Genomic DNA, 57,671 nt, shown 5'->3' with positions numbered 1-57,671 from the left:
CTAACTGACGAGGCAAACCTGTACTCGCACCTTGATAAGAAGCATCGTAGGCAATCGTGATAAAGCCATATTCAGCTAACTTACGCGCATATAACCCAGCCGTTTGCTCTTTAACACCACCGCCTGGATGGCTCACCACCACTGCAGGGTAAGTTTTACTTTCATCAAAACCTTCAGGGAAGTTGATTACTGCTGCAAGGGTAATCCCTTGACCATTATGATTTTGGATACTGATTTCTTTTGACATTTTCATATTCCTCTATTGAGATTTTTTGTGTTTCAAATTTAAAGATGTGCTTTAAAAAATGGGATTACTTTTGCCAGTGCTCTAGCAACAGGCTCAGGTTGATCGTACAATTCGTAATGCGAGGTATTTTCTAATATCAATAATTCTTTATGCTTCGATGCGGCACGACGTACAATTTCATGACCATCACGATAAGCACCGAATGCACCGGGCTTGTCACCTATCACCACTAAGATCGGTTGTGTTAATAGAACTTCAGCCAAGTGAAATGCATCCCAACCCAAAGCCACACTCATGCGGGAGAATAAGGCACTGGTTGCGCCATTCGGTTGCTGACCACGCGCAGTTTTGTAGTATTCCGTCGCTTCGAGTGGATCAATATCGGTAATTCCTGCTTTTTTACCTTCCTCTACGGATGGTGGCAGTAAATCATTCACTAACAATGCTGCACCACGTGCTTCGGCAGTACGTTGTTGTGCGATGGCCTCAAGCCCTTCAATCAAAGCTTCTCCTGTGCCACCATAACCTTCACGGGTCATACGGCCAAAGTTGACGCCAGTAATTGAGGTCACGGCTTTAATCCGTTTCTCGGTCATCGCCGTATTGAGTACATAAGCACCACCGCCACAGACACCTAAAGCACCAATACGATTTTCATCGACAAAATCTTGAGTAACTAAATAATCGACGGCATAACGAATATCTTCAACACGGTGGTATGGGTTTTCGATAAAACGTGGTTCACCACCACTTTCACCTTGGAATGATGCATCAATGACCAGTACCACAAAGCCTGCATCCGCTAAGGCTTGACCATAAATATTGCCTGAAGTTTGTTCTTTACAACTTCCAATTGGATGAACGCTGACGATGGCAGGATACTTTTTGCTTTTATCAAAATCATTTGGGAACAGGATATTGGCTGCCGACTCCCATGCTAGGTTTTTATATTTCACAGTTTGCATACTGAGTACCTCACTCGTAAATTATGCATAATGACAATCCGTTTCAGCTTGGATTTCTATCTTTCTATGTACTCAGTATAGGAGGATCGAATGTGATTGAATTGCCTATTCCAACAGGAATTTTGCCTATTTTGTTTATTCATATTTATTAAAAATTTAATAATATTTTTCAATTATATATAAAATAAAAAGCCTATCTCCCCATAAGGAATCAGGCTAAATCTTTATAAAAGATAAAACATTTAAATGAGTTGTAATTCTTGAATATCACGTTGTGGTGCTGTACCAAATAAACGTGAGTATTCACGGCTAAATTGTGATGCGCTTTCATAACCAACCAAGCCCGCGGCATGCCCGACATCAAAGTGTTGATTCAACATTAAATGTCGAGCCTCCTGTAAACGAAGTTGCTTTTGGTACTGCAACGGGCTCATACCCGTAATTTCACGGAAATGCTGCCTAAAGGTTGAGGGGCTCATATAAACCTGCTCAGCCAAGTCATCCATACGAATCGCCTGAACGAAATTGTGCTTTAACCAAGCGACAGCCTTCGCAATTTTTTGACTGACTGAACCTGTTTTAATCAATTGACGCAGATATACCCCATTCGGCCCAGTCAATAAACGAATCATGATCTCTTGTTGCAAGATTGGCGCAAGCTGTGGCAATAACACGGGTTCATCCAGTAAATTTACCAATCGACTAATTGCTTCAAGCAGTGTGTAGTCAATCGTTTGAATACCAAATGAGGGCTGAACTTTTTCTTTCAAATGAATCTGCCCCATCTCGGCAACCATGGCAGTAATCATCGGCACATCAAGTAACAACATCAAACCTAAAAAAGGCTGGTGGTGACTAGTTTGGCGTGTATGGCTAATCACAGGAATATCGATTGTGGTCAACATGGATTGACCTGCGGTATAGGTCAAAATCTGATCCCCAATCATAATCTGCTTTTCACCCTGTAATACAATCCCCAGCCCTAAGTTATAGATACAATATGTCGCACTGGCTGCTGAACGGCGATGTAGAGATAAAGAAGGGATTGCAGTATCATGATCACCATCAGTTTGAATCAGATGATCAACCGTCTGTACCAATGATGCAGTCATTTTTTGGGTATCTTCATATTCAATCATTACAATCCCTCTTCATTTATTACACCAAATGAATTAAACACTTTCAGCTTGTTTAACAGGGAACCAACCTGTTGTTGCCTTAATAACATCTTGCAGCTTGTGAGGAATACTGAGCTCGGAAGCCTGTTCGAGGTCTAGCTGTAAATTGATTTCAACCCCACGACCACTCTGGGCTAATTCAACCCAATTTGGATTCATAATCAATGCTTTCCCAATGGCAACAGATGACAAACCTAAATCTAAAGCCTGCTGGGCTTGTTCGGGTGTATTGATCTGTCCTGCCGCAATCACAGGTACACGATGTGCGACATAATCAGCAACAACTTTTGCAATGACTCCAAGTTCTGGATCATTCACTGGGGTGGCATTCAAGACATTGCTCAATGACACATGCAGATAGTCAACCTGCTCCTTAATCAAACGATCAATCAATTGCAAACTATCCGCAATACGCAGACCAGCCGCATCATATTCTTCCACCGAAATACGGTAACCCAATAAAAATGGATGTTTTGCATGTGCTTGGATTACGCGTTTAACTTCTTTCACGACAGCTAATGGAAATTGCATGCGTTTTTCGAGTGAACCACCCCATTGATCATTGCGCTGATTAAATAAGGGAGAGAAGAAGTTTTGAATTAAAAAGCCATGCGCACCATGTAATTCAATACCATCAAACCCAGCTTCAATTGCACGACGTGTGGTTTCTCCAAAGGCACGAATCGTTTCCAAGATTTCCTCATGGGAGAGTGCACGACTTTGTAACTGTCCATCATTAAATGGCCCTGCAGGTGCCTTTAACTCACTTGCACTAACCAAGTCACTATTTGGGATTAAACTCGGCACAGCTTTATTGCCCGCATGAAAAATTTGCAAAATAGCAAGTGCCCCACCACTTTTTGCAGCCTTCGCAAGTTTTGCCAAACTATCTGTAAAACGGTCATCATAAGCTGCAAATTCATTGCTAAAACCAATACCGTTTTCTTGTACATGCGTACATCCCGTAATGACTAGCCCAACACCTTGTACACGATGGCGTATATACTCCAACTCTTGTTCTGAAACGGTATAGTCGTCATTACTTGACCAAGTGGTCATGGGAGCCATAATCACTCGATTGCGTAAGTTAATGCCTTGAGCCAATTGGAATGATTGAAATAACGCAACATTTTTTTTAGACATAGAAACATCCCACAAAATAAACTTCTCTTCTCATAAAAAGTATATGGGATGCACTTTTTCTCAGTTGCCTAAACTAAGCACTTATTTGCCTATTTTGCCGTTTCTATTACTCCGAATTTATAAACCTTGTCGCATACGTTGGATGTCGCGTTGCGGAGACTCACCAAATAAACGGCTATATTCACGGCTAAACTGAGATGCACTTTCATAACCCACCAAACCAGCTGCTCGCCCTGCATCAACATTTTGGTTAAACATCAAATGCCGTGCTTCTTGTAAACGTAACTGCTTTTGGTATTGCAACGGACTCATCCCCGTTACGGCACGGAAATGTTGCCTAAATGTCGATGGACTCATAAACGCTTGATTGGCTAGATCGTCCATACGCATTGGCTGCACATAATTATGCTTTAACCAATTCACCACTTGGTGGATCTTTTGATTGGCCGAACCCGACTTCACCAACTGACGTAAATATGTACCATGCGGACCATTTAGTACACGGACAATAATTTCTTTCTGAATCAAAGGTGCTAAATGAGGCAACATCAGCGGTTCATCTAATACCTTAATCAATCTTAAAAAAGCATCAATCAAAGGTGTATCAACAGCTTCCACCGTAAAAGAATGATGTATATCTTCTACAGCCGTGCTGTTTTGTGTAGGCATTTCTGCCACAACCTGATTCACCATTTGTAAATCAAGCAATAATAAAACCGCTAAAAATGGTTTTTGTGGCGAAGCTTGCACGATATGCGAGGTGACAGGCAAATCGATGGTGGTCAACATACTTTGCCCTTCAAAGCATTGATAGACTTGATCACCAATTACAACTTGTTTTTGTCCCTGCAAAATAATGCCAATTCCCAAGTTATAAATACAATGCGTACTGTCAGTCGGATGCATTCGACTGTGAAACGAAAGTTGAGGAATCACAGAAATGTGATCACCAGATTGCTCAGCAAAATGCGAAACTGCCTGAGTCAACTGATCCATATTTACATTTCTTTCAACAGAGGTCGCCATAGCAAATTCATTTATCCAGATGAAGTTAAAAAATAGAAGCAATTCATTGATAATAAAACATTAATCTATAGGAGCAAATACACTTTTCGCTTCAATAAAATGCGCTGACCCAAGATTTATCATGCAGCTCAAAATGAGTAAATAAGGGTTTAGTAATGATGAGCCGTAAATAGCCAGCTTATCCGATCTTTAAAACTTGATCCCAATTAGTCAAATAACTTGGTGATTTATGATTTTGCGTCATACACCATGCCCTCCCATGAGGGGTGATTAAACGCCCCAACGTCATGGTGTCCCGTCCGAACTTTTCATTTATGCCATCAAAAGCCACTGAAAGATTTCTTCGAGCAATCAGTTCATCAGTATCGTGAAATAAATCAACAGCATGACTATGCTGCGGAATGATGTCTAACAAGATCACTTCCGCTTTTTTATAACGATGTCCAGCCTGAAAAATGCGATCAAGCCCCTGCTGTACCGCTTTGATAATCTCTAAACGATCATCACTGTAGTCAGGCAAATACACGACTGTATAAGGTCGGTAATACTGGTTCTTATTAAAGCGGTTGGTACGAATACTTACCCCAACCGCCTTACATAATAATTTCTGATGGCGTAAGCGCTCTATGGCACGTAAACTAAATTCAGTCAGTGCGCCACTTAAATCACTTTTTTCCTGAATCGGCTGTCCAAATGAACGACTACTCAACACCTGTTGACGGTCTGTCACAACATCCTCAAGTTCTAAGCAAGCCATACCTTGTAATTCTTTGACGGTATTTTCCATCAGCACTGAAAAATACTTTCCCATCATTTTCGCATCTGCTTGCAGCAAATCCATCACTGAGTAGACATTCATTTTTTCCAAACGTTGTCGAATCTTACGACCCACACCCCACACTTCCCCTACGGGCATATGCTGCAACAAATCTTCAATCACGCAGGGATCTTCCGCAACAATATTACAGACACTATTAAAACAGGCATGCGTTTTGGCGAGATTATTGGCGAGTTTTGCCTGAGTCTTGGAATAACCAATGCCGATACAGCACGGCAAGCCTAACCAGTTTTTGACGGTATCTAAAATCTGATGCGCATACGCAGTCAAATCATAACTTTGGTGGTAGGCAGTTAACTCTAGAAAGCATTCATCAATCGAATACACTTCCTGCTCGCATGGATCGACAAAGCTGCCCAATATATTCATGAAACGACGCGACATTTCCGCATATAAGGCATAATTACTTGAAAAAACTTCGACTTGATGCCGTTGAATAATCTCTTCAATCTGAAAAAAAGGCACCGCCATGCGAATACCGAGCTGTTTCGCCTCATAGGAACGAGAAACCACACAACCATCGTTATTGGATAGGACCACCACAGGACGATTTTCCAACTTTGGATTAAACACGCGCTCACAACTGACATAACAGTTATTTACATCAATCAAAGCAAAAATACGTTGTGGCAGGCTCATGGGCTTATCTCATCGGTTTCAGGTTATAAGTCACAACGCCCCAGATCAGTAACTCTTGTCCCTCGCTAATATAAATATTCTGGTAGTCAGGATTCTCTGCCTTTAGCCACACTTTAGGCGGACTGAAATGATGATCAATCATTAACCGCTTCACGGTAAAATCATTGTCAATCAAGGCAATCACTATATCCCCGGATTTGGCAGGAAGACTGCGATCCACCACCAAAGGATCATCAATATCAATGCCCGCATCTAACATCGAAAGTGAATTTGCTTTCACAATGAAAGTAGAATTTTCGTTACGAATTAAAAACTCATTTAAATCTAAAGCTTGTTCAACATGGTCTTGGGCAGGCGACGGAAAACCAGCGGCAACACGTTCCGTTGCTAGTGGAATGTGATAAAGTCGATCATTCTTAGCTTGGACATTTTGTATTTTCATTGAGGTCGTCAAATCAGTTTGAGTACCCGTTTTGACATTATTCAGTAACCAATTTTTGATGAAATCAACTTGAGATTCGGGAACACGAATGACTTTGGTCGGCTCACTGAATTGTGCCTTCCGCCCAGCATTGGTTCTTGCCCCCCCATGTTCAAATTCAGTTTTTTTGGACATAATTTCCCCCTACCCAAGCTTAAAATACTTTCAATTAATTTAACTTGAAAAAGTTACAAATTCAAGTTGACGTACAATTAATTTTGCATAACAATAAATCCATAGATCAGATTTTAGCTTGTTTAACTTAGACAAGGATGTAAGACAAACTAAAATTATTGTTTTAAATTAATGACTTATTTTATTTTATTCAGTTCAAAAATGTTAAGCCATTGATCTAATTCATTAATCTATTTGATCTCTCAGCAGTTAGGTTTTATTCAAATATTTTTGATGTGGAGACATGAAAAATGAACAATCGACGTGATGCTATTCTTGGTTATGCTGACGAACAACATGCTTTCTTTATTCGCCTGATCGAGAACAATACTGTGTTAGGTGATAGCTACGGACTATTTTGTGACAATCAAAATAGCGAAGCTGCAGAAAGTATTATGACCACACTTTTTTTAAAGAAATCTTTTTGGCTCAATGGTTCTGAATTTAATGATATTGTGAAAGGACTTAATCCAATTAATTAATCTAACTGAGACAAAAGAACATATAATTTTGATCGATAAAAGAGCTTAGGTGACATCTAAATTGTAAGCTCTTTATTTTTCTCACAGGCCTCCTCTGGTTTTACATCATGTACGATTTCTCTCAAATAAAAACCCACTTATTGGATTGAACATAAGTGGGTTTTTACATAGTTTAAAAACAGGGCTAAATTCAGATAAATCTTTTGTCATTCACTGGCGCAACCAATTTATAGATTTTTCCATCGATATCGCTTTCAAACAATAAGTCGATATTTGGAAAAATGATATTTCCTTCTACTTCAATATGTTCAACCCGTTTAAAAAAAGGAATATCATGGTCTTCTAAATCATTCAGCTGTGCAACGACAACAGATTCGTTTTCTTCTTGGTCCTTGACGATGACTGTAATCTTATCCATAACAGTTCTCCCAATAATATTGTTCATAGCACTATGGGAATTTTTTTTAACCTTGTCGACTAAATGGTTGTAACAAGAGTTATAAGTATTAGACTTTTATTAATTCATTAGTTAAGTACTTGAAATTATCCTTAAATAAATAAATTCCATTAATATTTATTTAACTAAACAGTTACAGTGAAGTAGAAAACGTTTCAAAATGCTTCACTGCATTGCCTCTGGATAAGGCAATTTTACTTACTGGTTAACCCATTAGATATTTCGTTCTTATTTTTATCATTCGATTTTTCAACACTTTTCTCTGCTTCATTTTTTAACTCAAGATATTCTCTTGCATCTTCTCGTTTATGAATACCCCCTAATTTTAATGCTTGTGTATCCACCTCAGCATCAATATCGGCCTTTTTTGTAGATTGCTTAATAAGAGAATTTTTGTTTTTTTCAGGTGATACATTGCCAAAATGTACTTGTACCGCTGGATTGACATCCCCCCCAAAAGTTTCAACAGAAAAAATAGCTGTTGATGTCATCAAAGTCAGCACCCACCATCGTATGTTTCTCATTCTCAAGTCCTAATTGATTTTTAATTTTAAGGCCAATTTTATCATATCCTCTTTGCGTTCATGCTTTAAACAGCTTTGCAAAGCTTCAAATTGCTTATATTTATACAATAATTCATCTAGCTACCCTATATGAAAACGACATATGAATATCAACAAATGAATCATATCTCTTCAGCGCAACATTTAGGTGGAAGCAACAACCAAGCTATCGATAAAATAAAGCCCTAAATTCAAAATGATAGCAAATTGAATGAAATAGCGTTCTTTTATAATTTTTGCAAAATAATTTACTTGATCTAAATCTTTTTTATCGGCGTAAACGATCCCAACTTTTAGATTGATATCAAAATCATTGACGGGGACAACCTCCAGATTAGAGTTCTTCTCAGAATACTTATCAAAAAAAGGTTTAGGAAATATCCCCAATCCATCACCATTTACAACACTATTTAATTGAGCCTCTATCCCGAAAACCTCCTTATTTGCATAAAAAACTGAGCCTTTTTCATTGAGTTTTTTATTTAGGCTTTCTCTAAAACAGCAACCTTCTGGATGTACTACCCAACCCTTTTTACTACACCGTTCTAAAGTTCTGTATTCTTTAACACCATTCTTTAGCGCAACAACAACCAAAGGTAAAGTTCCAATATTTTTGAAAAACAAATGTTCCGAGAGATGAAGATTGGAAGGAATCATGACAATAGCAAGTGCCAGCTCTCTACCATCCACCTGATGAATAAGGCTTCGCCCCCATCCACTTTGCATTTCAATTTCAGTCGAATAATGATCAAACTTATATCGATCATCGATATATTCATATAAGTCATCTACCAAGGTATTCGGAAGTCCTATTTTTATTTTTTCTAGTAATGATCCCTTTTTTTGTTGATGAAAATTTTCCAACTGCTCCAACTGTTCAAGAATATGACGTCCTTTGAAATATACTTGTTCACCAAAATGCGTTAATTGCAAAGGTCTACTTTTACGGTTGAACAGTTTACCCTTCAATTTTTGTTCAATATTATTGATCCGCTTCGTTACAGTTGACTGGTCAATACCTAGCTTTTCTGAGGTTACTGTTAAAGATGAATTCTCAACAGCGTATATAAAAATTTTTAAATCTCTAATATCTAACACTTTCACACTCATTTATATTTTATTTAAATACATTTCAAATAGATTTACGCTTTGCTTATCTAGAAAAAGGCTGCCTCTGATGTCATGCACCAGAGCTGTATTGAGTGATCTCCTAAGAATAAAATTTCGGTTTTGTTGGCTTATGATTGTTACCAGTTGCCTCTACGGTGGTTACTCACCCAACGATACATGCCTTGAATATTCAGTATTTTCATTGTGCTAAAAGCAATCCATGTTTGAACTTCAGGGCTAAATTTTACGTTACGGTAAAGCTGATCCCTGGACTGACCTGCGCGAACCAAGTCAAGCACTTGCTGATGTAAGTCTACGAGATAGTTCCGTAACGCAATCTGATCCTCACGAGTCGCAGGCGTATAGTGTCCAACATCAATAATATCGACATCCTGATTAATGACCCAATTTAAAGTATCAATCCAACCAGTGTAATAAAAGTCGAGGAAATCGTTATAGGGCATGCTTTTACTTTCACACACATCCGTACATTGCAGTGCCTTATATTTAGGGAACAGTACCATGACCATGCTATCCGAATGGCTTGGTGCGACGTAGTGTAATAAAACCTCTTCACCTCCCAAGGTAATTTTCATATCCTGATCAAAAACACGGTCTGGCAATGCGGTTGCTAATTTTTCCCCGACAATCGGTTCAATACTGCGTTGGTTGGCAACAATCGTTGCGCCATCTGCTTTAAAAACTTGCCCACCACTAATATGATCCGCGTGAGCATGGGTATAAACCACATACTTTACAGGGACACCGAAACGTTTTTTGATTTCATCTTTCAACCATACAGATGTACATGTCATTGCAGGATCAATCACCAAAGCACCTTCTTTAGTGATCAATACTAAACCACTGTGTACCGCTAAGCCTGCCCCTGTGGTATGCCGATAAAGATTTCCTTTCACTTGGGTTAAATCTCTCGGATTATCAGGACAAGCCGCTGCAGTAAAATCTGTTAAAACTGGACGATTCTGATAGATTGATTGATCGACAGAATAGCCATTATCTTTCGCAAAAATGGTACTGATCGGTAACGACAGCAATAATGCTACAAAAATTTTATTGCTTAGAACCAACCTAATCCTTTGATTTTTCATTGTACTCATATCAGAAACCTACATTGCGACATTTAAGATAAATCTAGCAAGTTAAGCCCCCTGACAAAACTCACAGAATTCACAATATACTGTCCTAAAATTAGCAACAATAAAGGGTAAAGACTGCGTGCAAAAACTTGATGATCTCTTATTATTTACTGAGGTTGTAGAACATGCTGGTTTTTCTGCCGCAGCAAGAAATCTAGGCATACAGCGTTCTAAGCTCAGTCGGCATATTGCTGAACTTGAAAATAGGATTGGAGTACGTTTATTTCATAGAAATACAAGGAATGTAGTACTAACCCCTGCAGGCGAAGAAGTCTACATCCATGCAAAAGCATTGAAACAGGCAGCGCATAATGCATTTGCTGTGGCAACAGACCTTGCTGGAGACCCCAAAGGTGTATTGCGTATCGGCTGTTCTTCAACATTGGCACAAGAAGCTCTGATGCCAATCCTCGCGTTATTTATGAGTGAATATCCTAAAATACGAATCATCATCAATACCTCAGATCACAATATTGACTTGATCAGTGCTCAAGTTGATCTCGTTTTTCGGATTTCATCCAAGCCTCTCGATGACTCCAGTTTAATTATACGTCCAATCTGTGATTTACCGATGGTATTGGTGGCCAGCCAAAATTACATGGAGGACAAACTACCAATCAAACATCCAGATGAGCTTAAGGCTTTAAACTTCATAGCGCTTAGTACTCAAAAAAATACTGTTTGCAAAGAATTTGTTTATCTTCACAATGAAATACATGCAATACAGCTTGAGCCATATATGAGCTGTGGCAATATGTCGGTGCTAAAATCAGCAGTTAAACAGGATATGGGAGCAGCAATCCTTCCAAAGTATTTATGTATTCATGAATTAAAATCAGGTCAATTTGTAGAAGTATTTGAACCAAATACCCGATGGGAACTTCATCACTCCCTGATTAATGCACTCATCCCCACACGACAAAATATTTTATTGGCAACAAAATTGTTTTTAGATTTTTCGATACCACTATTACGAGAAAAGCTAAATAAAAATTAGAATATTAATCACACATCTATGCATTTTTAATGTTTATAAAAAGAACAAAAACATACACCGAACATGTTGTAAATGAATTTAGCAGGTGCACCTATAGGATATACATCATGATCATGTAAATAAAAAATCTCCCCATCATCTAGTATTTTTAGAATCTGATTCTTTCTTTTTAATATAACGCCCTCTCTTATTATTTTAAAAACCTGTTCCTCATAAATTTCAAATAGATAAAAGAACACCATATCACCCTCCTTAAAATCTTTTGGTTCAAATTTCTTATATTTCTTACACTTTTTGCAAATCCAATCTTTCACTTGAAATACCTTGATTATAAGTTTTCAATAATATTTCACTCTTATTATATGGATTTATTTTCATAGTAATTAACAGTAAACTATTAAAAAATTATCATTTAGTGAAAATTTAAATAATTAACTGATTTTAATTCTTATTTTTATTTAAAATTTCAATATTTTCTCAATAACGACTTTTACGGATAAAAAAAATCTTTAGATCCTATGCCTTGGCGATATCCTTGTTTGAGCTTCAATTCAAATTGTTATACTATAACATAACAATAGATATCTTTTTAACATGCACAAACTCATGCAAATATCCTCCCAACGCTTACAAGCAATCGATGCTTTAAGAGGTTTAGTTATCCTGATTATGATGGTAGATCATGTTCGTGAAACTTTTTATCTCCATCATCAAGTACCCGATCCTATGCTGATTGCTGATACCGACAAATCACTATTCTTGAGTCGAGTACTGGCTCATTTGTGCGCTCCCGTGTTCATCCTGCTAACTGGGTTATCTGCTTACCTCTATCAAGCCAAAAATAATCTTGTGATGACACGCGAATTTTTACTCAAGCGTGGATTATTTTTGATTTTCCTTGAGTTGGTTGTGATCAACTTTGCTTGGACTGGAAGCTTCCCACCCGATGTAATTTATTTACAAGTTATTTGGGCCATTGGTTTGAGTATGCTGGCTTTGGCAGCGCTGGTTGGCTTACCACGAAAAATTTTATGGACGATCAGTCTTGTTATTATTTTTGGGCATAACCTGCTCGATCAGGTCTCGTTTGAAAATATCCCTATCCTACAAAATCTATGGATGATTTTGCATGAACGAGGCTGGATTGAATTTGGAGAATTTATTCGATTTAGAACCTCTTATCCAGTTTTACCCTGGATTGGCGTGATCACACTGGGTTATTGTATTGGTACAGTCGCATTTAGACAAAATAGAAATGCAGGACAAAGAAATCTGATATTACTCAACTTTGGCTTATGCAGTATTGGCTTATTTTTGGTCTTAAGATGGATCAATATGTATGGCGATCAAGCATGGATTGTGATGCCGACCATCACTGAAACAATCATGAGTTTTGTCAATCTAACCAAATATCCCCCCTCCCTTCTCTTCATTTTGTGGAATGTTGGTATAGGGTTGCTGCTATTCGTATTATTACAAAAGTTTGAAACTAAATCATGGATCAAGCCATTAATCATCTTTGGTTCAGTACCCATGTTCTTCTATATTGTTCACTTGTATGTACTAAAAGCTTTATATCTGATTGCCGTTCATATTTTTGGAACAAATCAAGGAGAATACTTTGGCGTAAATCATGTTGCTACGCTTTGGTTCATTGCAATCATACTCAGTATGCTACTTTATCCATTAATGCTTAAGTTTTCAGACTTTAAGCATAGAAATAAACATATCGCTTTGCTTAAATATTTTTAGAGCGAAAGTAAAAAGTTAAATCCGTACAGTTGTTGAAAATAAAACAAACTTCTGTACGGATGAAACAGGATTTAAAGTTCAACTGAGATTCAGCATTCGAACTAGAATGATTGAGAAATGCTTAGCTTATAATCACGACCTGTGCCTGTCATATATTCCCCTAAATACATCTTGTAGTCGCGATTAAACAGATTATCAATTGAGAAATTTAACTTTGGTCCTTTCTCCCCCACAGGCTGCCAGTCAGCGTAAACACTGTGCAGTGAATAACCTTTGGTTTTTGGCAAAGAGAAAGAAGATGCTGCAATCGACTTCTCATTGTCAGATAAACTCCGATCCTGTGCCGCCACAAAGATTCCTCTCCAGCCCATCGTTAAGTGATGCTCAGGCACATTTACACCCAAAGTCGCTGTGGCCTTTTTAGGAGGTATATCGGTCATCCATGTTTTTTGCTCAAACCAAGGATTCACAGGAGAATTATCACGCTGCCCACGAATATATGAATAGGTTAAACCTGTAAACCAAGTCGGTTGATTATAGAACACCTCAGCCTCATAGGCCTTGATCGTGTAATCGTTTACATTGCGATAAAAACCGTGATTATAGTTTCCATTACAGTCATTGATACTGCCATTTCCACCGTTGGCATTGTTCTCTGCTTGTACCTTACAAAAAGTTGAAAGGTTACGGAAGATTTCGTCACTTCCTCGATTACGATGATAAGTCAGACGAACTTGTAAATGATCTTCTGATGCAAACACATCATCAAAATTCATTTCATTGCCTAAACGAATCGCGAGCATCTTTTCAGGTCGTAAATAACGGCTGGTCGAAGGCACGGATGTCACCGCTGATTGTACATAATATTGTTCATCTACCCGCGGAGCACGCCATGTCTTACTGATATTGGCAAACCAAGTCAGATAATCAGCCTGCTTCCATGCCAAAGCTAAACGTGGAGACCAACCTGTATAGGTCTTGCTGGAATAATCATGCCCAGCACTAGGGTCATTATAACGTGGTGCTCGGTTTGGATTGCCTGTATTGGTTATATGATCGTAGCGAAGTGATGGCGTAATGGTGAAATTATTAATCTGATATTGATCTTCCACAAAGGCACTCAACATTTGCTGTTCACCTGATGGCATATAATAGGGTTCATAATAACCAAAGTTATAATCAGGCTTTTTGGCATTGTTCTTATCGTAGATCAGGGAATTCTGCTCCATCTTTTGATATTGCGCCCCCACTTTTAATTTATGCGTACCGTATTCAGTTGCAATATCGCTGATATTGCTGAGTTTAAGCGCCGTATTGGTATACGTTACCCAACTTTCATTGCCCAAGGTTGCCGCTGATCCATTAACGCTCGGTAGTCTTTGATCATGTTGATCCGTCTTTGAATAAGATGCGGTAGCTTTTAGATTAAGGTATGGATTTGAGTCTGGGTTAAACTCATATCCCATCGAATAGCTGATATCGTTTTGATCACGGTAGACTAGACGACGCTTCCAAGCCTCCTCATAACCATATTTTTTAATATCCGCTTCAGTTGGTACAGCATCTTGATCACGCATAGCCGCAAATGGTTCCCAACCTTTATGTCCACCCTGCATCGCATTTAATGTGATTTTTTGACTGTCTGTCGGATGGAAATTCAGCTTGGCCAAATAGGTATTTTGCTCTTGTGCAGAATATAAAAACTTGGTGCCATCTGGGCGTTTAACATCACCACTGTCTCGATTGGTATAGTAGAACATTGCATCGACCAACCCATCTTCACTTTTGCCATATACCGCACCTGTATAGGTGTTTTGTGAATTATTGGAGAACCTTGAATACTTTAAAAAAGCACCAATATTTTTATCATCTCGAAGCAAATCAGTTGCATCTTTGGTTTCCAACGTGACTTTTCCACCAAAACCACCATTACCAACTTCAACGTTATGTGGCCCTTTATCTACTGTGATTTTCTTTAAAATTTCGGGCTCAATAAAGACTGAACCCTGACGGTATTTATCAAAGCTTTTTACCGAGTCATCCAATGTAATTGGAACATCTTCAACCCCACCCATCCCTAAGATATTAATGGTTTGCCCACCTGGTCTTGGCGAACCAGCGGAACCAACACTTGGCATGTTATCTAGCAATTGAGCAACATTGTTTGCCTGATAACGATCGATGGCTTTTTGGTTTAATACACTCTGACCAAACTGAATGGTATCTTCTTTCTCTGCCTGCACCACAATTGGTGTCATTTGATAAATTTGGTTCTGATCATTGGCTGTGGATGAGCTTTTAGGCAATGCTACAGTTTTGTTCGAATTCACTAAAACTGTTGTTGTATTACTATCTGCATAGACCTGTACTGTTAAGACATTCATAGATAAAGCAATAGCTAGTGCAAGTGGCTTTATCACCGTTTTTTGAGAGAGAACTTGAAACATACATCTTCACCAAAAGATAAAAATTCATCGTCCTCCTAAATAGGCGATAAAATAATTAAGGATTTAAATAAAAATAATAGAATCAAAAAATTAGTGTTCGGCAACAGTCAACTTCTTCAATATTGAAGTAAGCAATGAAAGAATTAAGGCATCGACTCAGTGCGACATAGTAATCGGGATCACGATTTTGAATCAACGTATGTCTATCATGCGTTGGGAGAGGATTTATCATTAAATTATGCAAACACCATAAATAATAGTAATTATCATTTACATTTGAGAATATGTAAATAACTTCTCCATTTTTTTAGAATGAACAATCAATTTTGAAGGATCGTCAAAAAAGACATCACCTTGATGATTGATACAACACCGAACAAGAACAATCGAATAAAAGAACGGATGAAATCTGATCAAAGTTGTAGCGTGAATACAGGTCTTCACAATCACTACGATTTAACCACTCTCAAGTAATGAATAAAAAGTAAATGATGAAATTATCAACGATGATTTAAGATTTTTTTCTTTCGATATTGCAATGGGCTCATCCCCGTCCATGTTTTAAATGCTCGAATAAATGAAGTCTGCTCTTGATAAGCCAATAACATTGAAATATCCAAAATACTCAGATTTAAATCAGCAAGATAATCAAAAGCTAAATCTCTGCGAACTTGATTTAACCGCTCCTTAAAAGTGTACCCTTGCTGTTTCAATTTCATTTGAAAAATACGAGATGGAAGACCAATTTGGTTCGCCACGTATTCCACGCTAATATTACCTTTACTCACTGCCTGAATTATTGATTTTTGTACTAACTCATCAAAAACATCAAGATGGGGACGCTTTGACAGCAATAAATTTGCTTGTTTGGTTAAGATATCATTGAGAATTGGATCTGCATTTGGAACGGTTAGATCAAGGCTATTCATAGAAATATATATTTCAACATGATCACTTTCAAACTCCACAGAACAACCAAAAAAATTCTCATAATTATAAAAAAATTTATTTTTTGTGTACTAAAATTTATTTTATGAACATGAATAATATTAGGATGGACCAATTGATTTAAAAACACATAAAAAACACCCATCAACAATTCATCCACAAGATGATTGTTTTTTATATATGGATCTTCACTCCAGCTTATAATAATAAAATCATCAGAAATAGACATTTTTGCCGGTTTAGTTTCACAAAACAACCTTTGATACTTTATAAAAGAATTAAGAACTTCCAATATATTTTCACTAGAGAGTGCAATATACCCTAAAATACCAAGATGTTTGGGCTGCGCATATTTTGAAATATCTAACCCAAGTGTTGGCTTTGGATATTTTTGATTAATTTCTTCCAATAACTCAATCCAATCCCAAAGTGGAATTAATTCATTGGTTTTATAGTCACTCAAATATTTTGCATTTTTAAGATTATTTTTTACGCAAAAATAAATCAATAGGTTTTGCATCGCACTAGACACTAATTTTACTTGATTAGACTTACTCAAAACCATTTCACCCACTCTATCTCATATCAAGAACCACACCTCCAAGAAGGAATCAAAAACCACTCATGCAAGTACATTATTTACTCAAATTAAAAGAACCCCTATAGCCCCCTCACTCACCACCCCACCAATACTGCAAAAAAACTTTTTTTTGTGATATTAGTCACATATAGTTCTAAAAATCTACTGGAAAACTGAATAAAAAAATTATCATTTCACTAAAAAAAATTATCATTTCAAGGAAAGTTTGACGATTGTGAAGCTGTCGTTAACATAGGAGGCGACAAAAATTTATTTTTATTCTCTATCCAAATTTTTACGCGAGTGATAGCACACCTTAGTTTAATAATTATTTTATTTTTTTGTTTTACCAGCAAAACAAATTTATCTAGCTCAATTAAAAATGATCATTATCAGAAATCTGTTGGGCTTTTTTTATAATTTGATGACTGCAATGAATCGACTATTCTTTTCAACTTGAAAATAGATTTATACTTTTATTATTTTTCTATAAATCATATTTTAATTACCGATTAGAGAAAACTATCTCAACAAAGAAAAGTAAAAAAAATAGCAAAACAATAACTACGAGACTAAATATCAGAGAAAAACTCACAACAAAGTAAAAGTCATTTATTTTTTCGGCGAAAAAAATAAAAATATAAACAAATAAGAAACTATAGCTAATATTTGTATTCCATAGACACATTGCAAGGATAAAAACCATCTCATTTCTTAAAAATAATGCGCCACCATTATCCTCATCATTTTCATTCACTTTATCAAAATCTAATACTAATGGTTTCTTATATATCACGCCTACCCCTTAGTTCTATTATAAGAATAGACCTTACCCCCTTTGAATCCAAATTTATTAGCATTTAGCACATTAAAATTATCACTATTTACAAGAATTTATTACAACCACAAGCAATTTAAGAAATATTTATCAATAAATTCATATATATAAGAAAAACACTAAAACAAACTTATGTTTTCTCTCTACAATATGCAACAAATACAAAAAACTAAAGAATACAAACATTTAAAACCCAAAATCTTAAAATTGGGCGAGATTATTTTTAAATCATAATCAGCATGATTATTTTATTTTTCATTGATATCTAACAGGTAGACAAAGACTAACTCGACCAATAATAAAGTTTAACTTAAAAATAAATAAAGTAAAATTAACTATTTTTTAATAACTCTTTATCCAATAGAAATAAGCAAAGAGATAAATCATTAGCGCTTTGCTTATTTCTATTCTTCAATTTTAGCGATAGAGACTTGTTTCAAACATCACTCAATTATGCCAATAATTGATTCTACCTGATAAGTACCACCCTGTTCTGCCACGATTTGCATAATACCACTACGATGTGCCAGTACCTGCACTTCCATTTTCATGGCTTCCATAATCGCAACCACTTGACCTTCGGTGACCTGCTCACCATTTTCAACTCTCCAAGCGCTCATCACACCATTAATTGGGGCTAGTAAATGCTCTGCACTCACTTCAAGCTCGACAGTTTGTGCTTGAATTTCAGTTGCTGGGCCTTGTGCAAACATGCCCGCAGGTAAACCTAAACGGTGTAACTTGCCATCAATTTCAATATAGCTCAGCAATATTGGTTGTTGATGCTTTGGAATGCCACGTTTGGTTGGCTTTAACTCTTGTTTAAAGTCATTTTCGATCCACCGCGTGTGTGCATTAAATTCATCGGTAAAGTCAGGTTCATTGAGTACTGCACGATGAAAGTCTAAAACTGAAGCTACGCCTTCAATTTTAAATTGCTTCAATGCACGTTTAGCACGGGCAATGGCAACTTCACGGGTTGGACCCGTTACAATCAGTTTTGCCATGAGAGAGTCAAAATGACTGGAGATCAATGACCCGGTTCGAACACCTGTATCAACACGTACTCCATGACCAAACGGTGCTTCAAATAAGCTCAGCACACCAAATGCTGGAATAAAACCACGCGCTGGATCTTCGGCATTGATACGAAACTCAATGGCATGACCTTGTGCTTTTGGTGTTTCTTTAATAGAAAGTACTTCACCTTGTGCCACGCGAATTTGCTCAACCACCAAATCGACTTTTGAGGTTTCTTCAGTCACTGGATGCTCAACTTGCAAACGGGTGTTTACTTCTAAGAATGAAAGCTTTCCGTCACGACTTAGTAAATATTCAACCGTTCCTGCACCAACATAATTGGCTGCCTGACAAATGTTTTTTGCCGAGCTTAAAATTTGTTGATAAATCTCATCGCTAATAAATGGCGCTGGCGCTTCTTCGACTAACTTTTGGTTACGACGTTGCAACGAACAATCACGTGTACCAAGCACCACAATATTGCCATGTTGGTCAGCTATCACCTGTGCTTCCACATGACGTGGTTGATCTAGATATTGCTCGACAAAACATTCACCACGACCAAAGGCAGCTTTTGCCTCACGTACTGCAGACTCATATAACTCTTTGACTTCTTCGAGTTTCCACGCAACTTTTAATCCACGGCCACCGCCACCAAACGCAGCTTTAATGGCAATCGGCAAACCAAATTTTTTGGCAAACTCTAAAGCTTCCTCTGCATTATTAAGTGGGTCTTGTGTACCCTGAACTAAGGGCGCGCCAACTGAAGCAGCAATTTTACGTGCTTCGATTTTATCGCCTAGCTTTTCAATGGCACTTGGTGATGGCCCGACCCATTTTAAGCCCGCATCAATCACGGCTTGGGCAAACTCAGCACGTTCAGATAAAAAGCCATAACCTGGATGCACCATGGTCGCTTTGGATTTCTTTGCAACTTCGATAATGGCTGGAATATTTAGGTAGGTTTCACTGGCAGTCGCACCAGCCAAGCCCCATGCTTCATCTGCAAGTTCGACATGCATGCTGCCAATGTCGTCATCTGCATATAACGCGATCGATGAAATGCCCATGTCACGGCAGGCATGAATAATACGAACGGCAATTTCACCACGATTCGCGATCAATAATTTTTCTGTATTCATCATTCATTCTCAAAATCTGTAAATTCGGCAATTTTTTTAAATTTGACGCGGCAACCTGCTGGAATCTGTGCTACCAAGTCCCAATGGTGTTTAGCAACAGAAGCAATGACTGGATATCCGCCCGTTAAAGGATGATCATTCATAAATAAAACAGGCTGACCACTCGGTGGAATCTGCAAAGCACCAATACATGTGCCTTCACTTTCTAGTTCATGGGTAATTTTGCGAGTTAAAAGCTGCTCACCTGAAAGTCTTAGCCCAACTCGGTTGCTTTCGTTCGTTACCAGCCATTCTTGTTGACAGAGCAGTTCAATACTGTCTTGTTCAAACCAGTCAGTGCGTGGCCCCCTCATAATATCTAGCTCAACGACTTCGCCAGCTTGTGGCAAGTCACTTTTGCCCACTTCATTGACACTAATGTTGGCAGCCCTCACCTGTCCTTGATAAATGGTATCTCCAAGCTTTAAAGGCTCTGGCCCTAACACTGCCAAGCTGTCAAACGAAGCACTATTGAGCACTGGTTCAACATCGATGCCACCACGAACTGCCAAATAGTTTCTTAAACCTGCTGTTGGTGGCTGAATTTGAAATTCATCGCCTTCGTCGAGATCAATCGGCTGATAGCTTGCAAAATCTGTGGTTTGACCATCAGCAAATTTCACACGAATATTTGAAATGGCACCTGCAATTGCAATAACACCCGCAGACTGCATTTTGGCTTTTAAGCCACCATTTAAAACTTCAATAACGGGTGTATCGGTTGGATTACCTACAATACGGTTAGCACTATGCATGGCAGACAAGTCCATTGCACCTGCAACCCCAACCCCAATATTGGTTTGGTTTAAACGCCCTTCATCTTGAATGAGCATCTGTAAACTTGGTGCAGTGATCGTAAATAGTGGCAGAGATTGTTTCGGCTCAACCTTACGTGTGATTTGCTGCGGCACAGTCACTTTGGTTGGACGATGCGTGACATCTTCAAAATGTACAGTCATGCCCGGTAACAGCAATGCAGGATTTTTACGTTCTAAATCCCACATTTTTTGCGATGTAGTACCAATCAGCTGCCAACCACCTGGACTGTCTTTCGGGTAAATACCAGAGTATTTTCCAGCCAAACCCAAAGAGCCTGACGGTATTTTTTTACGCGGAACCGTTAAACGTGGAATATCGGTAAAAGGTCTGTCGGGACTGCTCATATAAGCAAAGCCCGGCGCAAAACCAATAAAAGCGACATTCCAGATGCTTTGGTGATGCTTTCTAATCACATCGACAACAGACAGCCCTTGCAACTCTGCCACCTGAGAAAGGTCTTCGCCATCGTAACGAATCGGCACAATCACTTCTTGGTTGCTACGCTCCAATTCAGCATCAATTTTGAGACCCTGAATTGAAGCAACCAGCGTTTTAAAGTTGGTTTCGATCTCATTGAAAAAAACCAAAATTGTTTTTGCAGCGGGGACTAAGTCTTTACTTCCATTCAATTGCGTATTTTGCAATTTATTGTACAACACTAAAGTTTCTTCTAGGCTCTCAAGCTCAATTAGAAAACAATCGGCGTTTACCGATAAAAAACGCATTTGCTTATCCTTATTAATTGTTCTTTAGTCCAATTAGCCCATCCAAGCGCGGTCAGGAATGTCGGTAATAAACATGTGACCCGGTGCATGACTAATCGCAAAAGGAATTTTCGAGTTCATAACGGCGGCTTGCGGTGTTACTCCACATGCCCAAAACACTGGAATTTCACCGGCTTCAATACGTGAAGCATCACCAAAATCAGGTTTATTTACATCCAAAATTCCTAAACTTTCAGGGTGCCCAATATGTACAGGTGCACCATGCACGCTTGGCATACGTGAAGTAATTTTTACCGCTTCACTAATTTGATGCGATGGAATGGGCCGCATGGAAACCACCATATTGCCTGAAATACGCCCTGCCGATTGACACTGAATATTGCTCAAATACATCGGCACATTAGTGTCATCATGAATATGGCGAACTTCAATACTCGCTTCTTGCAAAGCGGTTTCAAATGAAAAACTGCAACCAATCAAGAAAGTCACCAAATCAGGGTTAGCGTTATAAATCTCGCTCGCATCGGTCACTTCATCGACCATTTCGCCATCTTTCCAAACTCGATAGCGTGGAAAATCGGTGCGGATGTCTGAGTCTGCAGCAAGCTTGGTTGCATAAATACCTTCTTCGAGCACATCAAGCACTGGACAGCTTTGCGGGTTACGGTGTGCATAGAGTAAAAAGTCATACGCCCACTCTTTTGGCACCGAAATCATATTGACCTGCGTCATGCCAGCCGCCATACCTGCCGTTGGTTTATCAAAACCTGCACGGATTTTTAAACGCGCATCTAACGCGGCTTCAAGCTGAGCTGGGTCGACTTTAATATCCTTATACATGGTGCTCATCCTTATGCTTTGTTTACAAACGGGCGGATTTCAATATTGTTTTTTACAAGCTCGGCTTTAATCGCTGCCGACATCTCTAGCGCACCATCGGTGTCGCCATGTAAGCAAATGGTGTCAGCCTGAATTGGAGTAAATACGCCGTCAATTGACTCGACCCCACCATTTTTAAGCATAGACACCACACGGCTCGCAACAAATGCCGAGTCGTGTAAAACCGCACCTTCTAGACGACGAGATACCAATGAACCATCGCTGTTATATGCACGATCTGCAAATGCTTCAGACACCACGTTTAAACCAGCAGCACGTGCCTGCTCGACCAAGCTTGACCCCGCCAAAGCCACTAAAACCAGTTCAGGGTTGTACATCTTAATCGCATCAATCACTGCGGCTGCCTGAGCTTGGTCATGAGCAATGGTGTTATAAAGCGCGCCATGCGGTTTAACGTATTGCACTTTTGAGCCAGCCACTTTCGCCAAGCCGTCCAATGCTGAAATTTGATACAGCACATCAGCAATCAACTCATCACGTGACACATCCATATTACGGCGGCCAAAGCCTACAAGGTCTGGATAAGACACATGAGCGCCAATGGTCACACCCAGCTCAACTGCTTTACGAACTGTTTTTAAAATGCCAAGTGGATCGCCTGCATGAAAACCACAAGCAATATTGGCACTGGTCACCACAGGTAAGATCTGATCATCATTGCCCATTTTCCATGAGCCAAAGCTTTCGCCCAAATCACTGTTTAAATCTACAAACATGGCATCATTCCTTTTTCGCTGTACGATTATCTGACTTAAAGTTTGGTCAAATAGTTAAACACGGTTGTAAATGACATATAGCCCATCCACCACGTCAATACACACGTAAGTGCACCTAAAACAATTAACCATTTTGGATAATTATAATTGCCCATCAAGTCTCTACGGCAAGCCGCAACATACACAAAAATTGTAAGACCAATTGGCAACACTAAACCGTTAAAACCACCGACAAAAATGAGTAGACCTGCTGGCGTTGCCCCCAATACCACATAGAGTAATAAGGCTAAGGCAATAAAAGTGATGGTGGTATAGTTGCTTTGTTTTGGGGTTAAATTCTTTTTAAATGCACTAAAGAAGGAAACTGAGGTATAGGCTGCACCAATAGTGCTACTAATACCCGCTGCCCAAAAGATCAGGCCAAATAATTTATAACCAAATGTGCCCGCAGCATACTGGAATGCTTGTGCCGCTGGATTGGCATTATGACTGGCAAGATCTATCGTTGCACCGCTCACCACCACACCTAAGAAGGCTAAAAATAAGACATAGCGCATGATGCCAACTACAACAATGCCCTTGGTCGCTGCTTTGGCAACTTCATCAATATTTTCAGGTCCAACCGCACCTTTATCGAGTAAACGGTGTGCACCTGCATAGCAGATATAACCACCCACCGTGCCACCGACAATAGTAGTAATAATCGCAAAGTCGATTTGATCTGGTGCAAAGGTTTGCTGTACCGCCTGCCCAACAGGAGGCATCACAATCACAGCCACAATGATGATTAGGATAATTTTCAGCAATCCCAATACGATCATGCTTTTATCCATGGCAAGTGTGGCTTTTCTTGAAGCGAAAATCAAAATCGCCAATGCACCACTGAGGATGCCGCCCCATTTGGTATCCAGACCAAACAGTGCATTTAAACCTAATGCAGCACCTGCAATATTTCCGATACTAAAGAAGAAACCACCTAGAATCACCAGAAATGCAAGTAAATAGCCACTGCCTGGTAAAGCCTTATTGGCAATATCGGATGCACGCATTTGCGTCAGTGTCACTACACGCCAAATGTTTTGCTGCACTACATAATCGATCAGAATGGAAACTAAAATGGCAAAACCAAATGCGGCACCTAGTTTCACTGTAAACACAGCAGTTTGGGTTAAAAACCCTGGCCCCATTGCAGAGGTTGCCATCATAAAGATCGAGGCGACAATGGCCCATTGGCGATCTGATAGCAAAGAAGATTTCAGTAAAGACATATTGATGCGTTCCTCATCCATTTGAGCTCAATAACGCGATTTTCAACTTGATCCAAGAGCATCATTTTGTTTATAAACGATCTTCTTTAATCCTTTTTAAATCACAAAGATTCCCTGTTCTCCCACTCAGCGAGGGGTAATCAAATCTTCTCGTTCAAATAAAAACATATGCAAGCCAACTGAACAATACGACTTTTTAGATATAAAATTTAAGCCAATCCATTGAATTTAATTACTTTTTATTTATAATCGGTTTAAGGATAAATTTTACTTATCACTCCTGATAAGCTGTTTTTATAATTTTTTAACTCAGCAGCTGTTGGATTGCACATACACTGTCCTCACAGAAGCTTAGCTTAACCACTTCAATTTTTTATTTTCTCATTCAAGCTTTTCATCGCACTTTCAGAAACCATCACGGCGACATCGGTTAATTTTTCTTTCAATGCAGCATCATTACCTTGAATATAAATCGAGGTAAAGTGGAAGGTCTTTAACTTAATTGGCGTATTTAATATTTCCAATCGACCATCGGTAATTTCTTTTAAAGCAGTTAAGGTCGGTACCACAGCGATCCCCAAACCTTGCTCGGTAAGACGTAATAATGTCGCCAAGGAATAACTGGTGATCGAAAGTGGCTCATCCAGCCCCTGTTCCTTCATTTTGGCTTTGAGCTCTTTATAGGGATAGGTAATTTTTGGATAGGTTAAAATGGTATGTGACATTAAGGTCTTAAAGGACATTTGAGCAATCCCTCCTTTAAATGAAGGTGAAGCTAAGAAGCTGAGTTCAAAATCACAAAGTGCCTGTTCAATACATTCAAAAGCCAGCGTTGGTCCGAGTAAAAAGGCCATATCGAGATCACCTGTGCGCACGCCTTCTTGTAAATTCGGGGTTAGATCAACCACAATTTCCACAGAAACTTTAGGGAATTCTTGCTGAACTTTCTCGATATATTCCACCAACCACGTGTAGACAATGGTTTCCGAAACGCCCAAACGAATTGTGCCTGTCAAATGCCGATTTTCAGTTAACTCCGCCACGAGCTCGGTCTCTAAACGCATTAACTTTTCCGCATATTTGAATAAGGTCATCCCTTTATGCGTAGGTTTAATTTGTCGAAGACTTCGATCTAAAACCTTAAATCCTAATTCATTTTCAATCGCTGTAATTTTTTGAGATACCGCAGGCTGAGTGGTTTGTAACTTAGTCGCTGCCTTGTTAAAACTATTCAGCGTCACCACCCAGTAAAATGCTTCCAGATTCTTTAAATTCACGTTCAATCCTGAATTACATATCCCTCTATAGCGCTATAGTATGGGAGTGAAGAGCCTGATTAAGCTACCTATTTATTGATTTTCTTGCAGCCAACTGCAAGTTGACTCATTTCACTCTCACAAAAATGATATCCAAATCTTGTTTGGGAACAAAGTTGCGCTTGGTCATCTGAAACTGAGTTGGACTGATTTTTTCGACTTTGCCATTCCAGCAAAATGAAACCAGTTCATTCTTATCACGTTCAATCGTTAATTTAAAATTTTCAATTGGTTTAGCCCAATTTGCCCCTGTGGTCAGAATATAGCTTAAAGCATTAAACGGTGAATTTTCTGCTCTGGCTTTTTTTAAACCCTGCTTAAATTGGGCATCCATACAAAAGTTCTGATTATATTCATCAGGATAGAGCGCAACAGAACCACCAACCAAAGGTTGATATTGATGCTGAATTTTGGTCAGCGCATTGGCTTTAAAGGTTTGCTTCCAACTATAAATCACTTGAGATGACCACGGAATTTCATCATCTTTTTTAAAGTTAGCCAATATTTTCTGCATTTGTGGCTGCTTACATTGTTTTAGTTTATCGACAGAATATGTAGAGTTATCGTTATTACGCATCCAAGGATTAAGCATCTCTGTTTGGCTAAAACCACATTGTTTAAATACATCTGTTGCATCAATTAACGGTGACTTTTCATCCCTTTGAATAAAGGTGCGCACATGCATTTCTGGCTGAATACTTTTTCCATCAACAGTAATTTTAAAACTTTTTAGCAGTGCTTCCGTATGGGCAAAATCCGAATCAAAGAAGTTATCAATACGTGGTAAGGGAAACAAAATGGTTTCCGTCACATCTTTATTGCTTAAATTTTTATAAAGGTAATCCACTTTAATCAGCTTCTTGCTAATAAATAAGTCTTCACTTTGCATCGCAACTTGCGCATTTTTAAGATAGGCCACTCCGCCTGTACCCACATAACCCGTTGAATCATTGGCTAGGCTATACGCGGGTATTTGCAGCAAAATAGAACATGCCAAGATGATTTTTTTCATTTTTTTAGTGTCCAATTTAAGACTGTCATTATCAGGATCAATCATAGCGGCTTAAAGGCGCATATGTTTACTTTTTTACTTATTGTACATTTAAAAAAGGAGCAGTCTGTTGATCACAAACTACTCCCATGATTCAGACTTTTATATTCAAGTTCAAAATTTTATCAGACCCTGAACGCTGCTTTTAGCAAGATGATTTACTTTAATCGAATCATTACCGTTTTAATCCGATTGCTCTCCATCTCGACCACTTCAAATTGTAAGTCTTGATAGTCCAGCATTGAGCCGACTTCCACTAGGCCATTACTTTTATCGAGAATAAGTCCCGACACGGTAATATAAGCGGTCTCTTCATCGACTAAATCGACGCCTAACTGTAATTCAAGTTGATACAAATCTAAAGTGCCTGCAGCTTTCCAAGTGCTTTCATCAACTTGAATCAAATCAAGCTGTTCATCTGCATCTGGAAACTCACCCGCAATGGCTTCAAAAACGTCTAAAGGTGAAATCACACCCTGCACATTCCCAAACTCATCATTGACCAGTACCAATGAACCTTTGGAAGTTCGCAATGTATTAATCACATCAATCACTTTCATTTTTTCAAAAATAAAAATCGGACGTTGTGCTTTGATCAAAGATTTTAATTGCGTTTCATCATCCAGCACATCCAAAATTTCCTTGGCGCGAACCACACTCAGAACTTTGTCTAAGCTACCTCGACAGACTGGAAATAAGCTATGCGGTACAGATAAAACCTGCTCTCGAATTTTCTCTGGCGTTTCATCAATATTAATCCACGATATTTGACTACGTGGCGTCATGATTGATGCGACAGATCGTTCTGCCAGCATTAATACTCCACCAATCATATAACGTTCTTGATCATCAAATGTGTCTTGCGCTTCCAAATGTTGCTGCGGATTTGTCGCAGTGGTTTCAGACTTGCCACCCATGAGCTTTAAAATCGTGTCTGCAGTTCGATTACGTAGCGGAATCTTCGACTCATGCTTGGAACGATTACGTTGCGTAAACTGATTAAATGCCTCAATGACAATCGCAACACCAATACCCGAATAGATATAACCTTTAGGAATATGGAAACCAAAGCCTTCGGCAATTAAGCTAATACCAATTAACAGCAAGAAGCTTAAGCAGAGAATAATGACAGTTGGGTGTCGATTGACGAACTCCGTTAATGGTTTAGACGCAAGCAACATCACCAGCATGGCCACAACCATCGCCACCATCATGACGTAGATATTATCCACCATACCAATGGCAGTAATCACCGAGTCTAATGAGAACACGGCATCCAATACGACAATTTGTGCTACAACTGCGGTGAAGCTCGCATAAACCACATTGGTGGTAATTTTGACTTCCGCTTTGCCTTCCATCCGTTCATGTAATTCACTTACCGCTTTATACAGTAAGAATAAACCACCGAATAAAAGAATCAGATCTCGACCAGAAAAAGACCAGTCAAAAATAAAAATAAGCGGTTTGGTTAAGGTGACTAACCAAGAAATGGCGAACAGTAAGCCCAAGCGCATGATCAAGGCGAGCGATAAACCAATGACTCTGGCTTTATCACGTTGGGAAGGAGGAAGTTTATCTGCCAAAATGGCAATAAAGACGAGATTATCAATCCCTAAAACAATCTCTAAGACGATCAGAGTAAGCAAACCTACCCAAATCCCTGGATCTAATAAAAATTCCATTATTTACTCCTTAAATAAAAACAAGGAGTCATGAAATTGTTTTTTAAATTTGTACCCGGCGAGGGATCCATTTATGTTAACCTTTTTGACAATAGTTGCTCCGATTATGCCTAATCTTTCAGAATTGAGTTTATTTTTTTAAAAATCATATACAACCTAAACAAATATGAATAAATCAATTAAATATCAATATGATATATAGAATTAAAGCTTATATTCTAATTATGTTTTGAATAATTTGTTACACATTTTAAGCAATGAGATTCACAATAAAACCCATTAAACCAAACAATTAAGGACATTATTTTTTCAGATTTAAAAGATACCTAAGCAAACAATCTAAGCTATTTTTGCTTACCAACTCGAATGCTATGGCGACACTTGGCCGATTGCTCTAGTTCATCGAGTACCATTCTTTTGCTGTTTATTTCTTCACACATCGCGGATTCCTTTTTGTGAATCTTTCTCAATTTGTTAAGATGAACTACTGAGGAAGTCATTCAATTTCTCATACACTGTTGGCTCAATTTTGACAGAAAAGAAGTCCTTAGAAAGGTATACTTCCTTGGCAATTAAGTCGAATTTTACAGTGGTTGTTAGAATTGGCGAGACAGCCAAACGTTCAAATTAAACTTATTTATTATTTAAATTTAAGGATTTAACATACATGAATAGCGCTGAAATCATGGCTGACCTTTCATCTCATACGCCGATGATGCAGCAGTATCTCAAAGTCAAAACAGACTATCAGCATGCATTGCTGTTCTACCGTATGGGTGACTTTTACGAGCTATTCTTTGAAGATGCGCATTTAGCAGCCAAACTTTTAGGTATTACCCTGACTCATCGTGGCAAAGCCAGTGGTCAACCTATTCCTATGGCTGGCGTTCCTTATCATGCAGCAGAAGGTTATCTCGCGCGTTTAGTCAAAGCTGGGCGAACTGTCGCGATCTGTGAACAAGTCGGTGAAGTCACTGGCAAAGGTCCTGTAGAACGTAAAGTTGTCCGTATTTTAACGCCAGGAACCTTAACCGATGATGCCTTACTTGGCAGCTATCAATCGTCAAATCTAGTCGCTCTGTGTATTCAACAAAATCAAATTGGTTTTGCTTTGCTCGACTTGAGCGCAGGTATTTTTAAAGTTCAACAACAAGACTATAAACCGGAACAACTTGCAATAGAGCTGGCGCGTTTAATGCCAAGCGAAATCCTCATTGACGAAGATCTTATTGATAAAAATATTATTGAACAGATTAAGAAAAATCTGGACTGTCCAATCACCAAACGTCCAAACGTTGATTTTAATTTAAATAATGCGCAAAAAACGTTGTGCGATCAGTTGAGTGTTTCAACATTATCTGGGTTTGGACTAGATCCGATTCCACTCGCGAGAGCTGCTGCCGCGGCATTGATTCACTATGCGAAAGAAACCCAAAAAACAGCTTTACCGCATATTCGTTCCATTCAAATTGAACAAAGTACAGACTTCATTGCACTTGATCCAATCACGCGTCGCAATTTAGAAATTATTGAACCGTTGTTTGATCATGGTACATCGCTGTTCCAATTGATTAATGACTGCCAAACTGCCATGGGCGGACGCTTACTAAGCCGCACGTTAATGCAGCCTATTCGTGACACGGCTGTTTTAGATGCGCGCCTTGATGCAACCGAACAACTGTTAAAGGGCTATCATGAATCACCGCTTCGTCTAGTTTTAAAAGAGATTGGCGATATTGAACGTGTGCTGAGTCGTGTTGCGCTCGGCAGTGCTCGTCCACGAGATTTGGTACAACTGCGTCAAGCTTGTGCACAAATCCCTTTCCTACGCCACACCTTAGATCCTGTTTTAAAAACCCAGCAATCTAAGTTATTAGTTCAATTAGATGAAGAGCTTGGCGACTTTAAGAGCCTGCATCAACATTTGATGGCTGCAATTGTTGAAAGTCCACCCGTATTACTACGTGATGGCAATGTAATTGCAGAAGGTTATGATGATGAACTGGATGAGTTACGTAAAATCCGTGATCATGCGGGACAATTCCTGATTGACTTGGAAATAAAAGAACGTGAACGTACTGGGATCAATACCCTGAAAATCGGATACAACCGTGTCAGCGGTTATTATATTGAACTCACCCGTGCGCAGGCAGAACAAGCACCAGCCGACTATATTCGTCGTCAAACCCTCAAAAATGCAGAGCGTTATATCACGCCAGAACTGAAAGGCTTTGAAGATAAGGTTCTTTCTAGCGAGTCACGTGCCCTAGCCCGTGAAAAGCTTTTGTTTGAATCATTACTCGATGAATTGCGTCAAAACATTGCGCATTTACAGATGATGAGTGCTGCAATTGCCTATATTGATGTGCTTGCAAACTTTGCACATCAAGCTCGACTTAACAATTGGGCTAGACCTGAATATACGCCTGAAACCAGTATCAAAATTCAGGCAGGTCGCCACCCTGTTGTTGAAGCTTTAAATAAGGCGCCTTTTACACCGAATGATACCTTCCTGGATAGCCAACATCGTATGGCGATTATTACAGGGCCAAACATGGGCGGTAAATCGACCTTTATGCGTCAGACGGCCTTGATTAGTCTGCTTGCGTATTGCGGTAGTTTTGTACCCGCTAAATCGGCAAAACTAGGTTCGATTGACCGTATCTTTACTCGTATTGGTTCTGCTGATGATTTATCAACAGGCAAATCAACCTTTATGGTGGAAATGACTGAAACGTCTCAGATCCTGCACCATGCCACCAGTCAGTCTTTAGTGCTGATGGATGAGGTTGGTCGTGGTACCAGTACTTATGACGGTCTTTCTTTGGCTTGGGCCTGTGTGGTTGATTTAACCAAACGAGTGAAATGCCTGTGCCTATTCGCAACACATTACTTTGAGTTGACTGAATTGGGTAGCGAAGCGGGCATTGATAATTATCATGTTACCGCACAAGAACTCAATGGCAATTTAATTTTGCTGCATAAAGTTCAACATGGCCCAGCCAGCCAAAGTCATGGTTTACAGGTTGCCAAATTAGCTGGTATCCCTGCCAACGTGATTAAAGAAGCACAAAAACGCTTGAAGATTCTGGAAAAACAACAGCATCAACATTTGCAAAGTAGCGTGCAGAATGATTTGTTTAGTGCTGTTGAACATGAGATCGAAACTCAAGTCGTTGAGAAAGTGATTGAGGTTGAAGCAAAATCTCCTGCATTAGAGTTGTTACAAAATATTGATGTAGATGACCTGACACCACGTCAGGCACTTGAACAACTTTATCAATTGAAAGCTTTATATAAGACAACTCAAACACTTGAAAGTTGATCTACCCGAAGAAGCTCTATCATGAATGATAGAGCTTCTTTACATAGCTGCTCTTAAAAGGAACAATTGCTCACCGACTCACCCTGACAACCATGCTATTCCTGTATCAAAACGATAGATGTAGAGGAAAAAATCATGTCTCGTGGTGATAAATCTGCTTATACAGCAAAACAGAAAAGGCAAGCGAAGCACATTGAGGAAAGTGAATTGGAGCAAGGTCACTCTCAAGAAGAGGCTGAACGTATTGCTTGGGCAACCGTCAATAAACAAGATGGTGGCGGCTTAAAAAAGAAACATAAATCGAGTCATTAAGTCTGTTTTTGAGAGTTATTATCAACAAAAGTCATATAAATAAGTCCATTTCATTGATACGAATAATAAATATCAATAAAAGGAATTGTTTATGTCGGTCTTTTTTGCCTAAAATACACCATTGAAGATGAAAACCATATTTTTTAGGTAGCTGCCGCCATGACCTTCGTTGTCACTGAAAATTGTATTAAATGTAAATATCAAGATTGTGTTGAAGTTTGTCCTGTTGACTGCTTCTACGAAGGTCCTAACTTCCTTGTAATCAATCCAGATGAATGTATTGATTGTGCACTCTGCGAGCCTGAATGCCCTGCAAATGCAATCTTCTCTGAAGATGAATTACCAGAAGGTCAAGAAGTCTTTATCGAGCTCAATGCTGAATTATCAGAAAAATGGGCGGGTAATAACATCACGCAAATTGGTGAACAACCAGCTGACCGTGAAGATTGGAATGGCAAACCAGACAAACTACAATATTTAGAAAAATAATTGAAAAGGCCAGTAATACTGGCCTTTTTTATACCTGAATCACACATTTCTTTGCAATTACATCATTATTCATGCGCTATTTTGCATTAAAATAATACGCCTACAGATTTGAACTGCCTTTTTATGATGCGAAATAAATTACAGGGTCTATTATCATTATTTATCATCCCTGTGATGATGGTGGGTTGTACCAGCTCCACAACAAAAGTAAATCAAAACCAAGGTAAAAGAATTTATATCCCACAAGAACAAGTCACTTTTACACGCCCAATTCCCAATAAAGTTGAACCAGCCTCTTACCGCCAATGGCTCAATCAAGGCGACAACTATGCACGTGTCCGTGAATACGAGCAATTCCTAAACCGTAATAATGTAGCCCATATTGTTCCAAGTTTTGAGTTGCTACGTACTGCACGCGACTGGCAAAAATGCGGTCGTTCAGAATATATGGTGCCTAACCGTGAGTTATGGGGAAATGCCCTTCCAACCTTACGTGTCTTTAAATATCTTGTCGCAGCAAAAGTCTTAACGGATTTTGAAGTTACTTCAGTCTATCGTGATTTGCCATTGAATCAATGTGCTGGTGGTGCAGGTTCTTCAAAGCACTTATTCAACTCGGCCATTGATTTCCGCATCGGGCCAGAATATCCTCAGCCACAAGACTATGCTTTTATTGAACAAACAAAATTCAAGTTATGCCAATTCTGGGCACAACATGGTCAAAGCCTAGATTTAGGTATTGGTTTATATAGTTCTGGTCAAATTCATATTGATAGCCAAGGCTATCGGACTTGGGGGCCAGACCTTACTCGAAACAGTTCAATGTGTAATTTCTAAAACAGATATCACCATAAAAAGAGATCTAAATGATCTCTTTTTTGTTTCATGATGATGATTCATACAGCAATCAAATTGCACTCTGAGCATAAATGTTTAAAATGCAGCTAACAGATTCGTAGGTAAACTTGATTATGCAACAGATGTGGACCGAGATTGATGACTATATCAATTCACATTTAATTCCCACAGACCCAAGGCTTCAACATGCGTTAGACAATACTGATACTCAGGGCTTTTCTAATCATTTGGCTGTTGCACCTAATCAAGGCATGTTTTTGCAAATGTTGATTCAGATGAATCAATGCAAACGCGTATTAGAACTCGGTACATTCGGTGCATATAGTACCATTTGGCTTGCCAAAGCCCTTCCTGAAGATGGCTATCTACTGACGGTTGAAGGACGTGATACTCACGTCATCATTGCGCAGGAAAATATTGATTATGCCAATATGCCGACCAACATCGAACTCAAAAAAGGCCGTGGTGCAGATATCATGAATCAGCTGATTGCTGAAGGCAGCGAAGCATTTGATTTGATATTTATTGATGCCGATAAGCAAAGCTACCGAGAATATTTTGAACTCAGTCTGAAACTGTCTCATCCAGGCACAATCATTGTATTAGACAATGTGATTCGTGCAGGTGCGATCATTGATGAAAATAATAAGAAACCAAGTATCGAAGGAATCCGTGAAGCATTCACCGCTTTGAAAGATCATCCTCAGCTGCTTTCTTGCACGGCTTTGCAAACGGTTGGTTCAAAAGGCCATGATGGTTTTGCCATTGCGATCGTAAAATAGAGATTAAAAAACAACCTATTTAATTTAGTTGTGTAATATCAACAAATTATATTTATCTCCAGTGCTTTTCCATACAGTTATCCACAGGAATTGCGGATAACTATATGGAATAAAATGAATCACTTAGCAACTAATAGTGGAACATTTGCATTTCGGAAGATCGTTGTGGTGATACTGCCCAAGAAGAATTGGTGAATTTTACTGTGGCTAAATGCACCCAGTACAATCAATTGAATATCATGTTCTCTTTGATATTCAAGAATATTTTGTGCCACATCACCATAACGATAGACTGAAACCACTTCCAGACCTGCATCAGTGAGATACTTTTCAGGTTCAGCCAACATTTCTGGGTGATCACCTACATAAAGCAAATGGCATTGTAATGTTTTCAACAAATCACTTTGTGCAATACGTTGCAACATCTTTTGGCAGGTCGGTGAATATTCATAAGCAAAGATAAAGCGTTTTGGTGGCTGGAAATGTTCCCCAACGGTAATAACCGTACAATTTGCACCACGAATAAAGTTTTCAACATTACTGCCAATCGGCTTATTCTTCTCAGCAGCTCGCTCACCCACTCGACCGATAATCACCACATCATTTTCATTGAGAAGATTAAAGCTTTGTTCCAGAAAATCGCCTTTTTCCTGAATTTTGGTGCTCGTTAGGCCGTATTGTTTTTCAATCAGTTCGGAAATGTGTTTGAGTAAATTATTACTATAATCGAGCGCTAGCTCACTTTGTTTCTGTTCTAGCTCTGCAAGTTCTTTGAGCAGCATGGCATTGCTTTCAAAGCCAATCACGCCACTGATTTCACCTAAATGATAACTAGCTGGGTAATAGTCCAAGATTTGCAACAGTACCAACTCTCTTTGCGTTTGTTTCGCAACCCATACTGCTGCTTCCGCAACAGCATCAATGCAGGGTGAAGAATCAATACATGCAATTACACGGTTCATTTTCGCCTCTCTCTAGGTATGTACCTTAGGTCTTCTACTTATTTTTAACTTAACATAGATAAAAGCATGGTGGGTTAAATTTATGTATCGAATCTCATACACTTTTTTATTCGCTTCGGTAACGAATTAATTTTGCGGGGTTCCCTGCAACCACTGCATAATCCTCAACATTTTTGGTCACCATACTGTTCATTCCCACTACAGCATGATCGCCAATTTTGATTCCATCTTTAATTCCAACGTGCGCTCCTAGCCAGACATCTCGACCAATCTCAATGCCTTTAGATGTAACGGGTTGTTGATAGATCGGACGATCCATTTCCATGCCATGATCAAATGCATATAAATGACTATAAGCCGCGATTCGAACTTGATCATGTAACTTAATCCCGCTACGACCGCCATCTAAAATACAATGATGGTTAATTGCCACTTCATTGCCAATTTCTAAAGGACCATGCAAAGTACAATCTGCAGCAATAAAGGTATTATCTCCGATACTGATCTTGCGACCACGTTCAGCAAAGATATGGGCCAAGGGTGAAATAAAGCAGTTTTGACCGATTTCAACCGTTTCCATATCCATCAAATAGGCTTGGTACTCGGCTTGCCATGCTTCAGCCCATTCGCGATGTTTGGGTTTTAAAGTCCAATATAGCCACGGCATATAGTTCAAACGTTGCTTATGCTGCTCTCGGTATTTTAATAAAGGATCATTCATCATGTGCGTGTTCCTCTAGGACTTTCAGTTGCTCACGTCCTCTACTCACATCTTGCAGTTTTAACCTTAATGGTTCAATTTGATGCACTTGAACTCGTGCCTCAATCACGACACCTGTTTCGGTATATTGTTCTTGATACTCGATCTGTTGCTGCATCAGCTCATATTGCATAATCGCCCATTCATTGAACAAACACGCAAAACGAATTTCTTTCTTTTCAATCAATTCGATTTTTTCTGCCAAGAGCAAACATTGTCCTGCGCAACCACCGTAGGCACGAACCAAACCACCTGTACCCAGTTTAATTCCACCATACCAACGATTCACCAATACAATCACATTGGTTAAATCATTACCTTCAATGGTGGCAAGTATTGGCCGCCCTGCTGTTCCTGAAGGTTCGCCATCATCATTAAAACGAACATGATGGCCGATCTTCCATGCCCAGCATTGATGCGTGGTGGACAAGTCCTTGTTTTGTTCTAAAAAACTTTTCACTTGTTGTTCATTTTCAACAACTGCTGCAATCGCTTGGAAGCGACTTTTTTTAATATCTTCTTCAAAAGTTACCGAACTGGCAAGGGTGAATGGCATAGAATATGAATAAAAATTTAAAACACGATTATAGCTTTTTACAACACAAATAAAAAACCTCGCATGATGCGAGGTTTTTTATCAACAGTAAATTAGCGTTCGCGTAAAGCTTCTTTGGCTTTATTAAACGGTTTCAACAAGTAATCCATAATGGTTTTTTGTCCAGTACGAATATCAACAGTTGCCACCATACCTGGGGTAATGCTGAAAGTTTTACCGGCTTTGTTGTATAAACGGTCTGAGTCAGTACGAATATAGACACGATAATAGAATTGATCCTGCTTCACCTCATCACGAATGGTATCTGGTGAAATCACAGTAACCTTACCATTTAGACCACCATAAATAGAATAATCATAGGCTGTGATTTTGACTAAGGCTTCTTGCCCTGGATGGATAAAAGCAATATCTCGTGGTGAAATACGCGCTTCAATCAGCAACTTATCCTCTAAAGGGACAATCGTCATGAGCTTACCATTTTGAGGAATAACCCCTCCTAATGTTGTGACATCAATTTCTTTCACGACACCACGTACAGGCGCTTTAAATACTGCACGTGACAAGCTGTCATTACGACCGTTCACCACTTGTTGCTGAGTTTGTATATCCGTATTGGCCTTAGATAATTCTTCGCGAGCCTTTACATAATATTGATTTCGTGTGTCATTGATTTTATTGTTTAAATCGTTAGCTTCTCGCTTTAAACGCAATACTTCAACCTCACTGGCTGCTCCTTTTGCAACCAATGGCTCAGTCATCGCAAGCTCTTGTCTTACCAGTTTAGCAGCCTGTTCATACCCCTCAATGGACTGGTCTAAATTGGCACGGCGTGATACATAGAGTGCCGTCTCTTCCTGTACAAGCTTAGGATTTTTTTGAACTTCTTCAGGGAAGCTTAAAGGTGTGCCATTTACTTCAGCACGTAAACGCGCTGCGGTTGCCTGCGCAGAGATTAATAAAGATTTAGATTCCCCAACATTTGATGCAAGGCGAGTAGGATCAAGCTGTGCAAGGACTTGCCCTTTTTCAACGATATCTCCTTCATTCACATCTAGCTTGGTAAGAATTCCCCCTTCGAGTGATTGAATAATTTGCTCTTTTGAAGATGGAATAACCTTACCAGTACCTGTTGAAACTTCTTCTAGATTAAATAACCACGCCCAGATTAAGAGAGAAAGTAAGCCAATCCCAATCATCCAAACAACGAGTGTCGAACGAGGTAACTTAGGTTCCTTATAAGTTACATTCATTGGACGACTGCTGTTTTGTTGTTGTTCACTCATACATTTTCCTCTAAATATTAAACTATTTTTTGTTTTATAGATGATTGTTGTAAAACTTGGTCTACTGGTCCATCCATGACAATTTTGCCTTCATTCATGACAATAATTCGATCAACCAATTCCAAGACAGCACGTCGGTGTGTTGCAACGACTAAAGTTCGATACCCTAACCAAGTTCTCAAATGATCAATCAGTTGTTTCTCAGCCACATCATCAATCGCAGCTGTCGGCTCATCCAACAATAAGATGTTCGGTTGACGAATTAATAGACGTGCTAATAATAAAGCTTGTCTTTGTCCTCCAGAAAAGCCTACGCCCCCTTCTAAAACCAAATGGTCCAACCCTTCTTTCTTCTCATGTACAAAGCTGAGTGCTCCAGTAACTTTCAGGGCTTTTAAGATGTCTTCATCACGTGCTAAAGGCGCACCAAGGGTCAAGTTTTCACGAATGGTGCCATAAAATAAATGCGAGTTCTGATTCAGTAAGCCCATATCGCGACGAACATCAGCAGGGTCAATCAAGCTAATATCCAAATCATCTAAATGTACTGAACCTGCATTTGGAAATTGCATCGCAGATAAAATCTGCAAGAGTGTTGATTTACCCGCACCATTACGCCCCAAGACCGCAATACGCTCACCTGCACGAATTTTAAGGTGAGGAATCGCAAGGCTTGGTCGTGGATCATCTTCAGTATATTGAAATGCAACATTTTTCAGTTCGTAGTCACCATGCAATACTTCTTTATGAACCAGATGTGCTTGATCGGCCTGATCGACTGGTTTCTTCATCAACTCATCAAGGCCTTTTTTCGCTACTTTTGCCTGTTGTAAACGACCTAAAATTCCTGTGATTTGTGAAATCGGTGCCAACATACGAGAAGATAAAATCGAACAAGCAACCAATGCACCAGTCGTCATATCTCCTTTCATGACTGCAAAACAACCAACCAGAATCACAGCAGCATACGTTAAACCTTGAATTTTTTGTGTCCAAGCAGTGAGCACACCCACAATCTTGCGCTGCTGCATACTAATATCAGCAGATACTTCATTCATGTGATTCCATTGGTTTTGGAAACGAGACTCCGCACGCAATAACTTAATATCTTCAATCCCTTGCACCGCTTCAACCAAGATTGCATTACGAATCGAAGATTCGCGCATCCCTTCTTGTGCCAACTGTGCTAATTTCTTTTGAGCCAAAATCGCAGGTAAGATCATTAAAGGAACAACCAATAACATCACCCAGAATAAGTTGCCGCCAATCACCGCAAAAATTGCAAGGAATAAGAAGAAGAATGGTAAATCTGCAATTGCACCCATCGTTGTTGAGGTAACCAGCTCACGCACCCCCTCTAATTCACGAATTTGTGAAATAAAAGTCCCGGTTGATTTAGAGCGTTCGCTGTTTTTAATTCTTAGTGCATGACCAAAAACACGATCTGAAATGCGTAGATCCGCACGTTTACCAATAATGTCGGAAATGTAAACACGGGATAGTCTTAACACAAACTCAAAAATGGCCGCAATCAGTACACCACCTGCCAGTACCCAAAGCGTAGGAACTGATTGTGATGGCACCACACGGTCATAGACTTGCATGGAAAATATGATCGTTGCTAATGCCAGAATATTCGCAATCATCGACGCCAGCATGATATCGATATAGCGTTTCCAATCTTGCAATACAATCGACCAGAACCAGCTTTGCTCAAAGGGTTTGATATATTCATCAACACGTGCATCAGGCACAGACTGTTCAGGACGTAGTACATACACATTTTTAATAATATGTTTTAACGCACCGACTGCAAATTTCTGTGATAAGCCTTGATCGCCACTGAGCTGGATACTGACATGACCCGCTCCATCAGCCTTATCAATTACGCCGACTTGTCCATCAGCCAATTCTACAAGAACTGGTAATCTCCAAGGGTTGATCACCTCATTGGTAAAAGCAACCTTTCTTAGGTTTAAACCAATCTGTCGACTGATGAGTACCAAAACTTCATCCAAATTTTGGTTCTGGTTCCAGTCTAGTTGTAAGCGAATCCGTTCCTCAGAGGGTTCAATTCGATAATGCTTGGCAATGGTTAAAATTGCTTGTAACCATGGCTGATAAGTTATTTTTGTAATCATGGTTGTACCTCAAATCCTTGAATTTTTATATTATTGAGGTCATAGGCCTGCCGAGAACGTCCTGTTGCAGCAATATACTGTGCGATACTGCTGTAAATGTCATAACGTGCTGTTTCTGCCTCTGAATTCGCACTATGAATCGCCTGTTCTGCATTGAGCAGATCGACCAAAGTTCGTGTTCCCAATTTATATTGTTCTTGATAAAGTTCTCGGGTTCGTATTGTTGTTGCTTGTTGTCCTGCCAACACCTGCATTTGGCGTTGCTTATTTTCAATTTGTTCTCGACTGGTTCTGATTTGATCCAGTACTTTTAAATAAACTGCATTCACCTGTGCTTTTGCTGCCTCTTCAGCAAAACTGGCAGCTCTTGTTTTCGAGGAGGTTGCTCCCCCTTGATAAAACTGGCTACTGGCTTCAAACATAATAGCACTATCAAATCCACCCTCTTTATCATTGCCGGGATTTCGTCCATGCAAAGCCTGACTCAATTCACCTTTTAAAGCGAGTGTTGGATAATTACTTACCTGTGTCTGTAATTTTTGATTACGTGCCACTTCAATTCCAGCCTGCGCTGCAATCATTTGTGGAATGGTATTAAACTGCGGTGCTGCATATAAATCGGACTGTTTCACAAACTCATCTGAAATGGCCCATTGTGTATTACGCGCATCAAATCCTAACAAGGTATACAAATGCTGCTGATATTGGCCCAATAAGGATTGTTGCGCGATCATCGCGGATTGCGCAGACTGCAAATATGATTGTGCTTGTATTGGATCGGCCTGACTACTAATCCCTGCATTTGCTCGCAGGTTTGCCATTTCTTGAATACGTTTAATCCCTGCAATCTGCTGATTGGCAATTTGGATGAGTTTTTGATAACGCTGAATATTAATGATGGTTTGTGCGGCATCTAAGGAAATATCATCAATTTTTACCAGCACATTGGCTTGTCCGACTAAAACTTTAGCTTTTTCGACATCCACTCCCGATTTAACTTTGCCAAAGTCATAGATCATTTGAGTAGCGCTTAAGGTCAGTAACTGTTGACCACGCGTACTTTTTTTACCTAAGTCACCTGTACTTATTCCTCCACCCACTTGTGGGTAGTAACCCGCCTTTGCAACGTCAATATTTGCATTTTGCGAAGCCAGTGCTGCAATTCCCTGAGAAATTTCAGGATTACGCTGTACGGCAATCTGTACGGCATCTTTCAATACTTTCCGTTGATTTTGCCAAAAAGCGGCAGGAGCCGTATCTTGTGGACGTCCAGAACCAACAACTGGCAAATCACTGCCCAGTGAGGCATCTACAGAGAAATTACTCAATTTCTGCATTTGAGCCACTTTAAACTCATCACTACTTTTGGGGACAAAAAGCTTAGAAATATTGTTCTTTAAAGTGTGATACTGTTCACTTGGTGTTGTTGCATGAGTCATTGGCACAGATAAGGTTGCTACATAAAGTAACCACTTAAAATCCATACTTTTTTTCCATGATCCATTATTCACTTTTATATCATTCTGCAAGTTCATATTTTTTTCGTATTGTTATCATTTCAGCATTTTCATTTTAAGCATTTTTTTATAAAAAACACTACGTTCGACACACAATTTAGTCGCTAGATATGTGTATATTTTTGTAAATCAGTTCACATTTTTATAGATTATGCCAAGATAATTAAATTTATAAAATAGTTATCTATCAACATATTATTTTTAAATTGGCATATTTCGATTTAGACGATTCAAAATTTTTAAAATTTAGACATAAAAAAAGAACCTTACGGTTCTCCTTTTAAAAGTGACAATCGGTTGATTTAAACGACGAAGTCATCACCTAAATACACTTTACGCACTTGCTCATTATCTAGAATTTCTTGTGGTGTGCCCTCAGCAATTACAGACCCTTCACTCACAATATAAGCTTTTTCACAAATTGCTAAAGTTTCGCGGACGTTATGGTCAGTAATCAGGACACCAATCCCACGATCTTTAAGCGTCTGGATAATATCTTTGATATCACCAACAGAGATTGGGTCAACCCCTGCAAAAGGTTCATCTAGTAACATAAACTTTGGATCAGCTGCTAGAGCACGTGCAATTTCAGCACGACGACGCTCACCACCTGACACGCTCATTCCCAATGAATCTTTAATATGATTGATTTTAAAATCATTTAATAATTCATTGAGGCGTTGCTGACGCTGTTGCTTATTCAAATCTTTACGTGTTTCTAAAATTGCCATGATGTTTTCAGCAATCGTCAACTTTCTAAAGATTGAAGCTTCTTGAGGCAAATAACCAATGCCCTTACGCGCACGCTCATGCATCGCAAGATCAGACAAATCAAGGTTATCTAAATGAATCTCGCCTTTGTCCATACGAACAAGACCAACGACCATGTAGAAGCTTGTGGTTTTACCAGCACCATTCGGTCCAAGCAAACCCACAATCTGTCCACTTTGCATGGTAAAAGACACATCTTTTACCACCCAACGTTTACTGTAGTTTTTGGCTAAGTGCTTAATACAAAGCGTTTGCGGTTGCTGCACCGATTGTTCCATTAATCACGCGCCCCTGGAAAACTTTTTGAGCTTGAAGGTGGAATAATAATTTGCACACGATTGCTTGAAGAACCTTGTGCTTCAACATCCCCTTTGTTCATGCTGTATTTTAAGCTATTACCACGAATACTTGAGCCATCCTGCAACAGATAAGCCTTACCAGTTAAGGTAAGAATACCCGTATCAGCGTTATACACGATTGTCTGTGCTTCACCGCGAGCTAAACCCTTATTCGCATCCATTTGCTGCTGGAATTTTGCTGGCTGCCCTTTCGCTGTGATAATTTGAATCTCTTTTTTGCTATTTAAATTTGCCACAATCGAGTCAGCCTGAAGCTTCATCGTACCTTGCTCAATCACAACATTGCCCGTGTAAGTGGTCACACCACTTTTATCGTTATATGTTGCTCGATCAGCAACCAAAGAAAGCTGTTGATTACGATCTGATGGCAATGCAAAGCTAGCCGTAGAAGAAAGCGCAACAACGGCAATACAAGTGACTTGTTTCAGGAAAGTAGAACGAGATTTTGAATTAAGAACTTGGCGCATACTTTCCTCGAATTTTATAAAATTCATATTGACCATTATTTAAATTAGCCTTTAGACCCTGACTCACAAACTCAGCTGACGGCGATTGAACCGTAACCTGATGCTGCGTTTCAAGCTCTCTTGTTTTTGGGTAACCTGTGAGTTCATCCGTATGAAACTCCATTTTGTTTCCCTGATCGGACAATTTTGTCGCAACGACATCGCCAAGCAATATGACTTTACTGTTGTCATCAAAACCGTTGGCTTGTTTTGCATAAAACGTTGCGTCAGGTTTGCCCTGTTTGTACATTACCGCATTCAGTTGATCAAGCTTAGATGTTTTCAATTGCATATTTTGTTGCAACTGTTTGACTTCAGCTCGGATATACAAATTACCTTGCTCATCCGTTTGGGTTAAATGAACACCCTGTGCTGAATATGTCATATTCTTTGCAGAATCGACATCCAGCTTTTTTGCTTTGCCACTGTAATAGTAATAGCCACCACTGACAGCAGCAACGGCAACAGCAACAACATATAAAATTTTGGTATCCATAAACAGGGTTACCTAACCTTTGAGCAAATCAACACTATATTAATGTGGTACCGCAAGATATTTTTCAAGCAGTTCTTGGTAAACACCTTTTGCCATCAACAACATATCGCATACTTCACGAACTGCCCCACGGCCACCCATCGCTTGAGTCACCAAGTTAGCACGACGACGTACTTCTTCATGCCCATTCGGTACAGTCACTTTCATACCCGCAATCGCGAATGCAGATAAATCAGGCCAATCATCACCCATATAAATACATTCTTCAGGCAATAATCCCAATTGAGCGCAAGCTTCACGCAATGCAACTCCTTTGTCCTCACGCCCTTGAAAGACCAGATCGACGCCGAGATCAGACATGCGTTTTTCAACAATCTGGCTTTTACGTCCCGTGATAATAATCACTTTCATGCCCGCTTTTTGGACCAATTTCATTCCTAAGCCATCACGGATATCAAATGATTTAAGCTCATCACCTGAATTGGTTAAAGTAACAAAGCCATCGCTTAAGATTCCATCCACATCAAGCACCAATGCTTGTAAATGACGTGCTTGTTCTTGTAAAGCATAAGATGCCATGGCTTAATTTACTCCTGCCTGAATAAGGTCATGCATACTAATCACACCAATCACTTTATTGGTATCATCAATAACAACAAATTGATTCACTTTTTTCTCATGCATTTTTTCCAATGCTTTGACTGCACGGGCTTCCTGAGAAATCGTTAAAGGACTTTTGGTCATGACTTCAGAAACAGGCAGATTTACATCAAAGCCTTGTTGCTGATCAATCATTCGACGCAAATCCCCATCTGTAAAAATACCCAACAATGTGTCATTTTCATCGACAATGGTGGTTAAACCTAAGCGCTTGTCAGAAATTTCATAGAGCACTTTGTTCATTGGCGTATCAGGTCGAACTTTAGGGAGTTCATCACCCGTATGCATCAAATGCTTTACATGCAAGAGCAAACGTTTGCCTAGTGCACCCGCAGGGTGTGAGCGCGCAAAGTCATCTGCGGTAAATCCACGTGCTTCCAACAATGCCACTGCAAGGGCATCACCCAAAACTAAAGTTGCGGTTGTGCTTGAAGTTGGCGCCAAACCAAGTGGGCATGCTTCATCAGCCTCACCCAGAGTCAAGACAACGTCCGCATTTTGTGGCATCGGCCCTTTATCATCACGGCTGATGGTAATTAACGGCACTTCTAAGTGTTTGATCAATGGCATCAACATCATGATTTCATCGCTCTTGCCCGAGTTAGAAATCGCAATGAGTACATCACCACGTACCAACATCCCAAGGTCACCATGTCCAGCTTCACCAGGATGCATAAAGAATGATGGTGTACCTGTCGACGCGAAGGTAGCAGCCATTTTACGGCCAATATGACCAGATTTGCCCATACCCGTAATCACAACACGCCCTTTGCATTGCAAAAGTATTTCACATGCAACATCAAAACGTTCATCAATTTGTGCGGCAAGGACTTCGATGGCTTGTTGTTCGACACGCAATGTTTCTAATGCGCTTTTCTGGAAATCTATGGCTTGTGACATATGAGTTTGACTCAAAATAATACTCTATCCACCTGATGGTAGATGATTTTAATCAAAAGAATGGTGGAGATTCTAGCATATTTGCACATGATACACGTTTCTAAATGTATAAGTTTTCATGAAAAATGGAGAGCTTTCGAAGTGTTATAGCGCATCGCAAATAAATATTAAATGTAGAATTTTGACCTTCCTCATCTGTACCAAATTTACGACTTAATCATGGACGCAAGGCTTACCTTTTTTAACACAAATAAATTTGATTGAATCCGAGACAAGTTGTATATACATATACAGATTAGATCATACAAGAATACACCTAAACGGAATCAGTTATTTTTTAATAACAATCAATACTTCATGGACAAGGAGTAAAAGATGAGCTCACTGGATGAGAAAGAAAAACACCAATTTATTGAAAACCGCAGTATTGATTTCATTCCAGAACATGAAAGACATGGCAGCGTATTTGGTCAATTTACCTTGTGGTTTGGCGCCAACCTGCAAATAACAGCAATTGTGACTGGCGCTTTGGCCGTTGTACTCGGTGGCGATGTATTTTGGTCCATTATTGGCTTATTTATTGGACAGTACTTCGGTGCCATTGTAATGGCTTTACACGCAGCACAGGGTCCAAAGCTTGGCCTTCCGCAAATGATTTCAAGCCGTGTTCAATTTGGGGTATATGGTGCTTGCATCCCAATTCTATTGGTTTGTCTGATGTATATAGGATTCACGGCTACAGGAGAGGTTTTGGCAGGTAAAGCCATCGCACAATTGATCAATGTCAGCAGCACAACAGGTATTTTAATTTACGCATCTTTTATTGTGATCTTTGCAACCATTGGTTATCGCTTAATTCACTGGGTCGGAAAAGTTGCAAGTATCATTGGCATTATTGCTTTTATGATTATTTTGAGCCAAATTTTGACTCATTCAAACTTCTCAGCCTTAATCGCAGTTCAAAAATTTAGCTGGCCATCATTTTTATTGGCAATTTCGCTTTCGGCCTCTTGGCAAATTTCATTCGGTCCTTATGTTGCAGATTATTCCAGATACCTACCATCAAACACCTCCTCCACCCGTGTCTTTTTGGCTGTTGGTCTAGGTTCCCTCCTCAGTTCGCAAATTTCCATGACCTTGGGTGTATTGATTGCACAAATTTCACAAGGCGGCTTTGTCGGAAATGAAGTGCAATATGTCGTTGGTATGAATGCCATTGCACTGGTGATTACTTTTTTATATTTCAGTATCGCCTTTGGCAAAGTCACCCTATCAACGCTCAACGCCTACGGTTGTTTCATGTGTATTGCGACCATTTGGAATAGCTTCAAACCGAACTATCAAATTTCCAAACTAACCCGGTTATGTATCGTTCTGAGTATGGTTGCTATCTCAACCATGATTGCAGTTCTTGGTGAACATACATTCTTAAACAGCTTTAAAGCATTTATCTTGTTCTTGCTCACTTTCTTCATTCCTTGGAGTGCAATTAATTTAGTCGATTACTATTTCATCTCTAAAGAAGAGTGCGATGTAGCCGCACTATACGATCCGAACGGAAAGTATGGACGTTGGAATAGTATTGGGATTGGCTGCTATGTGATGGGTGTTTTACTCCAACTCCCCTTTATTCATAGTAAGTTTTTTACAGGTACAATCGCCAAAGAATTAGGTGGTGTCGATATCTCTTGGTTGATCGGTATTTTGGCAACAGCGATGATTTATTATTTTTTTGCAAAAAAGCCCAGCTTCGGGCGACCAGCAAATTACGTTTTGAATAAAGAAAATATTGCCTACCAAAGCCATCTTTTTTCTACTGACAACTTTATGAAATATGGTGCATACGTTATGATGAATAACGATTTTTGTAGAGTGTTTGAAAACCCTTATGCAACCTTTTGTTCTATATAATTCTGAGCAACGTAAAAAAGTTGAATTTGTCCCACGCAAAGAAGGTCAAATCGATATGTATGTCTGTGGTATGACAGTTTATGACTACTGTCATATCGGGCACGCTCGGGTTATGGTTGCATTTGACTACATCATTCGCTTCTTACGTAGCCAAGGCTGGAAAGTTCGCTATATTCGTAATATTACCGATATCGATGACAAGATCATTGCCCGCGCCAATGAAAATGGTGAAAGCATTCAACAGCTCACTGCACGCTTTATTGATGCAATGAACGAAGATGCAGCAAACCTAGGTTGTGCTGCACCAGATGAAGCACCAAAAGCAACTGAATATATTGATCAGATGCAAAATATGATCACTACACTGGTTGATAAAGGCGCCGCTTACCCTTCTGCCAATGGCGATGTCTATTTTGAAGTGACCAAATTCGATAAATATGGCCGCCTATCTGGTCGTAAATTGGATGACATGCAAGCAGGCGCTTCAGAACGCGTTGATGTCGAAGTTGAAAAGAAACATCCATTTGACTTTGTTCTTTGGAAACATGCCAAAGAGAATGAACCAGCTTGGGCATCACCTTGGGGCAATGGCCGTCCAGGTTGGCATATTGAATGCTCTGCAATGTCGACTTGCTGCCTAGGCAATCATTTTGATATTCATGGTGGTGGTTCAGATCTGATGTTCCCGCATCATGAAAATGAAATCGCGCAAAGTGAAGCATCAACAGGTGAACAATATGTAAACTATTGGATGCATGTTGGTTTCATCAATGTTGATGGCGAGAAAATGTCTAAGTCTTTAGGTAACTTCTTTACCATTCGCGATGTCATGGAGAAATTCCATCCAGAAGTGATTCGCTACTTCATTGTGTCATCACATTATCGTAGTCCAGTTAACTTTTCTGATGTGGCATTAAAAGAAGCTAAAACAGCACTGAGCCGCTTTTATCACTCATTTAAAGCCTATCAACAAGTCTATGGTCAAACAACTGTTGATACCTTAGAACAGGGCTTTGTTGAACGTTTTAACAATGCTATGTGTGATGACTTTAATACTGCTGAAGCAATGGCGGTACTTTTTGAACTGAATAAAGAACTCAACCGTGCGGTGAAAGATGAACAAGCAGAGCAAGCTTCTGTTCTTTACTCTACCTTACGCCACTTAACTGAAATTCTTGGTTTAGTTCAACATGATGTTGATGAATTCCTCAAATCAGATATTGGTCAGGAAGCACTTACCCTGTCCGATGCTGAAATTGAAAGTTTTATTCAACAACGTGTTGATGCGAAAAAAGCCAAAGACTTTGCTCAAGCTGATGGCATCCGCCAGTCTTTATTGGATCAAGGTGTGGTTTTGGAAGATACACGTCAGGGAACAATCTGGCGACGTGCTGATTAATTAAACACTCAGCATTATAAAGAGTTGACACTTGAATGAAACTCTCTATAATGCGTCCTATTGCGGGAATAGCTCAGTTGGTAGAGCATAACCTTGCCAAGGTTGGGGTCGGGAGTTCGAGTCTCCTTTCCCGCTCCAGATTCAAAAAAAGCCCTTATCGAAAGATAAGGGCTTTTTTTATTATCAAAACTACCCCCTGCCAAATACTTACTTTACACACTCATATAAATGAAATATTATAACATAACATTTATTCATGGAGACCCAAAATGAAAGTCTGCTCATCCCTTAAAAGTGCAAAGCATCGTAGCCCTGATTGCCAGATTGTAAAACGTCGTGGCAAGTTATTTGTGATCTGCAAATCCAATCCTCGCTTTAAAGCAAGACAAGGTTAACTTGTCTTGCTTTACCAAAGGTTAAACAACCCTTACATTCCCTTACTACCATTTTTCCTTTAAATTTCATAACTTAGATATTACTGTTTTCACGAGGTTATATCTAAGATGAAAAAATCACTAATCGCAATTTCTTTGGCATCTATTTTTTTAGTGGCATGTAATAAAGCAGAAACCCCAAAAACAGATGAGCAAACGCCTCCAGCAACTACCACAGAAGCGACCTCTGAAGTCGTAGATAGCGCGCATACCGCAGAAAACTCATTAGACTGGAATGGTACATATACAGGTGTACTTCCATGCGCAGATTGTGAAGGGATCAAAACTGAGCTTGAACTGAACCAAGATAAAACATTTGAGTTAAAAGAGACTTATCTAGGTAAAGGTGATGGTAAAGCGTTTGAAAGCAAAGGTAGCTTTAAATTCGATAGCCAAAACACCTCAATTATTGAGTTAGACAAAGCTGGCGATGGCCGTAAATACTTTGTTGCGGAAGGCTATTTAAAAGCTTTAGATACTGAAGGCAAAGAAATTACCGGCGAATTAGCCGAGAAATACGAGCTAAAGAAAGAAGCTGAATAATCAATGGCTTCCTAGAAATCCATTCGCCAAAATGAGATTTCAGCAGCCAATAAAAAACCCAGTCATAATGACTGGGTTTTTTTAGAAGATACGAATTACTTCGCAGCAGCTTGAGCAGCAGCAACTTCTTCTGCAAAGCTCATTTCAGCTTTCTTCTCAATACCTTCACCCACTTCGAAACGAGTGAATTGAGCTACAACAGTACCAGTCGCTTTTAATACGTCAGCAACTTTCTTGTCGTTGTCGATCACATACATTTGACGATCAAGAGCAACTTCGTTCAAGTATTTTTCAACTGAACCAGTAACCATTTTCTCAACGATGTTTGCAGGCTTACCAGATTCTAAAGCTTTCGCTTCAGCAATTTCTTTCTCTTTAGCAATCAAGTCAGCTGGAACAGCTTCAGCATTTACAGCAACTGGGTTGAACGCAGCAACGTGCATTGCAATACCTTTACCAGTGTCAGCATCACCTGTGTAAGAAACAACAACACCGATTTTTAAACCGTGTTTGTAAACAGCCAAGTTTTCGCCTTCAACGATTTGAGCACGACGAACTTGAATGTTTTCACCGATTTTTTGAACAAGTGCAACACGAGCTTCTTCTACAGTCGCGCCGTCTTCAAGCTTAAGTTCAGCAATTTTCGCAGCATCAGTTTCATTTGCAGCAAGTGCAGCAGTAGCAACTTTATCAGAGAAGTTTTTGAAGTTTTCGTCTTTAGCAACGAAGTCAGTTTGACAGTTAACTTCAACAAGGATTGCTTTGTTACCGTTTTGAATAATAGTGATCGCACCATCAGCAGCAATGTTACCTGCTTTTTTAGCAGCTTTTGCTTGACCTGATTTACGAAGGTTATCAATCGCAAGTTCGATGTCACCGCCTGCTTCTGTTAATGCTTTTTTGCATTCCATCATTGCAAGACCAGTACGGTCACGTAATTCTTTTACCATGCTCGCAGTAACTGCAGTCATGTTGATCTCCTAAAATCGGTAGAAAATAAATCTGTTCAACAAAAACGGCCCAAAGAAACTCTGGGCCGTTTGCACTCTCGACGCTTTAATTTGCCACCATTACATGTCGCAAAAATGACAAGCTTGCGTCAAAACGCATTAAGCCTCAGATGCGTCTTTCGCAGCATCGTCGCCTTTTGCTTGTGCATTAGCTTGTGATTGAGCGTATTCTTTACCAGCAAGAATCGCATCAGCCATAGCTGAAGCATACAAAGTTACTGCACGAATCGCATCGTCGTTACCCGGAATAACGTAATCAACGTTGTCTGGGTTAGAGTTTGTATCAACGATACCGATTACAGGAATACCTAAGTTTTTCGCTTCTTTGATTGCAATCGCTTCGTGATCAACGTCGATTACAAATAATGCGTCAGGTAAACCACCCATGTTCTTAACGCCGCCTAAAGCACGTTCAAGTTTTTCCATCTCACGAGTACGCTCTAAAGCTTCACGTTTAGTAAGCTTAGCAAAAGTACCGTCTTGAGATTGAGTTTGAAGGTCTTTTAAACGGTTGATAGATTGGCGAAGTGTTTTCCAGTTCGTCAACATACCACCTAACCAACGGTGATCTACATATGGTTGACCAGCGCGTTGAGCTTGTTCACGGATGATGTTAGAAGCAGCACGTTTAGTACCAACGAACAATACTTTGTTCTTTTTGCTTGCAAGATTGTTAACAAAGTTCAAAGCATCATTTAACGCAGGAACAGTGTGCTCAAGGTTGATGATGTGAATTTTGTTACGCGCGCCAAAAATGTATTGACGCATTTTTGGGTTCCAGAAACGAGTTTGGTGACCAAAGTGTGCGCCTGCTTGAAGAAGGTCGCGCATGCTTACGTTGTAATCTGCCATTTTCTTTACCTTAAAGTTTGGGTTAGGCCTCCATATATCCGCATTCTCCACCTATTGCTAGGCACCCAGAGTAATGTGTCGATATATGTGCGGATTTTTTACGACTATTGTTATCAGATATTTTCGTAAAATATATTCACGAAAAGCATTTGATAAAATAGGCGGCTATTTATACCATAGACACTTGCAAATTACCAAAAGTTTTTAGAGATCATGAATACAACTTATACAGCCCCACGCCGATTAATCAAAACACCTGAAGAAATTGAAAAGATGCGTGTTGCTGGGAAATTGGCTGCTGAAGTTCTAGACATGATTAAACCGCATATTAAAGCGGGTGTGAGCACACTAGAACTCGATACAATCTGTCGCAATCATATTGAAAATGTTCAACAAGCGATTCCTGCCTGTGTAGGTTATGGTGCCGCACCAGGCCGCCCTGCTTTTCAACATTCTATTTGTACTTCGGTCAATCATGTTGTTTGTCATGGTATTCCATCTGAAAATAAAACATTAAAGAACGGTGATATTCTTAACATTGATGTAACAGTGATTAAAGATGGTTATCACGGTGATACCAACATGATGTACATCGTCGGTGGTGAAACCTCTATTCTTGCTAATCGTTTATGCTCAGTTGCTCAGGAAGCGATGTATCGCGGTATGGCAACAGTTAAAGATGGTTCATATCTGGGTGATGTGGGCTATGCAATTCAGCAATATGTTGAATCTGAGCGTTTCAGTGTTGTACGTGAATATTGCGGCCATGGTATCGGCAATGTTTTCCATGACGAACCACAAGTTTTACATTATGGTCAAAAAGGTACAGGTATGCGTTTAGAAGCTGGCATGACCTTTACTATTGAACCAATGGTAAACGCAGGTGTTTGGCAGACTAAACTTTTAGGTGATAAGTGGACGGTTGTCACAAAAGATCACAAGTTATCTGCTCAATATGAACATACGATTTTAGTAACACAAACAGGGATCGAAGTTTTAACAGCTCGCCCTGAAGAAGATTTATCACGCTTTATGTAGTTCATAATCTTTGAGTTATTTTTAAAAAGTCACTTCGGTGGCTTTTTTTATCTCTTCATAATCCCTTCATCAATTTATTTAAATCAAACAAATTTTTTCATAAGCATAACAATTATAAATTTTAACTAAACAAACCACACTCAAAAAAGAGTTATGGTGGGCGCAAGAAAAATCCTAAAAACTTTTTGGACATGGAGTCCCACGATGATGAAGAAATCATTCGCTTGCCTGATTACAGGCGTATGTGCCCTACCTACACTTGCTTTCGCAGACTCACCTTATTTTAGTCTAAAAGATGGAGATGGCTTTAAACGCTTTTCTGTTTCTGTAGGTGCTTTATATGTAAAACCGACAGGTAAAGCTCAACCCGTAAAAGTTAATACAGCTGTCGCAAATGGAGAACAATCTAAAGTTGGGGATGTTTCAATAAAAACTGTGAAAGGTAGCATTTCCAAAGATATGGATCCTAATTTATCAACTGCTTTCATTGATTTTCTTGATACGCTGGGACAAGAAACATTGCCTGGTTCATTAAGTGGTAATGCCGAAATCTATGGTCTAAACGAATGGAATAACCCAGGTACAGGATTAGAAGCAGATGATGTAATGACTTTAGGCATCATGACCAACTATTTTTTCACAGATAATGTTTCACTTGAAATTAAGGCTGGTATCCCTCCAAAAGTTGATATTCAAGGTAAAGGGCAAATTTATGCACCATTAACCGCTACAGCACATCCATCTATAGAACTTCCTATTATTGGAGGTATAGGTCTACCCTCAATTGATTTAGAAAAACAAATTTTCATTACTGACCTAGAAGCACATGGTACAGCAGCAACAGCTAGAGCATGGACGCCAGCTTTTGAACTCCAATATCATTTCGGTAAAACAGGTGTAAATAAATTCAGACCCTATGTTGGATTAGGTTTAATGTATGCTTATTTTAATGAGCTGAAAATCAATTCCGCAATCGAAAATGATCTCATCAATGCTGGACATATGATTGTCAATATTAAAGATGGTAAAGCAGGTGCAGCTTTGGATCAAAAGACCAGCTCTGGTGATCCAAAAGTTAAATTAGAGGCTTCAGATGCATTTGCACCTGTTGCCACTGCTGGTTTTACTTATGATTTCAACGATCGTTGGTTTGCAGTTGGTTCGGTTTCGTATGCACACCTTACAGGAGAAGCAACCATAACAGTGAATGATGCTAAATATGGGGAACTAATTCGCGCAAAAACAGATATCGAGATCAACCCTCTTTTAGGTTATGCAGGTGTCGGTTACCGCTTCTAAGTTTTATTTCATAAAAAAAGCAGCACTCGCTGCTTTTTTTATTGTGCAATCTTTCAAAGCAGCATGATCAAAAATCACGCACCACGAGAACGCAATTTTCACAAGATTGTCTAACATAGACACCTTATATCTACGACCCCATATTTATACCAATATTCTTGGTTCACTTAATCCCCTGATAAATGCCTTGATGATTAATATTTTAAATTATTCATTTGGTTAATTTATTTTTCTGGCACGGCACTTGCTATATATCAAACACATTGAATCAATGACGATTCATAAAACAATTTGATGACGGCCAACGACGTCCGTTCTGTTCGATTTGCTTAAGCAGCGTAATGACTAAGCAAAATAAATGACGTGCAGTTCAGGAGAAAGTTATGTCTTCACCAATGAATATTGATGCAAAAAAAGCCACCGAAATAAAATTATTTAGTTTTTCAACACCTGCTATGCGTGCTTTCCATATGACATGGCTAGCATTCTTCGTGTGTTTCTTCGCATGGTTTGCATGCGCACCACTTATGCCAGTCATCAAAGGCGAATTCAATTTAACCAAAGATCAAATTGCCAATATCAACATTGCGGCCGTTGCCATTACCATTTTAATTCGCCTCATCGTTGGCCCACTCTGTGATAAATACGGCCCACGCAAAACCTACACTGCTCTTTTACTGCTTGGTAGTATTCCTGTTTTTGGTGTTGCTGCTGCAAATACCTATGAATCCTTCTTATTCTTCCGCTTATTGATTGGTGCAATTGGCGCGAGCTTTGTGATTACCCAATACCATACCAGCGTGATGTTTGCACCAAACGTGGTAGGTACAGCAAATGCAGCCTCGGCAGGTTGGGGAAATGCAGGAGGTGGTGCAACCCAAGCAATTATGCCTCTTATCTTAGGTGCAATCGTCATGTTTGGTGTAGAACAAGCAATGGGTTGGAGAATCGCATTGCTCGTACCAGCATCATGATGCTGATCGTAGGTATGCTGTACTGGAAATTCACCCAAGACTGCCCTCAAGGAAACTTTAAAGAACTTCGTGAGCAAGGCATCGAAGTTGGTGCTGGTAAAAAAGGTGGTGTTGCGATTCTGATGCAAGCAGCCCGTAATTACCGTGTTTGGATTCTATTTGTCTCTTATGCTGCATGCTTTGGTATTGAAATTTTCATCCATAACATTGCTGCAATGTACTATGTCGATCACTTTAATATGGGGCTCAAAGAAGCAGGTTTGACTGCTGGTATTTTCGGTCTGCTTGCCCTATTTGCCCGTGCGCTCGGAGGTTATCTTTCAGATAAAGTTGCAATATCAAAAGGTTTAGATGGCCGAACAAAAGTATTGTTTATCATGATCCTATGTGAAGGCTTATTCCTCATACTTTTTTCTCAGATGAATACCGTAGCACTTGCAATTATCAGCATGACCGTTTTTGCTCTCTTTACCCATATGTCTTGTGGTGCAACTTACGCACTTGTACCTTTTATTGATCGCAATGCTCTAGGTGGTGTCGCAGGTATCATCGGTGCAGGCGGTAATGTCGGTGCGGTTGCTGCAGGTTTCTTACTCAAAGGTTTACTGGACGTACAAACCTGCCTGATGATTTTAGGTGCTTTGGTGACCGTAGCCGCATTCAGTGTCATCCTCATTCGCTTCTCTGTCGAGCATAAAGCCAAAGAACAACAATTGTTCGAGCAAGCTGTATTAGAACGTAACTCTCTCGCTTAATCACAACACATTTTGTGTGGGATAAACCCTCCCACACAATTTCCAAATTAAATACATCAACACCATTTTTCAGGGGTCTCAATATGAAATTGAATCTTCTTAGCTTCGCTATGCTTGGATGCTTAACCACTACTACTTTTGCAGCACCTACACTTTATGGCGAAATTGATGCAAGCATCGATTACTTACCAGAAAAAAATGCCAACAGCTCAAATAAAGATGTGTGGGAAATTAGCTCAAATAGTTCATATCTTGGTGTCAAAGGCGATGAAAAACTGACTGAACGTCTAAGCTCAGTTTATGCGATTGAATGGGGATTGAGTGCTGACGGCGATAGTAATGACTGGACACAGCGTAATCGCTTCGTTGGCTTAAAGGACAGTCAACTCGGTACCATCAAAGTGGGGAAACATGATACGCCCGTCAAACAGCTTTCAAGCACAGTCGATATTTTCAATAACTATGTAGCAAATAAAGCGGATATCGGTGGCATCTTTACAGGAGAAAACCGCATCGACAATGTTGTTGTATATGAATCTCCTGCAATCAATCTATTGAATGGCTCAGTAAAACTTAATGCTCTGCTTGCAAGTGGAGAATCCTCTGGCATCAAGACATCCAGTGGTGGTGCCAAAGTCGCTGGTCGTGGCTTAGGTGATGCGTGGTCTGCCAGTCTAGTGTATGAACATCCCCTTTTCGTTGCAGGTCTTGGTTATGACAAGGCTATTCCAAGCACATTTGCTGGGCGCGGCTTTCTTAATGTTGCAACAGGACAAGCCTATACGGCTGACACCCAGTCTTTTGCCGCAGCTAATACAATTCGTGCAATTGGTCGTTTAAATCCAATTGAAGGTTTAGCGATTAAAACCTTGTACCAGCGCTCGGAAGTTGAAGAAACTACTTATGCAGACCCTGCTGAAGCAACCAAATGGGCAGCGAAGGCGAATAATATTGATGATGCTCAAGGCTGGTTAGTGGGTGCTGAATATATGCTTCCCAATGCCAAAAAATGGGCACTCAAAGCACAATATAGCCAAAATGATACACGCTTTAAAAATAATGCTGCCGACTTTAAAGCTAAGCAAATTATGGCTGGTGCTGACTATGCCTTCAATAAACAAGTGAAAAGCTACGGCTATGCTGGCTATTTAACCCTTGAGCAAGCAAATAAAAAGGATAAACAACCTGTGGTTGGACTCGGTCTAGAATTTAAATTTTAGCAACTCAATTATCCAAGGTACAAAAAAACAGGAGTAACTAGACGTTGTTTCTGTTTTTTTGATTTCATAATTACTGCTTACCTATTTCAGCCTTATACTTTATATTGCTCAAATAAATGCTGCTTAACAGTATCTAGTATTTTTAATGCTAATTCATGGTCTACTGAGCGAGCTAGTGTGAGCGCGCCTGATAACAGACTCAACTGGATAACCGCATTCTCAGATATCCGTTCTTGATCTTTTGGGTTCAATGAGTCAAGTGAACTCAAAATCGAAAGCAATGATTCCACACCTTGATGAAATGACTGTTTTACTGGTTTTTCACTAGACTCTCTTGCAACATCGCTACTTAAGGAAGATAGAGGGCAACTTGCCCCAGGATTTTCCAAATTTCGCTCAGATAAATAACCATTAAAAATATCATGCAGTGCTGTTTTCTCATTATCAGATTCATCTATGATGGCTTCCCACTTTCCCACCGATTGCTGGAAAATATCTTTGCAAGCGATATCAATCAATTCATCCTTATTTTGAAAATGCTTGTAAAATCCACCGTGTGTTAAGCCTGCAGCTTTCATTAAATCTGCAACACTTACAGCAAAGCCCTTTTCCCGTATCAATCGTGACGTCGCATGTTCAATATTCTTTCTGTTTTCGATCGCTAACTTTTTAGACACACGTGGCATAAGCAAACCTTCTTAACTCAATAAAAATAAAGAATCAGCAATTCATCATCTATAGATAGAAAGTATTTTAGCATTCCCAATACACGTTATTATAGATTATAGTTGTAATCTATTTTAATATCGTTCAATCATCATCTGAAAGCCCCCTATAGCAAATGATAAATACGGAC

The 57,671-nt window shown here is 39.5% G+C and carries 49 protein-coding genes, 1 tRNA gene and 3 pseudogenes (1 of these 53 only partly in view); 17 read left to right on the top strand and 36 right to left on the bottom strand.

Features of this window, described 5'->3' with window-relative positions; translation table 11 throughout:
- The 7 genes from FPL17_RS01670 to FPL17_RS01640 all read right to left on the bottom strand — a co-directional run.
- Positions 1-247 carry the start of an alpha/beta hydrolase gene (locus tag FPL17_RS01670; protein ID WP_159882762.1) on the bottom strand. Its footprint begins 671 nt before the window's first position, so 247 of the gene's 918 nt are visible here — the first part of the coding sequence; it begins with the start codon at positions 245-247; its stop codon lies off the left edge, out of view.
- Between the two features lie 38 nt (positions 248-285).
- On the bottom strand, positions 286-1,212 hold the full coding sequence (locus FPL17_RS01665) for an alpha/beta hydrolase (RefSeq protein WP_159882760.1): 927 nt from the start codon (positions 1,210-1,212) through the stop codon (positions 286-288).
- Between the two features lie 242 nt (positions 1,213-1,454).
- Positions 1,455-2,351, bottom strand: coding sequence for an AraC family transcriptional regulator (locus FPL17_RS01660; protein WP_159882758.1), 897 nt, complete (start codon positions 2,349-2,351; stop codon positions 1,455-1,457).
- Positions 2,352-2,384: 33 nt separating this feature from the next.
- Complete coding sequence (locus FPL17_RS01655) at positions 2,385-3,533, bottom strand: NADH-dependent flavin oxidoreductase (RefSeq protein WP_159882756.1); 1,149 nt, start codon at positions 3,531-3,533, stop codon at positions 2,385-2,387.
- Positions 3,534-3,650: 117 nt separating this feature from the next.
- Entirely contained in the window at positions 3,651-4,559 is a 909-nt protein-coding gene (locus FPL17_RS01650; RefSeq protein WP_159882754.1) for an AraC family transcriptional regulator, read from the bottom strand.
- 178 nt (positions 4,560-4,737) lie between these two features.
- Positions 4,738-6,036: a Y-family DNA polymerase gene (locus tag FPL17_RS01645; RefSeq protein ID WP_159882752.1), complete on the bottom strand. Its 1,299-nt coding sequence runs from the start codon at positions 6,034-6,036 to the stop codon at positions 4,738-4,740.
- A 4-nt stretch (positions 6,037-6,040) separates the two neighbouring features.
- A complete protein-coding gene (locus FPL17_RS01640; RefSeq protein WP_159882750.1) occupies positions 6,041-6,652 on the bottom strand; it encodes a LexA family protein in 612 nt (203 codons plus the stop codon).
- A 290-nt stretch (positions 6,653-6,942) separates the two neighbouring features.
- Between FPL17_RS01640 and FPL17_RS01635 the strand changes: the two genes are divergently transcribed.
- A complete protein-coding gene (locus tag FPL17_RS01635; RefSeq protein WP_005183397.1) occupies positions 6,943-7,173 on the top strand; it encodes a hypothetical protein in 231 nt (76 codons plus the stop codon).
- A gap of 190 nt (positions 7,174-7,363) precedes the next feature.
- Here FPL17_RS01635 and FPL17_RS01630 read toward each other — a convergent pair whose 3' ends face one another.
- The 4 genes from FPL17_RS01630 to FPL17_RS01615 form a co-directional block, all read right to left on the bottom strand.
- Complete coding sequence (locus FPL17_RS01630; RefSeq protein WP_005183398.1) at positions 7,364-7,591, bottom strand: hypothetical protein; 228 nt, start codon at positions 7,589-7,591, stop codon at positions 7,364-7,366.
- A gap of 233 nt (positions 7,592-7,824) precedes the next feature.
- Positions 7,825-8,154, bottom strand: a complete 330-nt coding sequence (locus tag FPL17_RS01625; RefSeq protein ID WP_159882748.1) for a hypothetical protein — start codon at positions 8,152-8,154, stop codon at positions 7,825-7,827.
- A gap of 183 nt (positions 8,155-8,337) precedes the next feature.
- Entirely contained in the window at positions 8,338-9,303 is a 966-nt protein-coding gene (locus FPL17_RS01620; protein ID WP_151716696.1) for a LysR family transcriptional regulator, read from the bottom strand.
- Between the two features lie 137 nt (positions 9,304-9,440).
- Positions 9,441-10,421, bottom strand: coding sequence for an MBL fold metallo-hydrolase (locus FPL17_RS01615; RefSeq protein WP_159882746.1), 981 nt, complete (start codon positions 10,419-10,421; stop codon positions 9,441-9,443).
- A gap of 118 nt (positions 10,422-10,539) precedes the next feature.
- Here FPL17_RS01615 and FPL17_RS01610 point away from each other — a divergent pair, with 118 nt between their 5' ends.
- Complete coding sequence (locus FPL17_RS01610; RefSeq protein ID WP_159882744.1) at positions 10,540-11,457, top strand: LysR family transcriptional regulator; 918 nt, start codon at positions 10,540-10,542, stop codon at positions 11,455-11,457.
- A 26-nt stretch (positions 11,458-11,483) separates the two neighbouring features.
- On the opposite strand, the gene FPL17_RS01605 is transcribed toward FPL17_RS01610, so the two are convergent.
- The gene (locus FPL17_RS01605; protein ID WP_159882742.1) at positions 11,484-11,771 is read right to left on the bottom strand and encodes a hypothetical protein; all 288 of its coding nucleotides are present in this window, start codon (positions 11,769-11,771) and stop codon (positions 11,484-11,486) included.
- Positions 11,772-12,063: 292 nt separating this feature from the next.
- Here FPL17_RS01605 and FPL17_RS01600 point away from each other — a divergent pair, with 292 nt between their 5' ends.
- Positions 12,064-13,209, top strand: coding sequence for an acetyltransferase domain-containing protein (locus FPL17_RS01600; RefSeq protein ID WP_159882740.1), 1,146 nt, complete (start codon positions 12,064-12,066; stop codon positions 13,207-13,209).
- A gap of 101 nt (positions 13,210-13,310) precedes the next feature.
- Here the strand turns inward: FPL17_RS01600 and FPL17_RS01595 are convergent, their stop codons facing one another.
- The 10 genes and pseudogenes from FPL17_RS01595 to FPL17_RS01550 form a co-directional block, all read right to left on the bottom strand.
- A complete protein-coding gene (locus tag FPL17_RS01595) occupies positions 13,311-15,656 on the bottom strand; it encodes a TonB-dependent hemoglobin/transferrin/lactoferrin family receptor (RefSeq protein ID WP_159882738.1) in 2,346 nt (781 codons plus the stop codon).
- 500 nt (positions 15,657-16,156) lie between these two features.
- Positions 16,157-17,169: pseudogene (locus FPL17_RS01590) on the bottom strand (AraC family transcriptional regulator).
- 1,296 nt (positions 17,170-18,465) lie between these two features.
- Positions 18,466-20,184, bottom strand: a complete 1,719-nt coding sequence (locus FPL17_RS01585; RefSeq protein WP_159886751.1) for an acetyl/propionyl/methylcrotonyl-CoA carboxylase subunit alpha — start codon at positions 20,182-20,184, stop codon at positions 18,466-18,468.
- Positions 20,184-21,767, bottom strand: coding sequence for a 5-oxoprolinase subunit B/C family protein (locus FPL17_RS01580; protein WP_159882736.1), 1,584 nt, complete (start codon positions 21,765-21,767; stop codon positions 20,184-20,186). Before FPL17_RS01580 ends, FPL17_RS01585 begins: the two co-directional genes overlap by 1 nt.
- A 33-nt stretch (positions 21,768-21,800) precedes the next feature.
- Positions 21,801-22,616, bottom strand: a complete 816-nt coding sequence (locus FPL17_RS01575) for a putative hydro-lyase (protein ID WP_159882734.1) — start codon at positions 22,614-22,616, stop codon at positions 21,801-21,803.
- 2 nt (positions 22,617-22,618) lie between these two features.
- Entirely contained in the window at positions 22,619-23,383 is a 765-nt protein-coding gene (locus FPL17_RS01570) for a LamB/YcsF family protein (RefSeq protein WP_004652751.1), read from the bottom strand.
- Positions 23,384-23,418: 35 nt separating this feature from the next.
- Entirely contained in the window at positions 23,419-24,672 is a 1,254-nt protein-coding gene (locus FPL17_RS01565) for an NRAMP family divalent metal transporter (RefSeq protein ID WP_159882732.1), read from the bottom strand.
- A gap of 344 nt (positions 24,673-25,016) precedes the next feature.
- Positions 25,017-25,928, bottom strand: a complete 912-nt coding sequence (gene mumR / locus FPL17_RS01560; protein ID WP_159882730.1) for a LysR family transcriptional regulator MumR — start codon at positions 25,926-25,928, stop codon at positions 25,017-25,019.
- A 106-nt stretch (positions 25,929-26,034) separates the two neighbouring features.
- Positions 26,035-26,979 (bottom strand): DUF4424 family protein, encoded by a 945-nt coding sequence (locus tag FPL17_RS01555; RefSeq protein WP_159882728.1) that lies wholly within the window; start codon positions 26,977-26,979, stop codon positions 26,035-26,037.
- Between the two features lie 197 nt (positions 26,980-27,176).
- Positions 27,177-28,703, bottom strand: a complete 1,527-nt coding sequence (locus tag FPL17_RS01550) for a TerC family protein (protein ID WP_159882726.1) — start codon at positions 28,701-28,703, stop codon at positions 27,177-27,179.
- Between the two features lie 667 nt (positions 28,704-29,370).
- On the opposite strand from FPL17_RS01550, the gene mutS reads away from it, so the two are divergent.
- From mutS to FPL17_RS01530, 5 genes are all read left to right on the top strand, one after another.
- Positions 29,371-32,028 carry a DNA mismatch repair protein MutS gene (gene mutS / locus FPL17_RS01545; RefSeq protein ID WP_159882724.1) on the top strand — a complete coding sequence of 886 codons (2,658 nt, stop codon included), beginning with the start codon at positions 29,371-29,373 and terminating at the stop codon, positions 32,026-32,028.
- Between the two features lie 135 nt (positions 32,029-32,163).
- Complete coding sequence (locus FPL17_RS18705; RefSeq protein ID WP_167515351.1) at positions 32,164-32,340, top strand: hypothetical protein; 177 nt, start codon at positions 32,164-32,166, stop codon at positions 32,338-32,340.
- 159 nt (positions 32,341-32,499) lie between these two features.
- Positions 32,500-32,829 carry a ferredoxin FdxA gene (fdxA, locus tag FPL17_RS01540; protein WP_005145598.1) on the top strand — a complete coding sequence of 110 codons (330 nt, stop codon included), beginning with the start codon at positions 32,500-32,502 and terminating at the stop codon, positions 32,827-32,829.
- Between the two features lie 123 nt (positions 32,830-32,952).
- Complete coding sequence (locus FPL17_RS01535) at positions 32,953-33,666, top strand: M15 family metallopeptidase domain-containing protein (RefSeq protein ID WP_159882722.1); 714 nt, start codon at positions 32,953-32,955, stop codon at positions 33,664-33,666.
- A 134-nt stretch (positions 33,667-33,800) separates the two neighbouring features.
- Positions 33,801-34,469: an O-methyltransferase gene (locus FPL17_RS01530; RefSeq protein ID WP_005183472.1), complete on the top strand. Its 669-nt coding sequence runs from the start codon at positions 33,801-33,803 to the stop codon at positions 34,467-34,469.
- 119 nt (positions 34,470-34,588) lie between these two features.
- Here FPL17_RS01530 and FPL17_RS01525 read toward each other — a convergent pair whose 3' ends face one another.
- The 11 genes from FPL17_RS01525 to FPL17_RS01475 form a co-directional block, all read right to left on the bottom strand.
- Positions 34,589-35,431 carry a universal stress protein gene (locus FPL17_RS01525; RefSeq protein WP_005183477.1) on the bottom strand — a complete coding sequence of 281 codons (843 nt, stop codon included), beginning with the start codon at positions 35,429-35,431 and terminating at the stop codon, positions 34,589-34,591.
- 106 nt (positions 35,432-35,537) lie between these two features.
- Positions 35,538-36,155 carry an acyltransferase gene (locus tag FPL17_RS01520; protein ID WP_159882720.1) on the bottom strand — a complete coding sequence of 206 codons (618 nt, stop codon included), beginning with the start codon at positions 36,153-36,155 and terminating at the stop codon, positions 35,538-35,540.
- A complete protein-coding gene (locus FPL17_RS01515; RefSeq protein ID WP_159882718.1) occupies positions 36,145-36,747 on the bottom strand; it encodes an IMPACT family protein in 603 nt (200 codons plus the stop codon). The genes FPL17_RS01520 and FPL17_RS01515 overlap by 11 nt, the downstream gene beginning before the upstream one ends.
- 92 nt (positions 36,748-36,839) lie before the next feature.
- On the bottom strand, positions 36,840-38,030 hold the full coding sequence (locus FPL17_RS01510) for an HlyD family type I secretion periplasmic adaptor subunit (protein WP_005183484.1): 1,191 nt from the start codon (positions 38,028-38,030) through the stop codon (positions 36,840-36,842).
- A 17-nt stretch (positions 38,031-38,047) separates the two neighbouring features.
- Positions 38,048-40,171, bottom strand: a complete 2,124-nt coding sequence (locus FPL17_RS01505; protein WP_151716273.1) for a type I secretion system permease/ATPase — start codon at positions 40,169-40,171, stop codon at positions 38,048-38,050.
- Positions 40,168-41,655, bottom strand: coding sequence for a TolC family protein (locus tag FPL17_RS01500; RefSeq protein WP_151716272.1), 1,488 nt, complete (start codon positions 41,653-41,655; stop codon positions 40,168-40,170). The genes FPL17_RS01505 and FPL17_RS01500 overlap by 4 nt, the downstream gene beginning before the upstream one ends.
- A gap of 335 nt (positions 41,656-41,990) precedes the next feature.
- Positions 41,991-42,737 carry an LPS export ABC transporter ATP-binding protein gene (gene lptB, locus FPL17_RS01495; RefSeq protein ID WP_005183491.1) on the bottom strand — a complete coding sequence of 249 codons (747 nt, stop codon included), beginning with the start codon at positions 42,735-42,737 and terminating at the stop codon, positions 41,991-41,993.
- Positions 42,737-43,285, bottom strand: coding sequence for a lipopolysaccharide transport periplasmic protein LptA (gene lptA / locus FPL17_RS01490; RefSeq protein ID WP_005183492.1), 549 nt, complete (start codon positions 43,283-43,285; stop codon positions 42,737-42,739). The genes lptB and lptA overlap by 1 nt, the downstream gene beginning before the upstream one ends.
- Positions 43,269-43,820: an LPS export ABC transporter periplasmic protein LptC gene (gene lptC / locus FPL17_RS01485; protein ID WP_005183495.1), complete on the bottom strand. Its 552-nt coding sequence runs from the start codon at positions 43,818-43,820 to the stop codon at positions 43,269-43,271. Before lptC ends, lptA begins: the two co-directional genes overlap by 17 nt.
- A gap of 39 nt (positions 43,821-43,859) precedes the next feature.
- Positions 43,860-44,399, bottom strand: a complete 540-nt coding sequence (locus tag FPL17_RS01480) for a KdsC family phosphatase (RefSeq protein WP_005145578.1) — start codon at positions 44,397-44,399, stop codon at positions 43,860-43,862.
- A gap of 3 nt (positions 44,400-44,402) precedes the next feature.
- Positions 44,403-45,380, bottom strand: a complete 978-nt coding sequence (locus FPL17_RS01475; RefSeq protein WP_159882716.1) for a KpsF/GutQ family sugar-phosphate isomerase — start codon at positions 45,378-45,380, stop codon at positions 44,403-44,405.
- A gap of 375 nt (positions 45,381-45,755) precedes the next feature.
- Here FPL17_RS01475 and FPL17_RS01470 point away from each other — a divergent pair.
- The 5 genes and pseudogenes from FPL17_RS01470 to FPL17_RS01450 all read left to right on the top strand — a co-directional run bounded on the left by FPL17_RS01470 (position 45,756) and on the right by FPL17_RS01450 (position 49,667).
- Positions 45,756-47,161, top strand: a pseudogene (locus FPL17_RS01470) (purine-cytosine permease family protein).
- A gap of 107 nt (positions 47,162-47,268) precedes the next feature.
- A complete protein-coding gene (gene cysS / locus FPL17_RS01465) occupies positions 47,269-48,690 on the top strand; it encodes a cysteine--tRNA ligase (protein ID WP_159882714.1) in 1,422 nt (473 codons plus the stop codon).
- A gap of 62 nt (positions 48,691-48,752) precedes the next feature.
- A tRNA-Gly gene (locus FPL17_RS01460) sits at positions 48,753-48,828 on the top strand.
- Positions 48,829-48,959: 131 nt separating this feature from the next.
- Positions 48,960-49,085, top strand: coding sequence for a type B 50S ribosomal protein L36 (gene ykgO / locus FPL17_RS01455; protein WP_005183685.1), 126 nt, complete (start codon positions 48,960-48,962; stop codon positions 49,083-49,085).
- A gap of 108 nt (positions 49,086-49,193) precedes the next feature.
- On the top strand, positions 49,194-49,667 hold the full coding sequence (locus tag FPL17_RS01450) for a copper resistance protein NlpE (RefSeq protein WP_151716268.1): 474 nt from the start codon (positions 49,194-49,196) through the stop codon (positions 49,665-49,667).
- Positions 49,668-49,762: 95 nt separating this feature from the next.
- Here the strand turns inward: FPL17_RS01450 and tsf are convergent, their stop codons facing one another.
- Both tsf and rpsB read right to left on the bottom strand, forming a co-directional pair.
- Positions 49,763-50,638: a translation elongation factor Ts gene (gene tsf / locus FPL17_RS01445; protein ID WP_005183689.1), complete on the bottom strand. Its 876-nt coding sequence runs from the start codon at positions 50,636-50,638 to the stop codon at positions 49,763-49,765.
- A 138-nt stretch (positions 50,639-50,776) separates the two neighbouring features.
- Positions 50,777-51,529: a 30S ribosomal protein S2 gene (rpsB, locus tag FPL17_RS01440; protein WP_004652723.1), complete on the bottom strand. Its 753-nt coding sequence runs from the start codon at positions 51,527-51,529 to the stop codon at positions 50,777-50,779.
- Between the two features lie 213 nt (positions 51,530-51,742).
- Here rpsB and map point away from each other — a divergent pair, with 213 nt between their 5' ends.
- From map to FPL17_RS01420, 4 genes and pseudogenes are all read left to right on the top strand, one after another.
- On the top strand, positions 51,743-52,567 hold the full coding sequence (map, locus tag FPL17_RS01435) for a type I methionyl aminopeptidase (RefSeq protein WP_159882712.1): 825 nt from the start codon (positions 51,743-51,745) through the stop codon (positions 52,565-52,567).
- 204 nt (positions 52,568-52,771) lie between these two features.
- Complete coding sequence (locus tag FPL17_RS01430) at positions 52,772-53,866, top strand: OmpW/AlkL family protein (RefSeq protein WP_159882710.1); 1,095 nt, start codon at positions 52,772-52,774, stop codon at positions 53,864-53,866.
- Between the two features lie 383 nt (positions 53,867-54,249).
- Positions 54,250-55,595 (top strand): annotated as a pseudogene (locus FPL17_RS01425) (MFS transporter).
- Positions 55,596-55,678: 83 nt separating this feature from the next.
- A complete protein-coding gene (locus FPL17_RS01420; RefSeq protein WP_159882708.1) occupies positions 55,679-56,815 on the top strand; it encodes a porin in 1,137 nt (378 codons plus the stop codon).
- 92 nt (positions 56,816-56,907) lie between these two features.
- On the opposite strand, the gene FPL17_RS01415 is transcribed toward FPL17_RS01420, so the two are convergent.
- The gene (locus FPL17_RS01415; RefSeq protein ID WP_159882706.1) at positions 56,908-57,501 is read right to left on the bottom strand and encodes a TetR/AcrR family transcriptional regulator; all 594 of its coding nucleotides are present in this window, start codon (positions 57,499-57,501) and stop codon (positions 56,908-56,910) included.
- Positions 57,502-57,671 lie beyond the last annotated feature (170 nt).

The sequence above is a fragment of the Acinetobacter dispersus genome, assembly GCF_009884975.1.
Taxonomy (GTDB): Bacteria; Pseudomonadota; Gammaproteobacteria; order Pseudomonadales; family Moraxellaceae; genus Acinetobacter; species Acinetobacter dispersus.
Note: the sequence above shows the minus strand (reverse complement) of the source record. Positions and strands in the feature narration are given on the sequence as shown.

What these genes read in the sequence shown, in the direction of transcription:
- FPL17_RS01665 (WP_159882760.1), bottom strand. Translation starts at nt 1,212, where the DNA reads ATGCAAACTGTGAAATATAAAAACCTAGCATGGGAGTCGGCAGCCAAT.
- FPL17_RS01660 (WP_159882758.1), bottom strand. Translation starts at nt 2,351, where the DNA reads ATGATTGAATATGAAGATACCCAAAAAATGACTGCATCATTGGTACAG.
- FPL17_RS01655 (WP_159882756.1), bottom strand. Translation starts at nt 3,533, where the DNA reads ATGTCTAAAAAAAATGTTGCGTTATTTCAATCATTCCAATTGGCTCAA.
- FPL17_RS01650 (WP_159882754.1), bottom strand. Translation starts at nt 4,559, where the DNA reads ATGGCGACCTCTGTTGAAAGAAATGTAAATATGGATCAGTTGACTCAG.
- FPL17_RS01645 (WP_159882752.1), bottom strand. Translation starts at nt 6,036, where the DNA reads ATGAGCCTGCCACAACGTATTTTTGCTTTGATTGATGTAAATAACTGT.
- FPL17_RS01640 (WP_159882750.1), bottom strand. Translation starts at nt 6,652, where the DNA reads ATGTCCAAAAAAACTGAATTTGAACATGGGGGGGCAAGAACCAATGCT.
- FPL17_RS01635 (WP_005183397.1), top strand. Translation starts at nt 6,943, where the DNA reads ATGAACAATCGACGTGATGCTATTCTTGGTTATGCTGACGAACAACAT.
- FPL17_RS01630 (WP_005183398.1), bottom strand. Translation starts at nt 7,591, where the DNA reads ATGGATAAGATTACAGTCATCGTCAAGGACCAAGAAGAAAACGAATCT.
- FPL17_RS01625 (WP_159882748.1), bottom strand. Translation starts at nt 8,154, where the DNA reads ATGAGAAACATACGATGGTGGGTGCTGACTTTGATGACATCAACAGCT.
- FPL17_RS01620 (WP_151716696.1), bottom strand. Translation starts at nt 9,303, where the DNA reads ATGAGTGTGAAAGTGTTAGATATTAGAGATTTAAAAATTTTTATATAC.
- FPL17_RS01615 (WP_159882746.1), bottom strand. Translation starts at nt 10,421, where the DNA reads ATGAGTACAATGAAAAATCAAAGGATTAGGTTGGTTCTAAGCAATAAA.
- FPL17_RS01600 (WP_159882740.1), top strand. Translation starts at nt 12,064, where the DNA reads ATGCAAATATCCTCCCAACGCTTACAAGCAATCGATGCTTTAAGAGGT.
- FPL17_RS01595 (WP_159882738.1), bottom strand. Translation starts at nt 15,656, where the DNA reads ATGTTTCAAGTTCTCTCTCAAAAAACGGTGATAAAGCCACTTGCACTA.
- FPL17_RS01585 (WP_159886751.1), bottom strand. Translation starts at nt 20,184, where the DNA reads ATGAATACAGAAAAATTATTGATCGCGAATCGTGGTGAAATTGCCGTT.
- FPL17_RS01580 (WP_159882736.1), bottom strand. Translation starts at nt 21,767, where the DNA reads ATGCGTTTTTTATCGGTAAACGCCGATTGTTTTCTAATTGAGCTTGAG.
- FPL17_RS01575 (WP_159882734.1), bottom strand. Translation starts at nt 22,616, where the DNA reads ATGAGCACCATGTATAAGGATATTAAAGTCGACCCAGCTCAGCTTGAA.
- FPL17_RS01570 (WP_004652751.1), bottom strand. Translation starts at nt 23,383, where the DNA reads ATGTTTGTAGATTTAAACAGTGATTTGGGCGAAAGCTTTGGCTCATGG.
- FPL17_RS01565 (WP_159882732.1), bottom strand. Translation starts at nt 24,672, where the DNA reads ATGGATGAGGAACGCATCAATATGTCTTTACTGAAATCTTCTTTGCTA.
- FPL17_RS01555 (WP_159882728.1), bottom strand. Translation starts at nt 26,979, where the DNA reads ATGAAAAAAATCATCTTGGCATGTTCTATTTTGCTGCAAATACCCGCG.
- FPL17_RS01550 (WP_159882726.1), bottom strand. Translation starts at nt 28,703, where the DNA reads ATGGAATTTTTATTAGATCCAGGGATTTGGGTAGGTTTGCTTACTCTG.
- mutS (WP_159882724.1), top strand. Translation starts at nt 29,371, where the DNA reads ATGAATAGCGCTGAAATCATGGCTGACCTTTCATCTCATACGCCGATG.
- FPL17_RS18705 (WP_167515351.1), top strand. Translation starts at nt 32,164, where the DNA reads ATGTCTCGTGGTGATAAATCTGCTTATACAGCAAAACAGAAAAGGCAA.
- fdxA (WP_005145598.1), top strand. Translation starts at nt 32,500, where the DNA reads ATGACCTTCGTTGTCACTGAAAATTGTATTAAATGTAAATATCAAGAT.
- FPL17_RS01535 (WP_159882722.1), top strand. Translation starts at nt 32,953, where the DNA reads ATGATGCGAAATAAATTACAGGGTCTATTATCATTATTTATCATCCCT.
- FPL17_RS01530 (WP_005183472.1), top strand. Translation starts at nt 33,801, where the DNA reads ATGCAACAGATGTGGACCGAGATTGATGACTATATCAATTCACATTTA.
- FPL17_RS01525 (WP_005183477.1), bottom strand. Translation starts at nt 35,431, where the DNA reads ATGAACCGTGTAATTGCATGTATTGATTCTTCACCCTGCATTGATGCT.
- FPL17_RS01520 (WP_159882720.1), bottom strand. Translation starts at nt 36,155, where the DNA reads ATGATGAATGATCCTTTATTAAAATACCGAGAGCAGCATAAGCAACGT.
- FPL17_RS01515 (WP_159882718.1), bottom strand. Translation starts at nt 36,747, where the DNA reads ATGCCATTCACCCTTGCCAGTTCGGTAACTTTTGAAGAAGATATTAAA.
- FPL17_RS01510 (WP_005183484.1), bottom strand. Translation starts at nt 38,030, where the DNA reads ATGAGTGAACAACAACAAAACAGCAGTCGTCCAATGAATGTAACTTAT.
- FPL17_RS01505 (WP_151716273.1), bottom strand. Translation starts at nt 40,171, where the DNA reads ATGATTACAAAAATAACTTATCAGCCATGGTTACAAGCAATTTTAACC.
- FPL17_RS01500 (WP_151716272.1), bottom strand. Translation starts at nt 41,655, where the DNA reads ATGGATTTTAAGTGGTTACTTTATGTAGCAACCTTATCTGTGCCAATG.
- lptB (WP_005183491.1), bottom strand. Translation starts at nt 42,737, where the DNA reads ATGGAACAATCGGTGCAGCAACCGCAAACGCTTTGTATTAAGCACTTA.
- lptA (WP_005183492.1), bottom strand. Translation starts at nt 43,285, where the DNA reads ATGCGCCAAGTTCTTAATTCAAAATCTCGTTCTACTTTCCTGAAACAA.
- lptC (WP_005183495.1), bottom strand. Translation starts at nt 43,820, where the DNA reads ATGGATACCAAAATTTTATATGTTGTTGCTGTTGCCGTTGCTGCTGTC.
- FPL17_RS01480 (WP_005145578.1), bottom strand. Translation starts at nt 44,399, where the DNA reads ATGGCATCTTATGCTTTACAAGAACAAGCACGTCATTTACAAGCATTG.
- FPL17_RS01475 (WP_159882716.1), bottom strand. Translation starts at nt 45,380, where the DNA reads ATGTCACAAGCCATAGATTTCCAGAAAAGCGCATTAGAAACATTGCGT.
- cysS (WP_159882714.1), top strand. Translation starts at nt 47,269, where the DNA reads ATGCAACCTTTTGTTCTATATAATTCTGAGCAACGTAAAAAAGTTGAA.
- ykgO (WP_005183685.1), top strand. Translation starts at nt 48,960, where the DNA reads ATGAAAGTCTGCTCATCCCTTAAAAGTGCAAAGCATCGTAGCCCTGAT.
- FPL17_RS01450 (WP_151716268.1), top strand. Translation starts at nt 49,194, where the DNA reads ATGAAAAAATCACTAATCGCAATTTCTTTGGCATCTATTTTTTTAGTG.
- tsf (WP_005183689.1), bottom strand. Translation starts at nt 50,638, where the DNA reads ATGACTGCAGTTACTGCGAGCATGGTAAAAGAATTACGTGACCGTACT.
- rpsB (WP_004652723.1), bottom strand. Translation starts at nt 51,529, where the DNA reads ATGGCAGATTACAACGTAAGCATGCGCGACCTTCTTCAAGCAGGCGCA.
- map (WP_159882712.1), top strand. Translation starts at nt 51,743, where the DNA reads ATGAATACAACTTATACAGCCCCACGCCGATTAATCAAAACACCTGAA.
- FPL17_RS01430 (WP_159882710.1), top strand. Translation starts at nt 52,772, where the DNA reads ATGATGAAGAAATCATTCGCTTGCCTGATTACAGGCGTATGTGCCCTA.
- FPL17_RS01420 (WP_159882708.1), top strand. Translation starts at nt 55,679, where the DNA reads ATGAAATTGAATCTTCTTAGCTTCGCTATGCTTGGATGCTTAACCACT.
- FPL17_RS01415 (WP_159882706.1), bottom strand. Translation starts at nt 57,501, where the DNA reads ATGCCACGTGTGTCTAAAAAGTTAGCGATCGAAAACAGAAAGAATATT.